We start from the raw sequence: 55,343 nt of genomic DNA on the forward strand, positions 1-55,343 counted from the left end.
CGACAGAACGAAAGGGAAGGCGGAACCCGACCGACCGCCCGAAACGGTCAGACGACCGCGCCGGAGTCCTCGGGCGTCCGCTCGACCTTCTCCTTCTTCACCCGGCTCATCGGCCACTTCTCGTGGAAGTAGGTGAGGAGCGGGGTGGCGACCACGACCGAGGAGAAGGTGCCCACCACGAGGCCGACGAGCAGCGCGATCGCGAAGTCCTGCAGCGAGTCGCCGCCGAGGAAGACGAGCGCGGCCAGGATGAACATCGAGCCGAGGCCGGTGTTGACCGTGCGGGGGATGGTCTCGACGGCCGCGCGGTTGGAGACGTCGGTGAAGTCCTCCTCGGGCTTGGAGCCCCACCAGCGTTCGCGGATGCGGTCGAAGACGACGACGGTGTCGTTGACCGACAGACCCACGATCGTCATCGCCGCCGCCAGGAAGATGCCGTCGATCGGCTTCTGCAGCCACGCGAACAGGCCCACCACGAGGATCACGTCGTGCAGCATCGCCAGCACCGCGGCGACACCGAAGGTCCACTTGAACCGGATGGCGAGGTAGAGCAGCTGGGCCAGGAAGGCGACACCGAAGGCGATGAGCGCGTTGTTGCGCAGCTGGTCACCGAGCGAGGCACCGATGGTCTGGTCGTCGATCTTCTCGACGGTGCCACCGACCGCGGACAGCTCGTCCTCGATCCGCTGCTCCTCGGTGTTGGAGATCTCGCCTGTGCGGACGGTGAAGTCGGCAGTGTCGGCGGTCTGCACGACGGCCTCCGGGAAGCCGGCGTCGGCGACGGCCTGGCGCGCCTGGTCGACCGAGATCTCGTCGCTGACCGAGTAGTCGAGCTGGCGACCGCCGGTGAACTCGACGCCGAGCTGGAGGCCCTGGGTGACGATGCCCGCGATGGCGACCACGAGCGCTGCGGCGGAGATGCCGAGCCACGTCCTCCGGCGCTTCATCAGCTGCGGGTCCTTGCGGTCCAGCCAGAGGCGCACCTGGCCGTGGTGGCTGAGGCCGCTGATCGCGGGACGGTGCTCGACCGGCTTGCTCGACACGGCGAGGTCGCACAGGACGCGGGCGACGATCAGCGCCGAGATCATCGAGGCGATGACACCGATGGACAGCGTGACACCGAAGCCCTTGATCGGGCCGGACCCGAGGAAGAACAGCAGGCCGGCGGCAAGCAGGGTGGTGACGTTGGAGTCGATGATCGCGCTCCACGCCTTGTTGAAGCCGACGGCCAGGGCGCGCCTCAGCCCCGCCGAGGGGTAGGCGACGTACTCCTCCCTGGCTCTCTCGAAGACGAGGACGTTTGCGTCGATCGCCATGCCGATCGCGAGCACGAACCCCGCGAGTCCGGGCAGGGTCAGCGTCGAGCCGAGCCCGACGAGCATGGCGTAGGCGAGCAGGGCGTACGACGCCAGCGCGAGCGTCGCGGCGAAGCCGACGAGGCGGTAGACGAAGATGATGAACAGGCCGGTGAGGGCGATGCCGATGATGCCGGCCTCGATGGACGCGTCGATGGCCGCGGCACCGAGCGAGGGGCCGACGAGGCGGTCGGAGATCGCCGTCAGCTCGAGCGGCAGCGCGCCGCCCTCGATGAGCGCGGCGAGGTCCTTGGCCTCGGTCGAGGTGAAGTTGCCGGTGATGTCGGTGGAGCCGCCGCGGATGCCGACGTCGCAGCCGACGTCGGTGTTGACCTCGGGCGAGGAGATGACCTCGCCGTCGAGGACGATCGCGATGCGGCGCTTGGGGTCGCCCGACGGGTTGCAGGCTGCCTTGCCGGTGATGTCGGCCCAGGTGCTGCCGCCCTTGCCGTTGAAGTCGATCGCCACGACCCACTCGACGCTCTGGTCGCGCTGCACGGCGCTCGCGCCGCTGATCTCCTCGCCCTGGATGACAGTGGGCCCCACCTCGATGGTGTCGCCCTGGTCGGACGGCAGGACCTGGTTGTCCTTCTTGGCGGGCTTGGCGTCCGGCTCGGCGGTGCCGATCACCTCGTGGATGGTCAGCTTGGCGGTGCTGCCGATGCGCTCCTCGGCCTCCTGGGCCTCGTCGTCGTTGGTGACGCCGGGCAGCTCGACGAGGATGCGGTTCTCACCCTGCCGGGCCAGCGTCGACTCGGCGACACCGAGGGCGTCGACGCGACCGCGGAGCACCTCGAGGGTCTTGTCGACGTTCTCCGCGTTGGCGGGGACCTGCTCGGTGCCCTCGGCCTCGAAGATGAACTGCGCGCCGCCGCGGAGGTCGAGGCCCAGGTTGGGCTTGACGTTGACGGCGAGCGCCACGCATCCGACCAGGAGGCCGACGACGAGGATGAAGCGGACCCAGACACCACGTGACATGCGCGACATCCTCCCTGACAAGACTTCGAACGCCCGAATCCGGGCCCGGACGGGTCAACGGGCGGACCCGGAGGAAGGTTCCGGGTCGTCCCGTGACACAAAACGCGGGCGACTGTACGCCGTCGTGGGTATCGACAGGGCGGCAGCCCGCGGTGTTGTGTGGATCACACTCGCGATCCCCCCTCGCGGGACAACACTCCGGGAGCACACATGTCACCACGCATTCCACTTCCACGCGCCGGCGCCACCAGGCTGGCCACTGTCACCGCCCTCGTCGCCGCAGGACTCGCCGCCACCGCGGCGGGCGCCACGGGCAGCGCCGGGCGCGACGACGCACCACGCGAGCTGGCGCGCACCGCTGCCAGCGACGCGACCCAGATCGTCATGGTCAAGGCACCGACGGTCGACGACCGCAACGAGGTCATCGCCCTCGGCCTCGACGTCACCGAGCACGCCGACCAGCGCGGCATCGAGGTGGTCCTGCACGACGCCCAGGACGCCCAGACCCTGCGCGACGCGGGCTTCACCTGGCGAGTCACCGTCAAGGACCTCGAGGCGCTCACCAAGAAGAACCGCAAGGCCGACAAGGTGTACGCCGCCTCGGTGGCCGCGTCGGGGCTGCCCAGCGGCCGCACGTCCTACCGCACCTATGCCGACTACCTCAGCGACATGGACACGCTGGCGCAGGACTACCCGTCCCTCACCCGCCCGCTGACGTTGCCCAACAAGACCGTCCTCGGTGAGGACATCCGCGGCATCGAGGTCAGCGTCGACGCCGACAACGTCAAGGACGGCAAGCCGACCTTCCTGCTCATGGGTGCTCACCACGCCCGCGAGTGGCCCAGCGCCGAGCACACCATGGAGTTCGCCTTCGACCTGCTCCAGTCCTACCGGGACGGCGACGCGCGGGCGCGTGACCTCCTGTCGCGCTCCCGGGTCATCCTGGTGCCGGTCGTCAACGTCGACGGCTTCAAGGTCTCCCGGACCGCCGCACCCATTGGTGACTTCTCGCTCTTCGACTACGAGATGAAGCGCAAGAACTGCCGGATCTCGGCCTCCACCCCGGCCCAGTACACGACCGGGTCGTGCGACAACAACCCCGCCGGACGCCTCCGCGGCACCGACCTCAACCGCAACTACCCCGGCTTCTGGGGCGGCGGCGGCGCCAGCCCCGTCTGGTCCAACGACACCTTCCGCGGCGACGGCCCGGGCAGCGAGCCCGAGAGCGACGCGGTCCGCAAGCTCATCTCCGAGCGCGCGGTCACGATGATGATCTCCAACCACACCTACAGCAACCTCGTCCTGCGTCCCCCGGCCATCGCGTCCACGGGACTGGCGATCGACGAGCCGGAGCTGAAGGCCCTCGGCGACGCGATGGCGTCGAAGAACGACTACGTCAGCCAGGCGTCCTACCAGCTCTACGACACGTCTGGCTCGACCGAGGACTGGAGCTACTGGATCACCGGCGGCTTCGGCTACACCTTCGAGATCGGTGACGAGGGCTTCCACCCGGCCTACGAGGAGGCGGTGGTCGGTGAGTACCTCGGCCTGGCACCCGCCGACGGCGCCGGGCTCGGCGGCAACCGGGAGGCGTACTGGCTCGCGACCCAGGCGGCCGCCGACCGGGACCTGCACTCAGTCATCAGCGGCACGGCACCGGCCAAGCACACGATCAGCGTCTCGAAGACCGTGACCTCGGAGACCTCGCCGGTCATCCAGCTTGACGGCACGACGGGTGACCCGCTCCTCTACACCGACAACCTGCGCACCGACTACATGTCGGAGGGAGGCCGGTTCGACTTCGACGTCAACCCCTCGACCCGTCCGCTCGTGATGGGACGATCCGGTCGTGAGGCCCTGGCGCCGCCGCAGGGACCGATCACCCTGACGAACCCCGCCGGCGTGCCGCCGGTCGGGGGCACCGAGTCCACCACCTTCACGGTGCAGGGTCTGCCGACCGTCGACAACGGTTGGATGGAGGTGTCCCTCGGCTGGCCGGCCACCGCCGACCCGGAGGCGGAGGACTGGGACTTCACGCTGTACGGGCCCGACGGTGCGGCCGTCGGGTCGGGCGCCACGCTCGCCAACCCGGAGCTGATCACGATCCCCGACCCGCAGCCGGGGACGTACACCCTCGTGGCCGACAACTACGCCGGCGGCTCGGCGACGTACGACTGGTCCGGCACGGTGACCTTCAGGAACCCGAACCCGCCCAGCCCGACCGGCACCAAGGAGGCCTGGCTGCTGAGCTGCACAGACAAGCGCGGCAACGTGCTGGCCACCCGCCAGGTGGTCGTCGACCGCGGCGAGACGATCGACGTCGGCAACGCCTGCAAGAGGGTCAAGGACTGAGCATCGACCCGTCTCAGGGATCCCCGGTCAGCCGGGGATCCCTGAGCTTGTCGGCCCGTGCACGGCCTGACAACGTCAGCGATCCCCGGTCAGCCGGGGATCGCTGACGCGCAGTGTCAGCGGGCGTACGCCTCGAGCTCGCCGGCCAGGTCGGCGTTGGCGCGACCGACCACGAGGGTGCCGTCGCCGGTGTGCTCCATGGAGCCGATCTCGGCCTCCTGGTGGATCCGGTTGACCAGGTCGCCGCGCTCGTAGGGCAGCAGCACGTCGAACTCCACCTGCGGGCGGGGCAGCTCGGACTCGATGGTCCGCAGCGCGTCCTCGATCCCGTCGCCGGTCCTGGCGCTCACCACCACGCTGTGCGGCTCGCGCGACCTGAGCCGGCCGATCACCAGCGGGTCGGCGGCGTCGGCCTTGTTGATCACGATGATCTCGGGGACCTTGGTCGCGCCGATCTCGGCGAGCACCTCGCGCACTGCTGCGATCTGGCCCTCCGGGTCGGGGTGCGACCCGTCGACGACGTGGAGCAGCAGGTCGGCGTCGGCGACCTCCTCCAGCGTCGAGCGGAACGCCTCGACCAGGTCGTGCGGCAGGTGGCGGACGAAGCCGACGGTGTCGGACATCGTGTAGACGCGGCCGTCACTGGTCGTCGTACGACGCGTGGTGGGGTCGAGGGTCGCGAAGAGCGCGTCCTCCACCAGGACTCCCGCGTCGGTGAGCCGGTTGAGCAGCGAGGACTTGCCGGCGTTGGTGTAGCCGGCGATCGCGACGCTGGGGATGTGGTTGCGGCGGCGCGACTGGCGCTTGACCTCGCGGGTGCCGCGCATCTCCTTGAGCTCGCGGCGGAGCTTGGCGATCTTGGTGTTGATGCGCCGGCGGTCGGTCTCGATCTTGGTCTCACCTGGACCGCGGCCACCGATGCCCTCACCGCCGGCGGCGCGGCCACCAGCCTGGCGGGAGAGGTTCCCACCCCAACCGCGCAGGCGCTGCTTCATGTACTGCAGCTGGGCCAGCTCGACCTGCGCCTGGCCCTCCTTGGACTTCGCGTGCTGGGCGAAGATGTCGAGGATCAGGGCCGTGCGGTCGACGACCTTGACCTTGATCTTGTCCTCGAGGTTGCGCAGCTGGCTCGGCGCCAGCTCGCCGTCGCAGATCACCGTGTCGGCGCCGGTCGCCTGGACGATCTCGCGGATCGCCTCGACCTTGCCGCGACCGATGAAGGTCGCCGGGTCGGGCGACTGGCGCCGCTGGAAGACGGCCTCCAGCACCTCGGAGCCGGCGGTCTCGGCGAGGAGCGCGAGCTCGGCCATCGAGTTCTCGGCGTCGGTCACGGTGCCACCGGTCCACACGCCGACGAGGACGACCTTCTCCAGGCGGAGCTGGCGGTACTCGACCTCGGTGATGTCCTCGAGCTCGGTGCGCAGGCTCGCGACGCGTCGCAGGGCGTGCCGCTCGGCCAGCTCCTGGGCGCCGACCGTGAGCTCCTCGGGGTCGGCGTCGTCGTAGTCGCCGTCGGCGTAGCCGGACTCGCCGAGCTCGTCGAAGGGGGCGTCCATGAGCAGCTCGTCGTCGAGCTCGATCGTGTCGTCGTCCCAGGCACGGGTGGCGTCGAGGGCGTCGCGGAGGTTGAAGTCAGGTGCGTTCGTCATATGCCGTCAAGGGTAGGTCGCCCGGGCTCACCTGCGCGAACGGTTTCGCGCAGGGCTGACAGACACGGGCCCGGCTCAGGCGCGGTGCCGCCCGGCCGTGACCGCGGTCTCTCCGACGAGCGAGCCCTCGTCCACGAACTCGTCGCACGCCGCCCGTACGTCGTGCGGCGTGTGGCCGGGACCGACCACCACGACGCGTACGCCGGCTGCGTGCAGGCGGTGCAGCAGCGGGAGCATCGAGGTCATGTCGCCGGCCAGGACCACCTCGTCGACGGCGGCCTCCCGGGCGATGTCGACGGCGTCGATGGCCAGCGCCACGCGCGCCTGCTCGTCGTCCTCGGCGAGCTGGTGGAAGGAGTGCAGCCCCTGCCGGCGCAGGTGCTCGACCCACGACCCGAGGTCGGAGGACGTCCAGTCGGCGTAGGCGCGGCACACCGTGACCGAGCCGCGTGCGGGCAGGTGCTCGAGCAGCCCGGCGGCCGCATCCGCGGAGATGCGTCGGGCGTCGATCAGCACGGCGAGGCGCCGCGCGTGGTCCGGCTCGGCTCCTGCGGGTCGGCGCGGAAGGGCGCGAACGGCGGCGGGGCCGCTCGGTGCGGCGGGGACGACAACGACCGGCGGCTCGGCGTGGGTGGTCGTGCCGCTGGCCTCGGTCGCGACAGGCGGCACCGGCTCGGCGCGCTGTGCGCCGCCGCGGCGTACGCCCATCCACCGTCGTACGAGCGACGCCAGCTCGTTGTCGTCGCTGTCAGCCGCCGTGCGCGGCTCCACCACGTTGGTCATCTTCGCCCCCCACAGGCTGTGACGCATGCTTCCCTGCAGCACCCTCCACCCTTTCGGGCGGTCCGTGGCCGGTTCGCCCGAATCGCGGACGTCGGTCTGGACCAGTGGCTGGTCGGGGTTGCGGCCCGGGCTCGCTACTTGGGTGGCATCCGGATGCCGCCGTCGACGCGGATCGTCTCGCCGTTCATGTAGGAGTTGGTCAGGCACTCGACCACCATGCTGGCGAGCTCCTCGGCGTGACCGAGGCGCTTGGGGAAGAGGACGTTCTGGCCGAGGTTGGCCTTGAACTCGTCGGGGTTGGGGAACGCGTCGTAGATCGGGGTGTCGATCAGGCCGGGCGCCACGGTGTTGAGCCGGATGCCGGCCGCGGACAGGTCACGCGCCACGGGCAGGGTCATGCCGACGACGCCGCCCTTGGAGGCGGAGTAGGACGCCTGGCCGATCTGGCCGTCGAAGGCGGCGACTGAGGCGAGGTTGACGATCGCCCCACGCTGGCCGTCGGCGTCGGGCTCGTTGCGGCTCATCACGGTCGCGGCTTGGCGCGTCATGTCGAAGGTGCCGATGAGGTTGATCTCGACGACCTTGCGGAAGGCGTCGAGGTCGTGGGCCTGCTCCAGCAGCCCGTCGCGGCCGATGGTGCGCTGCGCCCAGCCGATGCCGGCCGAGTTCACGCACGCACGCAGCGGGGCGATCTCGGCGGCTGCCTCGACGGCGGCGGCGACCTGGTCGGTCCTCGTCACGTCGACGGAGGCGAAGACCCCGCCGATCTCGGCGGCCAGCGCCTCGCCCTTCTCGGCGTTGAGGTCGGCGACGATGACCACCGCACCCTTCGCAGCGAGGGCGCGGGCGACGGCGGCACCGATGCCGCTCGCGCCGCCGGTGACGATGGCGGTGGATCCGGTGATGTCCATGGAGCGGATCTTAAAACCCGGTCTCGATACAGTCGGTCGCGGCCTCGTGCCTCAGCCGCGCGGCCACTCGACCTGGTCGAGCCCACCCGTCGCCCTCGTCCCTCGGGCGACGCTGCTCGCCTTACAGGTCGGTGACGCCCTCGGCGACGAGCACGGCGGGGCCGGTCATTAGCACCCGGTCGTCCTCTGTCCACACCACGTGCAGCGTCCCGCCAGGGACGTCCACGCGGTACGTCGTGCCGCGGGGCGCGTCGTCGGCCAGCGCCGTGGCGACCGCCACCGCGCACGCGCCGGTGCCGCACGAGCGGGTCTCCCCCGACCCGCGCTCGTGGACGCGCATCGCGACGTGGCGATCCCCGCGGCGCACCACGAACTCGACGTTGACGCCCTCGGGGTAGATCGCGTCGTCGTGCTCCGGCGGTTCGAGCAGCGGGCCCGGCTCGGCCAGGTTGTCGACGTACGCCACGGCGTGCGGGTTGCCCATCGAGACGTGGAGCGCGGGCCACGACCGTCCCATCACCGACACCTCCGTCTCGCCGAGCACCTCGGGGCGACCCATGTCGGCGGTGTACTCGTCGCCGGCCCGGTCGAGGACCTTCACGCCGGCGCGCGTGAGGATGCGCATCGGGAAGTCCTCGCCCTCGCGCTCGTGGAGGTAGCGCGCGAAGACGCGGATGCCGTTGCCGCACATCTCGCTCACCGACCCGTCGGCGTTGCGGTAGTCCATGAACCACCCGTCGGCTTCACGGACCGCCCGCAGCACTCCGTCCCCGCCGATGCCGGAGCGCCGGTCGCACAGCGCCCGCACCCGCTCCGCGGACAGGTCGCCGTGGACGGTGCCGTCGGCGTCAGGCAGCACGACGAAGTCGTTCTCCGTGCCGTGGCCCTTGAGGAAGGGGTAGCTCACGCGGAGAGTGTCGCACCCCGACGAGCCGCTACCGGGCGTCGACCACCTTCGCCGAGCCCTTGCCGCGACGGCTGGGCTCGGCCACCGCGGTCATCCGCTTGCGCGGACCGAGCTCGATCGCCGTCGCCGCACCGATCTCGGCGGCGCTGGTGAACGCGTCGCCCGCCGGGACCAGGGTGTGGCCGAGGGCGGTCAGCGCCGGTCCGTAGGTGGCGATGAACTCGGGCTCGGCGGTCACGTTGGCGCTGTTGCGCTGGGTGGCGCGCGGCGCCGCGATGGCCTCCTCGATCGTCATGCCGAGGTCGATGCGGTTGACCAGCATCTGCAGCACGGTGGTGATGATCGTCGAGCCGCCGGGCGAGCCGAGCGCCAGGAACGGCTTGCCGTCCTTGAGCACGATCGTCGGCGACATCGAGCTGCGCGGCCGCTTGCCCGGCTGGATGCGGTTGGGGTCGGTGGCGGCGTACACCGTCGAGAAGTCGGTGAGCTCGTTGTTGAGCAGGAACCCGTGACCCGGGACGACCATGCCCGAGCCGCCGGTCTGCTCGATGGTGAGGGTGTACTCGACGACGTTGCCCCACTGGTCGGCGACGGTGAGGTTGGTGGTCGAGATGTTCTCGGTGTCGGCGTCGGTCGTGCCCTTCGCCGACGGCGCGGCGGCGCACACGCCGTCGTACGACGACACGTCCCCGGCCGGGACCGGCTTGGTCGCCGCCTTCGCCGGGTTGAGCAAGCAGGCCCGCTCGGCGGCGAACCGGTCGTCGAGGAGCCGCTTGGTCGGGACGTCGACGAAGGCCGGGTCGCCGAGGTACTTGCCGCGGTCGGCGTAGGCCAGGGCGCTGGCCTCGAGGTAGTGGTGGAGCGCCTGCTCGGGCGTCATCGCCGAGAGGTCGTAGCGCTCGAGGATGTTGAGCGCCTCCCCGACGGTCGTGCCGCCCGACGACGACGGCGCCATGCCGTAGACGTCGTGACCGCGGTACGTCGTCCTTGCGGCGCGCTGCGAGCGGACCTTGTAGTCGCGCAGGTCGCGGGCGGTGAGCCAGCCGGCCGGCACGGGGAGGTCGGAGTTCTTGGTCGTGCGCGGCTTGCGCACCACCTCCGACATCAGCCGCGCGAGCTTGCCGCGGTAGAACGCCTTCGTGCCGCGCTGGGCGATCATGTCGTAGGTGTCGGCGAGGGCGGGGTTGCGGAAGATCGAGCCGACCTTCGGTGCGTCGCCCTTGGGCAGGAAGAGCTTCTTGGAGTCCTTGAACGCCGCGAAGCGGACCTCGTTGTCGAGGGTCTGCTGGCGGAACGTCTCGTCGACCTTGAACCCGCGACGCGCGACCTTGGTGGCCGGCGCAAGGGCGTCTGCGAGCGAGAGCGTGCCCCAGTTGCCGAGCGCCTTGTCCCAGGTGGCGAGGGTGCCGGGCGTGCCCACGCTCGCACCGCTCGTGACCAGGTCGGGCGTGAAGGTGTAGGGCTTGCCCGTCGCGGGGTCGATGAAGGCGTCCTGCGGCATCTTCATCGGCGCGGTCTCGCGGCCGTCGAGGGTGCGTACCTTGCCGGACTTGGCGTTGTAGAAGACGAAGTAGCCGCCACCGCCGATGCCCGCGCTGTAGGGCTCGGTGACGCCGAGCGTCGCCGCTGCCGCCACCGCGGCGTCGACGGCGTTGCCGCCTGCCTTCAGCACCTTGAGCCCGGCCGCGCTCGCCTCGGGGTCGACCGTGCTGATCGCGCCGCCCTTGCCGACCGCGGTCGGGTCCTTGACGGTCGGGCGGTCAGAGGTGGTCGACGGCGCGGCTGGCACAGCCTGCGCTGCCGGCTGGGCGGGCACGGGGGTGGCGACGAGGGCTGCGGCGACGGCCAGTCCGCTGGCGGCCGAGACGCCGGCGGTGACGCGGCGGGCGAGGTGGGGCATGGGGGTCCTCCCGAGAGTCGGTGGTCCCACCCTGCCCCCGGCCCTGCGGGTTGTCCAACACCCCCGGGGGTGCGTCGGTCAGCGGACGACCGAGTAGCGCCCGCACATGAAGTCACGGTTGCGGGCGACCTCCTCGAGGCGCAGCTCGACGTGGCGCGGCAGCACGGGAGCGCCGCTGCCGACGGTCACCGGGGCGTACTGGATCCACACCTCGTCGAGCAGGCCCGCGTCGTGGAACTGTCCGACCAGCTCGCCGCCGCCGATCACCCACAGGTCCTTGCCGTCGGCGGCGTCGGTCATCTCGGCGTGGATGCGTTGGACGTCGTCGCGGTCGAACCGCACGCTCGGCGGCGCCTCCGGGAAGCTGCGGTGGGTCAGCACCCACGTCGGCAGCGGGCCCCACGGGTCGTCGTCGTGGTCGAGGATCCACTGCCACGTGCTGGCGCCCATCACGCAGGCACCGAGCCGCTCGCGGAACGCGGGGTAGCCCATCGGGCCCTGCTGGTCGATGTCGCGCGAGGTGAGCCAGTCGAGCGAGTGGTCGTCGGTCGCGATGAAGCCGTCGAGCGTGCAGCCGGTGTAGTAGATCGTCGCCATCGGACCACCATGGCACCACCCACCGACACCGCGCTCGACACGCCGCGCTCGCCCGGACGCCCCTACCGGACGAGCGCGTCGAGCGCGGGCTGCGCCGCCTCGACCGGGAGGTGGCCGAGGGTGATCAGCTGGGCCATCCCGTGCACCGTCGACCACAGCGCGGCCGAGAGGGCCATCGGGTCGCGGCCCTCGTAGCCGGGCTCCTGCACCAGCTCGCCGACCAGGGACCCGAGCAGCTCTTCGTTGCGGGTGATCAACGGAGCCATCTCTGCGCTGGGCGCGCCGGCGGCGCAGTAGTCGGGGTCGAAGACGAGGGCGAAGGCCTGGGGGTGGGCGGCGGCGTAGCTGACGTAGGCCAGCCCGAGCGCGCGCACCTTCTCGACCGTTCCCTCGGCCGCGGCGACCGCCTCCTCCTGCGCGGCCAGCAGCGCCGCCATGCCGCGTACGCCGAGCGCGCTGAGCAGCGCGGCCCGGTCGCCGAAGTGGTGGTAGGGCGCGTTGTGGCTGACGCCGGCCCGGCGCGCGACCTCGCGCAGGCTGATCTTCGCCGCGGACGTGGTCTCGAGCAGGTCGAGCGCGGCGTCCTCGAGCGCGGCCTGGAGATTGCCGTGGTGATAGCCGCTCGCAGATCTTGACATGAGCAACATCCTACCCCAATGTGGACGTTGTCCAGATTCTTGTCACTGTCCAGATTGGAGCCCGCCATGGGCAACATCCTCGTCATCGACGGCCACCCCGACCCCACCTCGCTCACCGCGCACCTCGCCACGTCGTACGCCGCCGGGGCCGGCGCGTCCGCCACGTCGCTCGTGCTGCGCGACCTCGACTTCGACCTGAGCCTCCGCACCGGCTACCGCACCCCGCAGGTGCTCGAGCCCGACCTCGCCCGGGCCCAGGCCCTGCTCGAGTGGGCCGACCACGTCGCCGTCTTCACCCCGCTCTGGTGGGGCTCGGTGCCCGCCCTCCTCAAGGGCTTCTTCGACCGCACGCTCGAGCGCGGCTGGGCCTTCCGCTACCAGGACAACGGCATGCCCGAGGGTCTCCTCGCCGGACGCACCGGGCGGCTCGCGGTCACCTCCGACTCGCCGCGGTGGTACCTCCCGCTCGTCGGCGACAGCACCGTCAAGCAGGTCCGCGGCCGCACGATGGAGTTCTGCGGCATCAAGCCCACCAGGGTGACGCGGTACGCCGACGTCCGCGGCCGTACGGAGGAGCAGCTCGCCACCTGGGTCCGGGAGGCGGCCGACCTCGGGGCCGGCGACGCTGCCCGCCCGGGCATCCCCGGCCGACCGGGCCACCCCGACGTCGTACGACCGGAGCCGGCAGCGGCCTGAGTCAGCCGCCGAGCCGCTCGACCGCCCCGACCGCCTTCTCCACGCGGTCGGGGTCGTCGTGCGCGACCCACACGATGCGCGGGTCCTTGCGGAACCACGAGTCCTGGCGGCGCGCGAAGCGGCGCGTGGCCACGGTCGTCTGCTCGATCGCCTCGGCGAGGGTGCGGTCGCCGGCGAGGTAGCCCATCACCTCCCGGTAGCCGATGGCACGCGAAGCGGTGCGCGCGTCGGCGAGGCCGCGGGCGAGCAGCGCCTCGACCTCCTCGACGAACCCGCCCGCGAACATCTCCTCGACCCGGCGGGCGATCCGCGCGTCGAGCGTCGGCCGGTCGATGTCGACACCGACCTGCACGGTCAGCGGGTCGACGTACTCGAGCCGCGGGAGGCTCGCGCTGTACGGCCTCCCGGTGAGCGCGACGACCTCCAGCGCGCGGACGACGCGGCGCCCGTTGTCGGGCAGGATCTGCGCGGCCGCCTCGGGGTCGACCCCCGCCAGCCGCTGGTGCAGCGCGTGGCTGCCGAGCCGCTCGAGCTCGACCTCGAGCTCGCGGCGCAGCGAGTCGTCGGTGCCCGGGAACTCGAAGCGGTCGACGATCGCGCGGGTGTAGAGCGCCGAGCCGCCGACCAGCACGGGCGTGGCGTCGCGATCGCGGATGTCGGCAATCGCGGCGCGCGCCCAGCCCTGGAAGAGCGCGACGGTCGCCGGGGCGGTGACCTCGTGGAGGTCGAGCAGGTGGTGGGGGATCCCGCGGCGCTCGGACTCCGGCAGCTTGGCCGTGCCGACGTCCATCCCGCGGTAGACCTGCATCGCGTCGGTGTTGACGACCTCTCCCCCGAGCCGCTCGGCGAGGTCGAGGCTCAGGCCCGTCTTGCCCGACGCCGTGGCACCGACGAGGGCGACGACCGGACGAGGCATGCCCCGATTGTCGCAGCGTGGCTAGTCTCGGCAGCGCCGGTGTCCTCATCCGCCAGGGTGGGCCGGAGATGTCCCGAGGAGGACCCATGAGTTTCCTGGACAAGGCGAAGGCCGCCGTCACCGACGCCGTCGACCAGCACGGCGACAAGATCGCGCAGGGCATCGACAAGGCCGGCAGCGTCGTCAACGAGAAGACCGGCGGCAAGCACGCCGACAAGATCGACCAGGCCACCGGCAAGGCGCGCGACGCCCTCGACTCCCTCGACGGCAGGAACGACGACATCCCGCCCGGCACCGCCCGCTGACCGACCCCTACGGTGGCCGCGTGACCGACCGCTTCGCCCTCGTCCCGGCGTCCTACGTCTACCTGCTGCGCGACGGGTCCGGCGGCACGGAGGTGCTCCTCCAGCAACGGGGGCCGGTCCCCTACATGGCCGGCCACTGGGCGGCCGCAGCCGCCGGGCACGTCGAGCCCGGCGAGACGGCGTACGACGCCGCGCGTCGTGAGGCCCTCGAGGAGCTCGGCATCACCGACCTCGACCTCGACTTCGTGCTCACGATGCAGCGCAGCCAGTTCGGTCCGGCCGTCGAGGAGCGGGTCGACTGGTTCTTCACCTCGCGCTCGTGGACCGGCGAGCCACGGATCGTCGAGCCCGAGAAGGCGGCGTCGCTGGGGTGGTTCGCGCTGGACGCCCTCCCCGAACCGATGGTGCCGCACGAGGCGCACGCCCTCGCGCACCTCTTCTCCGGGGTCGGCTACCTCACCTTCGGGTGGGACGCTCCCCCGAGCGGGGGTGGCCCGAGCGCGACGGCCGCGACAGGATCGACCGAGACCAAGGGAGGGAATCGATGACGAACGAAGAGCTGAGCCCGATGCCCGAGCCGTACACCGAGGAGCCGCAACTGGTGCCCGGCGGTGTCGACGCGCTGGAGGAGGACCCCGCCGACAACGGCCTCGCGCGCGACCTGAACCCCAACGACAACCCCGCCGTCGACGACGTCCTGCCCGACGAGATCGCCGAGCCGGACGAGAAGTCCCAGGCGCCCGACGGCGAGGCGGAGGACAAGGAGTCCGACACCCAGCGCGCCTCCGACTACAGCCAGACCGCCGGCCAGGAGGCCGAGGACGGCTCGCCCGAGCCTCCCGCCTGACCAGGTCGTCGCGACGTCCTCCGGTCGCCGCAGTTTGTCGGTTTCCCCGCTCGTGCGGGGACTTCGACACCAGTGCGGCGATGGCGGTGCGGCACGTGCATCACGATCACCGCACTCTCGCTGTCCACAGGGTGGCGCTCGGCGGTGGCGGTGGCCGCCCGGGCCGGCGGACCATGACGCATGGACACTTCCGGGTACGTCGACCTGCTGGCGTTGCAGTCCGGTGTGGTTTCCCGGCGCCAGCTCGGCGAGGTCGGCGTCGCGCCGCACGACCTGCAGCGCATGCTTCGACGACGGGACCTCACCCGCGTCCACGACGGGGTCTTCGTCGACCACACCGGGCGACTGACCTGGCTGCAACGGGCCTGGGTCGGCGTCCAGGTCGCGTGGCCGGCGGCCCTGTCGCACGACAGCGCCCTCCGGGCGGCCGACGGACCCGGCCGACAGGGGCGGGACGAGACGGTCATCCACGTCGCGGTGGACAGGGATCGAGCCGTGCGCATGCCATCGGGGTACGTCCTGCACCGGGTCGCCGGCTTCGAGGCGAAGGTCCAGTGGAACTCGACCCCGCCCCGGATCCGTGTCGAGGAGGCACTGCTCGATGTCGCGGCCCACGCCCGTGACGACCTCGCGGCTGTCGCCGTGCTGGCCGACGCCGTGCAAGCCCGGCGCACCGTCCCCGCCCGGGTCCGGAAGGCGCTCGATCGGCGCGCGAGGATCCCGCGGCGCGACTTCCTCCACGGCGTCCTCACGGACGTACAGAACGGGACATGCTCGGTCCTCGAGCACGGATACCTGACCCGGGTCGAGGAGCCGCACGGGCTACCGACCGGGCGCCGACAGCTGCGTGACTCCACGCACGGCCCGGTCCTGCGCGACGTCGTCTACGTGCCGTACGACCAGGTCGTCGAGCTGGACGGACGGCAGTACCACGACAGCGCTGCACAACGGGATGCCGACCTCGACCGCGACCTCGACGCGGCTACCTCGGGCCTGTCCACCGTCCGGCTCGGCTGGGGGCAGGTCTACGGCCGACCGTGCGACACCGCCGTACGCGTCGGACGACTGCTCAACCTGCGGGGGTGGGCCGGCGAGGTCACCGCCTGTCCGAGGTGCCCCGACCGCTGGCGCCTGACGGGCTAACCGGTCAGTGCGGTGATCATGGTGCGTCTGGCGCACCACCGTCACCGCGTTGTCGGGGCGATCCCCGGATATCCGGGGATCGCGTCGACCGGAGGCCGCACCCAGCGCCGAGACCGCAGACGTCAGCCGCAGGCGTTGGCCACGGGCGGAAGGGGTGCGGGCACGCCGACCGAGGGCATGCCGAGGCCAACGGAGGACGCGGCCGGCGGGGCGGACGTACGCCGCTCCCAGGCGTCGCCGGCGCGCGTGCGGCGGAGCGACCGGATGGCACCGTCGGCGACGAGGTGGTGCGGGGCGGCGTACGTGATGTCCACGGTCACCATGTCCCCCGGGCGCACGGAGTCGGCGTCGACGCGGGAGAAGTCGGTGGCGAAGTGCACCAGCCGGTTGTCGCGGGCGCGACCGGAGAGGCGGTGCGTGGCCGCGTCCTTGCGGCCCTCGCCCTCGGCGACCATCAGCTCGACGGTGCGGCCGACGAGCGCCTTGTTCTCTGCCCACGAGATCTCGTCGAGGACCTCGACGAGGCGCAGGTAGCGGTCCTTGACGACCTCAGGCGGGACCTGGTCCTCGAGGACGGCCGCCGGGGTGCCGGGACGCTTGGAGTACTGGAAGGTGAAGGCGCTGGAGAAGCGGGCTGCCCGCGCGACGTCGAGGGTGTCCTGGAAGTCGTCCTCGGTCTCGCCGGGGAAGCCCACGATGATGTCGGTGGTGATCGCGGCGTCAGGAATCGCGGCCCGCACCCGCTCGATGATCCCGAGGTACTTCGACTGGCGGTACGAGCGGCGCATCGCCCGCAGGACCGCGTCCGACCCCGACTGCAGCGGCATGTGGAGCGACGGCATCACGTTGGGCGTCTCGGCCATCGCCTCGATGACGTCGTCGGTGAACTCGGCCGGGTGCGGGGAGGTGAACCGCACCCGCTCCAGCCCCTCGATCGAACCGCACGCGCGCAACAGCTTGGAGAAGGCCTGGCGGTCGCCGAACTCGACGCCGTAGGCGTTGACGTTCTGCCCCAGCAGGGTGATCTCGGTGACGCCCTCGGCGACGAGCGCCTCGACCTCGGCGAGGATCTCGCCGGGCCTGCGGTCCTTCTCCTTGCCGCGCAGCGACGGCACGATGCAGAACGTGCAGGTGTTGTTGCACCCGACCGAGATGGACACCCAGGCGGCGTACGCCGACTCGCGCTTGGTGGGCAGCGTCGAGGGAAAGACCGACAGCGACTCGAGGATCTCGACCTGCGCCTCCTCGGCGACCCGGGCCCGCTCGAGCAGCACCGGCAGCGAGCCGATGTTGTGGGTGCCGAAGACGACGTCGACGTAGGGGGCCCTGGTGGTGATCGTCGAGCGGTCCTTCTGCGCGAGGCAGCCACCGACGGCGATCTGCATCCCCGGGTTGGCGGCCTTGATCGGGGCCAGGTGCGACAGGTTCCCGTAGAGCTTGTTGTCGGCGTTCTCCCGCACTGCGCAGGTGTTGAAGACGACGACGTCGGCCTGCTCGTCCGACCCGGCACGGACGTAGCCCGCGTCCTCCAGCAGGCCGCTGAGCCGCTCGGAGTCGTGGACGTTCATCTGGCACCCGTGGGTCTTGACCTCGTAGGTGCGTGCGGGGGTCTCTGCGACGGTGCTCATCTCGAGGTCAAGGGTACGGCGGGCGGCGGAGGCCCGGGAATCGCGAGGCCGCGCTAGTCCACTCCGCGTCCGGCCGGGGTGATACCGGCCGGTGACTGGCGGGCCACCGCGGGCAGGGCCACACTGGTGGATCATCCACAACTGGGTAACAACGAGACCACGCTCGCCCTCTGCCGCCACCGTCTCGGGAGGTCCCATGCAGTCGTCGTCCGTTTCCACATCGCTGCCCACGCGGCGCAATCGTCACTGGGCCGGGTCCGCCTGCGGCGTTGTTACCGTGCTGTTGATCGCAGGGTCCCTCCAGCTGCTCGTGACCAGCCCACCCGCCTCGGCCGACCAGCGCCGGCGCCACGACGTACGCGTCACCGTCGACGTGCTGCCGCCCATCGCGCAGCCCGGCACGGAGCCCGCGGACCCGGTCCGCGGCTCGGCCCTGGTCGCGCAGTTCGCTCCTACGTCGCCGGGCAGCGACGTCGTGTTCGAGCGGTCGGTGCGCGGAGGCGGCTGGCGCGTGGTCGGCCGCGCGGTCCAGGACAGCGCCGGCACCGCGACGCTCGCCGTCCGCCGGGGCATCTACCGCGTACGCACCGTGGCCGGCGGGCTCACCTGGTCGTCGCGGCCCGTGCGGGCGCGCCGATGGGCACCGGACTTCGAGGACACCTTCTCCGGCAGCCGGCTCGACACGTCGGTGTGGAACGACCAGGAGCGCGAGCCCGAGGCGGTCCTCGCGCCGCGCACGTGCGCTCTCGTCGACCCGGGTGCGCGATCGGTCGGCGGCGGGGTCCTCCACCTGGGCGTGGCACCAGACCCCGCGCGTGCGGGCCAGCCCTGCGACTACGACTGGAGGGGGAGCGCCGGCCGCAGCCAGTACCTGCTCACGACCCAGGTCGCCACCGAGCACACGTACCTCACCCAGTACGGCATCGTCGCCGCCCGGATCAAGCCGCAGCGCGCGGACGGCATGCACTCGGCGTTCTGGATGCTCCCCCAGGACAGCCGGTTCTACGACGACGACCCCGCCAGGGGGGCCGAGATCGACGTGATGGAGTTCTGGGGCGACACGGGCCGCGGCGCGGAGACCATCGGCTCGTTCGTCACCTGGCACGGACCGGGCTGGTCGTCCCTGAGCCTCGGCGGGAAGTTCCCCGACGCCCGGCGCGCCCTGGGCGACGACCGGGAGTGGTGGCAGGAGTTCCACGTGTTCTCGGTCGAGTGGACCCCGGAGGAGTACGTCTTCCGCGTCGACGGTCGCGAGTACTACCGCGAGAGCCAGGCGGTGTCCCACGTGCCGGGGTACCTCGTGCTGTCGATGCTGGCCGCGGACTACGAGCTCGGCGACCTCGGTGCGGGCGACCTCGACGACACCGCCGAGGTGGACTGGGTCCAGGTCTATGACGGGGCCTCGCGCTAGGTCGGACGCGGCGCCGGCAGCCACCTAGGCTCGCGACATGCCCCGCATGCACGCGCTCGAGCTGCTGCCCGACGACGCCGGCTGCGATGTCGTACGCCGTGACTGGCAGGCGCTGCGCGATGCCGGCCTGCCCTCGCAGCTCGACCACCGCGGGACCACCAACAGCCCGCACGTCACCGTGCTGGCCGCACCGGCGCTCGGCGCGGACGACGAGCAGCGGGCGGCCGAGCTCGCGACGAAGCTGCTGCCGGTGCAGGTGCGGGCGTCGGGGATCGCGCTCCTCGGCGGTCGTCGCGTCTCCGTGGTGCGCGTGCTCGACGTGCCGGACGAGCTGGTGTGCGCGGTGCTGGAGCTGCGCTCGCAGGTGCTCGACGTGCAGCACCTGGGCTGGCTGCCGCACGTCACGCTGGCCCGGCGGATGGATCGAGCCGACGTGGGCCGCGCGGTGGCGGCGTTGGGGCACGAGGACGCGGTGCTGACGCTCACGTCGCTGCGACGCTGGGATCCCGGCGCGGGAATCGTCACCACTCTGTGATGGACCGAACGGGCCATGTGTGATGGCCCTTCCGGTCCACCTGCCGATAGGTTGCGCCTATGACCGCGCAGGGAACGGGCACCGTCAGCGCCGGCCGGGGCGAGCCCCTCGTCGTGCTGGGCGGCGTCCAGAAGCACTTCGGACAGCTCCACGCACTCAAGGACATCGAGCTCACCGTCAAGCGCGGCGAGGTCGTGGTCGTGATCGGGCCGTCCGGCTCGGGCAAGTCCACGCTGTGCCGCACCATCAACCGGCTCGAGACGATCGACGAGGGCACGATCACCCTCGACGGCAAGGACCTCCCGCAGGAGGGCAAGGCGCTCGCTGCGCTGCGCGCCGAGGTCGGCATGGTCTTCCAGAGCTTCAACCTGTTCGCCCACAAGACGATCCTCGAGAACGTCACCCTCGGCCCGATCAAGGTCCGCGGCATGGGCAAGGCCGAGGCCGAGAAGAAGGCGCGCGAGCTCCTCGACCGCGTGGGCGTCGGCCACCAGGCCGAGAAGTACCCCGCCCAGCTCTCCGGCGGCCAGCAGCAGCGCGTGGCCATCGCCCGTGCGCTGGCCATGGAGCCCAAGGTCATGCTCTTCGACGAGCCGACCTCCGCGCTCGACCCGGAGATGATCAAGGAGGTCCTCGACGTGATGGTCGACCTCGCCCAGCAGGGCATGACGATGGTCGTCGTCACCCACGAGATGGGCTTCGCCCGGACGGCCGCCGACCGCGTCGTGTTCATGGCCGACGGCGCGATCATCGAGGAGAACACCCCGGAGGAGTTCTTCACCCACCCCCGCTCGGACCGCGCCAAGGACTTCCTCGGCAAGATCCTCAAGCACTGAGGCATCGAGTCCGACCACGAGTTCCCGCACCACAGACATAGGGAGAAGCAGATGCGATTCATCCGTACCAAGGCCGTCATCGCGACGGTCGGGCTTGCCCTCTCGCTCGCTGCCTGCGGCGACGCAGGCGACGACGGCGGAGAGACCACCGACGTCGAGGTCCAGGAGAACGCCGGCGACGAGTTCGACGACGGGACGGCGATGAAGGAGTTCGCCGACTCGGGCGAGATCACCATCGGCGTGAAGTACGACCAGCCCGGTATCGGCTTCAAGGGCGCCACCGACGACATGCCCGTCGGGTTCGACCCCGAGATCGGCAAGATCCTCGCCGGTTCCCTCGGCATCGCCCCGGAGGACATCACCTGGAAGGAGACCATCTCCGACAACCGCGAGCCCTTCCTCCAGGAGGGCGAGGTCGACCTCGTCATCGCCTCGTACTCCATCACCGACGAGCGACGTCAGATCGTCGGCCAGGCCGGCCCGTACTACGTCACCGGCCAGCAGCTGCTGGTGAAGTCCGACAGCGACATCGAGTCCCTCGACGACGTCAAGGGCACCGAGGTCTGCTCCGTGACCGGCTCCACGTCGCTGGAGAACATCAAGGCCGAGGGCGCCAAGCCGCGCGGCTTCGACACGTACTCCGAGTGCGTCGACCAGGTCCTCAGCGGCACCGTGGACGCGATGACCACCGACGGCGCGATCCTCCTCGGCTACGCCGCGGAGAACCCCGACGAGCTCAAGGTCGTCGTGGAGCCCTTCTCCGAGGAGCGCTACGGCGTGGGCTACAGCCTGGACAAGCCCGAGATGTGCCAGTGGATCGTCGACACGCTCACCGACGCCCAGGAGGACGGCACGTGGGGCGAGGCCTTCGAGGCCACCCTGGGCCAGTCGGGCGTCGAGACGCCCGAGCCGCCGGCCATGGACGAGTGCCCGGCCGCCTGACGCCGCACCACCTCACCACCTGAATCACCACCTGAACCACCACTGATCGGACGCCGGCGGGCCGCGAGGCCCGCCGGCGTCCCGCAGAGAGGAGCCCGCCGACGATGGAAGCGGTGATCTCGAACTTCGACGAGTACCTCAAGGCGTTCGGCCTGACGATCGGGCTGTTCGTCGTCTCCGGCATCGGCGCGCTGGTGTTCGGCACGATCCTGGCCGTCCTCCGGGTGGGCCCGGTGAGCATCCTCAACAAGGCGGCGGCGCTCTACGTCACGCTGTTCCGCAACACGCCGCTGCTGATGATCTTCGTCTTCATGGCGATCGCGATGCCGGTGCTCGGCTACAACTTCAAGTTCGTCGAGGACGTCGAGATCGCGGGCTACAACGTCTCCGCCTTCTTCTTCCGCTCCTGCGTTGCGCTCACCCTCTACACCTCGGCCTTCGTGTGCGAGGCCCTGCGGTCCGGCGTCAACGCCGTACCCCTCGGGCAGGCCGAGGCCGGCCGCGCCATTGGGCTGACCTTCGGTCAGTCGATGCGCGAGATCGTCCTCCCCCAGGCCACGCGCGCCGTCATCCCCCCGATGACCAGCGTCCTGATCGCGCTCCTCAAGAACACCTCCGTCGCTGCCGCCTTCGGCATGGCCGAGGCCACTGCGACGATGCGGGCGCTGACCAACAACAACGCCGACCAGCGCATCGGGATCTTCCTCGCGTTCGCGGTCGGCTACATCATCCTGGTCGAGCTGGTCTCGCTGTCGTCCTACCTCGTCGAGCGAAAGGTCAAGGTGGCCCGATGAGCGCATCCGTCCTCTTCGACGCGCCCGGTCCCCGGACGATCGCCCGGCACCGGATCTACACGGTCGCGAGCCTCGTCGCGCTCGCGGGGCTGGTCGGCTTCGCCGTCTGGACGATGTACGACGCCGGGCAGCTCGAGTACGCGCTCTGGGAGCCGTTCCTCACCCCCGAGTACATCGAGTACATCCTGGTCGACGGTCTCCTCAAGACCCTCCAGATGGCCTTCTTCTCCATCGTCTTCGCCGTCGTCTTCGGCCTGGCCTTCGGCGTTGCCAAGCTCTCGGACCACGAGTGGGTACGCCGCCCGGCGTGGCTCGTCGTGGAGTTCTTCCGCGCGGTGCCGGTGCTGCTGCTGATGGTCTTCGCCTTCTACATGCTGGCCATCGGCGACGGGCCGCTGAGCTCGTTCTGGTGCGTGGTCATCGCGCTGACGCTCTACAACGGCGCGGTCCTGGCTGAGGTCTTCCGCGCCGGCATCAACGCCGTGCCGCGCGGCCAGGCAGAGGCGGCGTACGCCATCGGCATGCGCAAGGCGCAGGTGATGACCACGGTGCTGCTGCCGCAGGCGGTCAAGATCATGCTGCCGGCCATCATCAGCCAGATGGTCGTCGCCCTGAAGGACACCAGCCTCGGCTACTACATCCTCGCCCCCGGCCTGACGGCGGTGGGCAAGCCCATCTACCTCGAGTTCTCCAACCAGGTGCCGACGGCCATCGTCATCACCGGCATCTACGTGGCGGTCAACCTGGTCCTGACCTGGGTCGCGACGCTCGTGCAGAAGCGCCTGGTCGGGGAGAAGAAGGTGCTCGACGTTCCGATGGTCGGCGAGGCGCACGCGAGCGGCAACACCCCCGTCCTCTAGCGCCTCGCGAACGGATGCGCCCTCGCAGGCTCGGGCCCACTCAAGACGTCGAAGTCCGTCGCTACGCTCCGGTCTTCTCGGTCAACCAGAGCCGGATCTCGCCCTCGACGACCACGGTGCCGTCGGTGCGTACGCCCCGCACGCGCACCGGCAGGTCGTAGCCCTCCCCCACCTCCGCGGTCCACTGGCCGGGGTCGGTCTCGGCGATGCACGTGATGTCGGTCGTGGCCTTCGCGGTGTAGGCCACCTCCATGCCCTTCGGGATCCAGCGCCGGTCGCGCGGGATCGTGGACTCGGCCAGCGCTCCCATGGCGGCCTCGAGGCCGTTGCACAGGGCGATGGCGTGCACCGTCCCGATGTGGTTGTGCACCCCGCGGCGCTTGGGGATCACCAGCTCGACGTGGTCCGGCTCGATCACGGTGAACCTCGGCCGGATGGAGGCGAAGTAGGGCGCCTTCTGGCTGAAGGCGATCGAGAAGATCCGGTTGCCCAGCGGGAGCGCGGAGGTCTTCTTCCAGAGATCCAGGACGGTAGCCATGCCGCGATGCTACCAGCGGGTAACTTCGCGGTTGCCCATTGCGGACCGTCAGGCCGGCTGCAGCACCTCGACCCGGTTGCCGTGGCCGTCGAAGGCGTGGAGGCGGACGTGGCCGGGGAACGAGTCCCGCTGGCTCTCGTCGACCTCGAAGCCGAGGGAGCGCAGCCGACCGGCCACCGCGCCCAGGTCGTCGACGACGAAGGCCGGGTGCGCCTTGCGCGCCGGCGCGAACGGGTCCTCGACGCCGACGTGCAGCTCGGCCGCCACGGCGCCCGCGTCGTCGTAGGCCCGAAACCAGCACCCGCCGCGGGCCACCAGGTCGGCGGGCTTGTCGACCTCGGTCATGCCGAGCGCCTCGCCGTAGAAGCGACGGGCCTCGTCCTCGCCTCCGCGCGGGCAGGCGACCTGCACGTGGTGGAGCCTCACGGGACCGGCACGCCCTGCGGCTTTCGCGCCACCACGAAGATGCGTCGGAACGGCAGGACCACTCGGCCGGCGGCGTCGGGCGGGTAGGCCTCGCGCAGCAGCGACTTGAACTCGTCCTCGAACAGCGGGCGCAGGTCGTCGGGCAGCGCCTGCAGCGTCGGGCGGGCCCCGGTCCCCGAGACCCAGTCGAAGACGGGGTCCTCACCGGTGAGGACGTGGAGGTACGTCGTCTCCCACGCGTCCACCTCGCAGCCGAGGTCGAGCAGGACCCGGGCGTAGTCCACCGGGTCGTGGCTCGTCGGGACCCGGGCGCCGCGCACGTGCTCGGCGTACGGCTCACGCGCGGCGAGGTCGGTGCGGGTGGTGTGGCTTGGCTCGTCGAAGTTGCCGGGCACCTGGAAGGCGAGCCAGCCACCGGGCTGCAGCCGGTCGACGAGGCCCGGCAGGAGCTCGAGGTGCTCCGGGACCCACTGGAGGGTGGCGTTCGAGACGAGCACGTCGATCGGCTCCCGCAGGGCCAGCGGGTCGGGACGCGCCCACTCGCGCAGGTCGCCGACCTCCCAGCGGACGCCGTCGAGGGCGCGGGCGGCCTCGATCATCTCGGGGCTGCTGTCGACCCCCGTCACCTCGGCGCCGCGCCAGCGGTCGGCCAGCAGGGCGGTGAGGTTGCCGGGGCCGCAGCCGAGGTCGACGACGACGCGCGGGTTCTCGGCGGGCACCCGCGCGAGCAGGTCGACGAACGGCCTGCCGCGCTCGTCGGCGTACGCGAGGTAGCGGTCGGGGTCCCAGGTGTGGCTCATGGTGTCCTCCACAGGTGTTCGGTCGCGGCCCTCACGTCTCCCCACCAGATATCTGAGGACGTCCTGGTAGGTCAATCGGTCCATCCACCTACCAGAACGTCCCCAGATATCGAGATGGCGGGCGCAGATGTCTTGACGTCGAGATACTTCCACCTTTGTCCGAAACAGTCTCGATGTCAAGATTCTCGACCGATCTGGCACGATGTCGTCATGCGTGACGAGGTGGACGACCTGGTCGAGGCGTGGGGCCGCGAGCGCGGTGACCTGGACCTCGCGCCCGTCGCCGTGTTCTCCCGCATCAGCCGCCTGGCCCGTCACCTCGACCTCGCCCGGCGCGTCGCCTTCACCGCGCACGGCATCGAGTCGTGGGAGTTCGACGTCCTTGCCGCGCTGCGCCGAGCCGGACAGCCGTACGAGCTCTCCCCCGGCCGGCTGCTCCGCGAGACGCTCGTGACCAGCGGCACGATGACCAACCGGGTCGACCGGCTGACCGCGCGCGGCCTCGTCGAGCGGCTCCCCGACCCGCGCGACCGCCGCGGCGTGCTGGTGCGGCTGACCGCCGACGGCAAGGCCACCGTCGACGGCGCTTTCGAGGCGCTCCTGGCGGCGGAGGCCGACCTGCTCGCCGACCTCTCCGACCGCGACCGCACCCAGCTCGCCGGCCTGCTGCGCTCGCTGCTCGCGCCCTTCAGCTGAACCTGTAGGGGGATTCTGGCACTCGGAGGGGGTTGCAACGGCCTCCGAGTGACGGAATCCCCGCTCGAGCGGGGACTCCGACAGGGCACATCCCACCTACTCGACGACCTCGGACGCCTCGAGCCACTCCATCTCCAGCTCCTCCTTCTCCGCCGCGAGCTCGCCGAGCTGCCCGCCGACCCGCGCGAGCAGGTCGTAGTCGGTGAGGTTGGCCTCCATCTCGGCGTGCAGCTCCGCCTCGCGTACGGCGATGCGCTCGAGCTGCTTCTCGACCCGGGCGAGCACCTTGCGGGCGGCGCGGTCCTCCGCGCTGCCGGCGCGCGCCTTCGGCGATGGTGTCGGGGTGTGCGGGCCTGCGTCATGCGAAGGCGCACTCATCGGTGCCGGTTCGTATGACGCAGCGGCGGCGGACTCGGCAGCGGCGGCGACCTGCAGGGCGGAACGTCGTTCCAGGTACTCGTCGACCCCGCGCGGCAGCATCGAGACCTGCCCGTCGCCGAGGAGCGCCCAGACGGAGTCGGTGACCCGCTCGAGGAAGTAGCGGTCGTGCGAGACCACGATGAGGGTGCCGGGCCAGGAGTCGAGGAAGTCCTCGAGGACGTTGAGGGTGTCGATGTCGAGGTCGTTGGTCGGCTCGTCGAGGAGCAGCACGTTGGGCTCGATCAGCAGCAGCTTGAGCAGCTGGAACCGCCGCCGCTCGCCGCCGGACAGGTCCCCGAGCCGCGCGGTGAGCCGGTCGCCGGTGAAGCCGAAGCGCTCCAGCAGCGCGGTCGCGGTGATCTCCTGGCCGTCGAGAGTCTTGCTGACCCGCCGGATCGACTCGACCGTCGGCAGCACCCGCGCCTCGGGGTCGATCTCGTCGAGCGCCTGCGTGAGGTGCTGCAGCTCGACCGTCCGGCCCTGCTTCACCCGACCTACGTCGGGCGCGAGCGTCCCCGCGATCAGCGACAGGAGCGACGTCTTGCCGGCGCCGTTGACGCCGACGATCCCTATCCGGTCGCCCGGACCGATGCGCCAGGTCGCGTGGTCGAGCAGCACGCGCTCGCCGCGCTTGAGGTCGACGTCCTCGATGTCGATGACGTCCTTGCCGAGCCGCTGGCTGGCGAACTTTTGGAGCTCCAGCCGGTCACGCGGGTCGGGCACGTCGTCGATCAGGGCGTTGGCCGCGTCGATGCGGAACTTCGGCTTCGACGTACGCGCGGGGGCGCCGCGCCGCAGCCAGGCGAGCTCCTTACGGGCGAGGTTCTGCCGCCGCGTCTCGGTGGCGGCCGCCTGCCGCTGGCGCTCGGCCTTGGCGAGGACGTACGCCGCGTAGCCGCCCTCGTAGGAGTCGACCGCGCCGTCGTGCACCTCCCACGTCGTCTGGCAGACGGCGTCGAGGAACCACCGGTCGTGGGTCACCACGATGAGAGCGCTCGGCAGGCCGACGAGGTGTCCGGCCAGCCAGGCCACGGCCTCGACGTCGAGGTGGTTGGTCGGCTCGTCGAGCACGATCAGGTCGTGGCGCGAGAGCAGCAGGGCGGCGAGCGCGCAGCGGCGCCGCTCGCCACCGGACAGGCCGACGACCGCACGGTCGAGGGTCACGCCGGCGAGCAGCTCCTCGACGACCTGCCGCGTGGTGGGGTCGGCGGCCCACTCGTGGTCCTGCCGCCCACCGAGCACCGCCTCGCGGACGGTGTGGCTGTCGACGAGCTCGTCACCCTGGTGGAGGTAGCCGATCTCGACGCCGCGGGTGCGGGAGACGCGGCCCGTGTCGGGCTGCTCGAGGCCCGTCATCACCTCGAGCAGGGTCGTCTTGCCGTCGCCGTTGCGGCCCACGACGCCGACGCGCTCGCCCAGCGAGATGCCGAGCGAGACGTTGTCGAGCAGGGGCCGTACGCCGTAGGACTTCGAGACGCGTTCGAGGTTGATCAGGTTCGCCATGTCCGGGCGATCCTCTCAGGTGCGCCCCAGCGGCGACGGATCGGCGTACGACCCCTCGTGGGCGGAAGAGGAGGTCAGCTGGAGGGCGAGCCGCCCTCGGCCGACGCGGACGCGAGGCCGGGCGTGGACCCGTTGGTGGAGGAGTACTTCTGGATCAGCGACTCGACGTCCAGGCCGGTGGTGGCCCTGAGCATCTCCATCGTCTGCACGAGGTTGTTGGTCACCTGCTTGGGCAGCTCGCCGGCGCCGTCGGCCGAGATGACCGTCAGCTTGTCGATGTTGCCCATCGGGCGGGCCAGCTCGGCGGCCACCTTGGGCATCACCTCGATGAGCATCTGGAGCACCGCCGCCTCGTTGTAGCCGGCGAACGCGGCGGCCTTCTTGTCCATGGCCTCGGCCTCGGCCTGGCCCGCGGCGAGCGTCGCGGCGGCCTGCGCCTCACCCTCGGCGCGTACGGCGTCGGCCTCGGCGACACGGCGGGCCTTCTCGGCCTCACCGCGCTTGGCGCCCTCGATGGCCTCGGCCTCGGCGAGCGCGGAGCGGCGGGACTTCTCGCCCTCACCGGTCAGGCGGGCCTTCTCGGCCTCCGCCTCGGCGTTGGCGATCGAGGCAGCCTTGCGCGCCTCGGCCTCGAGGATCGCGGAGCTGCGGCGGCCCTGGGCCTCGGTCTCGACGCGGTAGCGCTCGGCGTCGGCGGGCTTGCGCACCTCGGTGTCGAGCTGGCGCTCCTTGAGGGCCGCCTGCCGGACGGCCACCTTCTCCTGCTCCAGCAGGATGGCCTGGTCACGGTCGGCCTGCGCGAGCGGGCCGGCGGCAGCGGCCTGCGCGTTGGCGGCGTCGGTCTCGGCCTTGATCTCGGCGTTCTTGAGGGCGAGGGCGCGCTGGGTGACCGCGATCTCCTGCTCGGCGGCGATGCGGGCCTGCTCGGCCGCCTGCCGGGCGTTGGCCTCGGCGATGGAGGCCAGCTGGTTGAGCTTGGCGGCCTCGGGACGACCGAGGTCGGCGAGGTAGGAGCCGTCGTCGGTGATGTCCTGGATCTGGAAGGTGTCGAGGACCAGGCCCTGGCCGGTGAGCGAGGACTCGGACTCCTCGGCGACGCGCTGGGCGAAGGCGGCGCGGTCGCGGATGATCTGCTCGACCGACATCGAGCCGACGATCGAGCGCAGTGCGCCGGCGAGGACCTCCTGGGTGAAGGTCTCGATCTCGGCCTGCTGGCTGAGGAAGCGCTGGCCGGCCGCGCGGATGGAGTCCTCGTTGCCACCGACCTTGACCAACGCCACGCCGTCGAGGTTGAGCTTGATGCCCTGCCCCGAGACGGCCCCGCGGATCTGCACCGAGATGCGGCGCGAGGACAGGTCGAGGGTGGCGAGGCGCTGCACGAACGGGATCACGAACACGCCGCCGCCCATGACGACCTTCTGGCCCGACAGGTCGGTGGAGATCTCGCCGGTCTCCGGGTTGCGCACCTCGCCCTTGCCCTTGCGGCCGGTGATGATGAACGACTCGTTGGGCCCGGCCACCTTGTAGCGCGTGGTCACCAGCAGCGCGATCAGCACCAGCAGGAGGACGAAGCCGGCCACAGCAGTGACGACCGGGGACAGACTGAACATGGGCAGTGCTCCTTGAGGTGGTGCGGCGAGGTGCGCGTGGTGTGCGGTGGGTGTGCGGTGGGTGGTGCGAAGACGTCAGGAGAGGAAGAGGGGCTCGACCTGGACGGCCGTCGGCGAGATGACCTGCGTGACGCTGACCTGCGTGCCGGCTGGCACGGCGACGCTCGAGCGGGCGTTGAGGCGCGTGAGGTGGCCGCCCACGCTGAGCGAGACCACGCCGAAGCCGCCGCCCTCGGGGATCGCGCTGACCACCGAGCCGATCTTCTCGAGCATGTCGGAGGTGCGCACCGTGTCGCCCGTGCCGTCGCCGTGCAGGTACGTCGAGGCCCGGGCCGCGAGCCAGCCGAGCAGGACTCCGAGCACCAGGCCGACGACGACCGCCAGCGAGGTCGAGCCGGTCACCTCCAGGGCGATCGCGCCGCCGAAGCCGAGGGCGCCGAGGAAGCCGGCGAGCGCCTCGGTCGAGAACAACCCGGCACTGAGGCCCTCGAGGGCACCGTCGAGGACGTCACCGACGACCAGCGCCACGAGCAGCAGCACGACGCCGACGGCGCCCACCACCAAGAACACGGTCACGATGCCTCCCCCAGGCGATCAGCGCGGGCGTCGTCGACGCCGCGCCACAACATAACGGGATGCTTCCCCGTTCGCAGCGGTTCACACCACCCGGTCCGGACCCCTTCCGGGACCTATCGCAGGTCCCACTCCGCTTCCCGGGTGCTGACGACGTGGGCGCCGGCCACGGGACCGATGGCGGACAGCACGACGTCGTACGATGCCGACAGGGCGGTGACCACCTCGATGGAGCCGGGCTGCGAGTCGCAGAGGAAGACGCAGGTCGGGCCCGAGCCGCTCACCATGCCGCGGAGGGCACCCTCGGCCTCCCCGAGGGCGATCAGGTCGCCGAGCTCGGGTCGCAGGTCGATGGCGGGCTCCTGCAGGTCGTTGTGCAGCGCGCGCGCCAGCCGCACGGGCTCGCCGCTCGCCAGCGCGGCCAGCAGCTCAGTCGGCTCGGCCGGCTGCGCCGGAGCGTCGGGGTGCAGCCGGTCGAAGTGGCGGTAGACCTCCGGCGTCGAGAGGCCGACGGCGGCCGGCACGACGACCCACCACCACGTGCCGTGGTCGACGATCGGCTCGACGACCTCGCCGCGGCCCCGACCCCGCGCCGTACCTCCCACGAGGGAGAACGGCACGTCGCTGCCGAGCCGGGCGGCCTGCGCGAGGAGCACGTCGTCGGGCTGGCCGAGGTCGTGCAGCCGGTCGTGCGCGAGCAGGGCGGCCGCCCCGTCGGCGGAGCCGCCCGCCATCCCTCCTGCGACCGGGATCTGCTTGGTGATCTGGACGTGGTGCGGACCCCCGCACGGCGCCTCGGCGAGGGCGCGCACCGCGATGTTGCTGGCGTCGGTCGGCACGCCGGTCACGTCGATCTGGGGCGTGCCGGCGACGGACAGCGACTCCGCGCCGGCGTCTGAGACGGTGACGTCGTCGTAGAGCGAGATGGCCTGGTAGACGGTGTCGAGCGGGTGGAAGCCGTCCTCGCGGGGCGCGCCGACCCCGAGGTGGAGGTTGATCTTGGCGGCGGCTCGGACCGTGGTGCTCACGGGAAGAGCCCCTCGGCGATGCGCGCGAAGTCGTGGACGTCGAGCACCTCGCCGCGGGCCGTCGGGTCGACGCCCGCGGCCTCGAGCGCGGCGGTCGCCGTCTCGGCCGATCCGGCGAGCCCGCGCAGGGCAGCGCGCACCTGCTTGCGGCGCTGCGCGAAGGCGGCGTCGACGACGGCGAAGACCTGCGCGCGGGTCGCGGTGGTGTCCGGGGGCTCGCGCCGGGTCCAGGCGACGAGGCCGGAGTCGACGTTGGGGGCCGGCCAGAAGACGTTGCGCCCGATCGCACCGGCACGGCGTACGTCGGCGAACCACGCGGCCTTCACGCTCGGGACCCCGTAGGTCTTCGACCCAGGCGGCGCGGCGAGGCGGTCGGCGACCTCCGCCTGCACCATCACCAGCCCACGCTCCAGGGACGGCAGCAGGGTGAGGAGGTGGATGAGCACCGGCACCGAGACGTTGTAGGGCAGGTTGGCGACCAGCGCGGTGGGCGGCGGACCGGGCACGGCGTCCACGCGCATCGCGTCGGCCAGCACCACCTCGAAGCGGTCGGCCTGCTCCGGGGCGTACGCCGCGATCGTGGCAGGCAGGCGCTCGGCCAGGAGCGGGTCGACCTCGATCGCGATGACCCGGCGGGCGACCTCGAGCAGCGCGAGCGTGAGCGACCCGAGCCCGGGCCCGACCTCGACGACCACGTCGTCACCGGTGATGCCGGACTCGCGGACGATCCGGCGCACGGTGTTGGCGTCGATGACGAAGTTCTGGCCGCGCTGCTTGGTGGGCCGCAGGTCGAGCTCGGCCGCGAGCTGACGCACCTCGGCCGGCCCGAGGAGCCTCGGGCCGGCCGGGTTCGTGGTCATGGGGGTGAAGCCTAGGTGGTCAGCCGATGGTCAGCCGGGCAGGCCGAGCTTGGCCGAGCAGCTCGGCCAGGAGCCGTAGCCACCGGTGGCGTCGCGCAGGCGGGTCGCCACGGCGATCTGGGTCTCGCGGGAGGCCTGGTGCGGGTAGCCGGTGCCGCCGTAGGCCTGCCACGTGCCGAGGTTGAACTGGAGGCCGCCGTAGTAGCCGTTGCCGGTGTTGATGGCCCAGTTGCCGCCGGACTCGCACTGCGCGAGGGAGTCCCACACGGTGCTGCCGCCGGCGAAGTTGGCGGCCGACGCCTCGGGCTCGGGCTTCTCCTTCGTTCCGATGGCGACGACGCGGGGCACGGCCTTCTGGCGCACGTCGGCCTTGACGACCTTGCGCGCGGCGAGGTCGCCGTTGACGAAGCGGAGCCGGTAGGTGACGGCGCGGACGCCGTCGCGACCGGCGCGCACGACCTCCTGCTTGCCCTCCAGCAGGGTGGCGTCCTCGCGCTGGACGACGGGCGCGTCGATCACCTCGCGCTGCACCTTCTTGGTGGCCACGCGGATGTCGGTGACGACGACCTTGTCGCCGTCCGCGATCTCGGTCGTCAGCGAGGGACGCACCTTGTCGTGCTCGTCGACGTCGAAGCCGGCCGACTCGAGCACGTCGGCGACCGTCATCGCGGTCATCTTCCGCTTCTTCAGCTGCTTGGCGCCGAGCTTGAGGTGGACGACCTTCGGCGTGACGACGTCGAGGGTCAGGCCGCTGCGCCCGATCGAGGATCCGCGGCTGGCCGAGAGGTCGGCGCCCTCGAAGCGGCGACCGATCTCGCCGAGCGCGCTCGCGACGTTGGTCGAGTTCACCCAGTAGGTGTGCGACTCGCCGTCGACGGCGAGCTCGAGCGGTCGCCCGAACTGCACGGCGATGGCCGAGCCGTCGCTGATCGCCTCGTCGACCGCCGGGGCGACCAGGTCCTTGTCGGTCACCTCGATGCCCTCGGCCGCGAGCACGTCGGCGACGGTGCCACCGATGGCGCTGACCTGACGGGTCTCCCCGTCGAGGGTGAGGGTCACGTCCTTGGTGAGGGCGGCGTAGCCGACCGTCGTACCGCCGACGGCTGCCACGACCAGCGCCACGAGGGTCGCCAGGACGGTCTTGGACCTGCTGAGCTGCGCAAGACGAGAGCGCACGATTCTCCGAACGTCGTACCTTCCGGGCCTCGGGCGGCAGCACCCCCCGGCCGAGCGTTGCGCGGCATCCACGACCAGGTCGCGGGAGCCGTACGACGTGCGAGCGGGGGTCTCGCAGGACCGGCCCGATCCGGTCCTCGTGCTGCCGGTGATCGCTCCCGATCCCGGCCAACAATCACAAGACGATAACGATGACCGGCGATGACGCAAACTCCTGACGGCAAAATCCGACGTGTCACCGCTCACGGTCGCGCCGGTCGGCCGGTCTACCAGGAGCCTCCGAAGGCGCGTTCGGTGTTGGCGTCGATCGAGCGGCACAGCCCCTCGAGGTCCGCCTGCAGCACCTCGGCCATCGCCCGCACGGTGTGCGGGACGAGGTAGGAGGCGTTGGGCCGGCCGCGCCACGGCGTGGGCGTCAGGTAGGGCGCGTCGGTCTCGACCAGCACCCGGTCCTGGGGCGTGACGGCGAGCGCGTCGCGCAGCGACTGCGCGTTCTTGAAGGTCACCGTCCCGGCGAAGCTGAGGAAGGCCCCGCGGTCGAGGCAGCGGCGGGCGAAGGCCTCGTCGCCGGAGAAGCAGTGCATCACCCAGCGCTCGGGCGCGCCTTCGGAGTCGACGATGCGGAGCACGTCGTCGTGGGCGTCGCGGTCGTGGATGACCAGCGTCTTGTCGAGGCGCTTGGCGACGTCGATGTGACGCCGGAAGCTCTCCTCCTGCGCGGCCCGGCCCTCCTCGCCGGTGCGGAAGGTGTCGAGGCCGGTCTCGCCGACGGCCCGCACCTTGTCGTGCGCCTGCGCGAGGTGCTCGATCTCGGCGAACGCCTCCTCGAGGCGCCCGGCCTCGGCGAGTCGCGGCGCCTCGTTCGGGTGCAGCGCGACGCCGGCGACGAGGGCGTCGTGCTCGGCAGCCGCGGCCACCGCCCAGCGGGCGCCGGGGAGGTCGCAGCCGATCTGCACGATCCGCGGCACACCGACCGCCGTCGCGGCCGCGATGGCGTCCGCCGTGTCGAGCCAGTCGCCGTCGGCGATGTCGAGGTGGCAGTGGTTGTCGACGACGGGGTGCGGCAGCGGCTCGGGAGCAGGCGGGCGCTCGCGGTCACGCCGGGCGCCCGACATCTCCTCGGTGGCCGCACGGCTGCGGGTCGGCCCGGCCCCGCCCTCAGCGGTGGACAACGTCGTACACCTCCCGCTTGGGCAGGCCGGCTCTCTTGGCGACCTCCGCGATCGCCTCCTTGCGGGTGGACCCGGAGGCCTCGAGGTCGGCGACGGCCGCGCGCAGCGTGCCCGGGTCGGTGTCGAGGGCCGGGGCTCCGGTCGATCCCTGGACGACGATGGTGACCTCGCCGCGCACGCCGTCGCCCGCCCACGCGACCAGGTCGCCCAGCGGTCCGCGGCGCACCTCCTCGTGGGTCTTCGTCAGCTCCCGGCAGACCGCGGCCGGGCGGTCCTCCCCCAGCGCCTCGGCCATCGCCGCCAGCGCCGCCTCGGTGCGGTGGGGTGCCTCGAAGAAGACCATCGTGCGCTCCTCCGCGGCGAGGGCGGCGAGCCGCCGCCCGCGCTCGCCCGCCTTGCGCGGCAGGAACCCCTCGAAGCAGAACCGGTCGACCGGCAGGCCGCTGACGGCCAGCGCGGTGAGCACGGCGCTGGGTCCCGGGACAGCCGTGACGCGCACGTCGTGCTCGACCGCGGCCGCGACGAGCCGGTAGCCCGGGTCGGACACGCTCGGCATCCCCGCGTCGGTCACCAGCACGACCCGCTCGCCGGCCAGCAGCGCCTCGAGCAGAGCCGGCGTGCGAGCCTGCTCGTTGCCCTCGAAGTAGGACACGACGCGACCGGCCAGCGTGATCCCGAGGTCGGCGCACAGCCGCTTGAGCCGCCGGGTGTCCTCGGCGGCGACGACGTCCGCCCCCGACAGCTCGGCGGCCAGCCGCGGTGGCGCGTCGCCGGCCTGCCCGATCGGGGTGCCCGCGAGGACGAGGACGCCAGTCATGGCTTCACCGTAGAGGCTCGCGACAGGGGTTCCCCTCCCGGCCTCGCGGCCCTAGCGTGACGAGATCCCCCCACCCTGTCGCGCCCTCGGAGGTCACCACATGGAGCTCAACCGCCGCACCGCCATCAAGGGAGCCCTCGGTGGCGCCCTCGCCGCCGGTCCGTTCGCCGGGTTCACCAACGCCGCCGCGCTGTCCCGGACGGGTGCCCTCGCCGGCGCTGCCGTCGGCGCGCTGGTCCCGGTCGCCGACGCGCGCGACGGCGCCGTACGGCTCCACCTGCCGGCCGGTTTCTCGTACCGCTCGTTCCACGACACGAGCACGCCGGTGACGCTGCACGACGGCACCCGGCTGCCCGGCCGGCACGACGGGATGGGCGCCTTCGCCGGACCCGGCGGGTCCGTGCTGCTGGTTCGCAACCACGAGGTCAACAACCCGCAGCCGGCGTTCGGCCCGACCAAGCCGTACGACAAGCGCGGCGGCGCGGGCACGACGACGATCCAGGTGACGAACTTCGGGGAGGTGCAGGACGCCTACACCAGCCTGAGCGGGACGATGATGAACTGCAGCGGCGGCCAGATGCCGTGGGGCGCCTGGGTGACCTGCGAGGAGACCGTCAACGGTCCCGACGTCGGCCCCGACTTCACGGGCGCGTCCAACGTGCCCCTGCAGAAGCGGCACGGCTACGTCTTCGAGGTCCCCGCGGGCGGCCTCGCCGACGCCCGACCGCTGCGCAAGGCCGGACGGTTCGCGCACGAGGCGGTCTCGTACGACCCGGCCGAGGGTGTGCTCTACCTGACCGAGGACAACTTCGCCTTCCCGTCGGGCTTCTACCGCTACGTGCCCCGCGAACGGCGCGACGGCCACCGCAACCTCGACCACAACGGCCAGCTGCAGATGCTCGCCGTCGCGGGCCGGCCCAACCTGCACCTCGAGGCGCACCAGGACACCACCACCGTCCACCCCGTCGAGTGGGTCGACATCGACGAGCCGGACGTCGAGTTCCCCTACACGCCGGGCGAGCCGGCGCCGACCAGCAACGACACGGCCATCAACTTCGTGGGCGACCAGGGGCGGGCCAAGGGCGCCGCGCACTTCTCGCGCTGCGAGGGGCAGATCTTCCACGACGGCGTCGTCTACTTCACCGCCACCCAGGGCGGCGGTCCGGCGATGACAGGGCCGGACAACATCGACGGCTACGGCAGAGGGTTCGGCCAGGTGTGGGGCTACGACACCCGCGCCCAGACGCTGCGGTGCGTCTACCAGTCGGAGAGCCGCGAGGTCCTCGACTTCCCTGACAACGTCACCACCAGCCCGCGCGGCACCCTCGTGCTGTGCGAGGACCACGACCAGGGCAACTACCTGCGCGGCCTGACCACCGAGGGTGACCTGTTCTCCATCGCGCGCAACGCGATGCCGGGACGCGAGGGCGACGAGTTCGCCGGGTCGACGTTCAGTCCCGACGGGCACACCCTGTTCGTGAACATCCAGGCCAGCCGCGGCCTGAGCTTCGCGATCTGGGGTGACTGGGCCTCCATCGGCGTCTGAACGGGCCGCGTCGCGACCCGGGAAAGCAGGAGGAGGGCGCGGCAACGACGACGAACGAGCGGGCTCGGGCGACGCGGACACAGCGAGCGGAGCGAGCAATGGGTTCTGGCTAGAGTGCCCGCGTGAACCCGACTGCCGCCGAGCGGAATCGTCCGCGTTGGCGGTCGGAGGACCCGATGTTCGGGTGGGCCGGCGCCCTCTGCCTGGCCAGCCTGGCGTTCTTCCTGCGCCGCTGGCACCTCGGCACGCCGCACGCGTTCTCGTTCGACGAGACCTACTACGCCAAGGACGCGTGGTCGCTGCTCAACCACGGCTACGTGCGCGGCTACGTCGAGGACGCCGACAAGACGATCCTCAACGGCAACCTGACCGGGCTGTTCCAGGACGGTCCCTCGATGATCGTCCACCCCGAGGTCGGCAAGTGGGTGATCGCCGCCGGGATCAAGGTCTTCGGGATGGATCCCACCGGCTGGCGCACGGCATCGGCGGTGGTGGGTGCGCTGATGGTGCTGCTGATGTGCCGCTTCGCCCGGCGGGTCACCGGCTCGACGGTCCTCGGTCTCGTCGCGGGCCTGCTGCTGTCCGTCGACGGTCTCCAGCTCGTGCTGTCGCGGCTCGCGCTGCTCGACATCTTCCTGGCGTTCTTCACCCTCTGCGGGGTGCACTGCGTGGTGGCCGACCGCCAGTGGCTGCGCGACCGGCTGGCCGCGGGCGCGACACGTACGTGGTGGCGCCCCTGGCTCGTCCTCGGCGGGGTGGGCTTCGGGCTGGCGTGCGGCACGAAGTGGTCCGCTGTGTACGCGCTGGCCGTCTTCGGCCTGCTCGCCTGGTTGTGGAGCGCCGGCGCGCGGCGGGCGTTCGGCCAGCGCCGGCCCCTGCTCCGGTCGATCGTCCTCGACGGGGCGCCGGCGTTCGTCGCGCTGGTGGGGGTCGCCCTGGCGACCTACGTCGCGTCGTGGACGGGCTGGCTGGTGCACGCCGACGCCTACGAGGAGGCGTTCAACAACACGCAGTACACGTCGTACGGCGACGGGTTGCCGTGGTCGACCGCGAGCGAGCCGGACGCCGACGGCCTCGGGGAGGTCACGCAGTCCCTGCGGTCGCTGTGGTCGTACCACCAGGACGTCTACACCTTCCACAGCCACTTCCTCAACGACTCGACCCACGTCTACGCCTCCAAGCCGTCGACGTGGCTGGTGATGGGTCGTCCGGTCGGCGTCGACGCCCAGACCGACATCCAGCCCGGCTCGCAGGGGTGCGAGGCGCCCTCGGGCTCGAGCTGCATCCGGCAGGTCCTGCTCCTCGGCAACCCGGTGATCTGGTGGGGCGGCAGCCTGGCGGCGGTGGCCTCGCTCCTGCTGTGGGTCGGCGCCCGCGACTGGCGCCACGGCGTCGTGATCGCCGGCCTCGCCAGCACGTGGCTCCCCTGGTTCGCCTACGACGACCGGCCGATCTTCTTCTTCTACGCCATCACCGCCCTGCCGTTCCTCGTGCTGTCGATCGCGCTGGTCATGGGGCACCTGATCGGGACGTCCGACGTGCCGACCCCGCGGCGCACCTTCGGCGTGGTCGTCGCGGGGAGCTACACCGTGCTCGCCCTCATCGCCTTCGCGTGGTTCTGGCCGATCTGGACCGACGTCCTGCTGACGAAGTCGGAGTGGGACGCCCGCATCTGGTTCCGGCGCTGGATCTGACGCCTCCAGGTCTCGCCGCCACTCGATCCGGTGAACCCGGCATGAACGACCGAGGTTTTCTCAAGATGGGTCGCAGGTCGGCGTGCGCCCATTCTCTTTCCGCCGAGTCCCCACGACGATGGTCGGACCCGGCACACACGGGGGTTTGTGCCTGGGCTCGACGCGAGGGAGGGAGCGTTGATGGACTCGACGATGATCCACGTCTGCCTGCAGACGGAGGGAGCACCGACCGGCGAGCGCCACGAGGTGGGTGAGCGCTGGGTCTGCTCGTGCGGGGACAACTTCGTCTACCGCGAGGGCTTCAACCGCGCCGGCCACCCGAGCCTCGAGTGGTGGCCCGCCCCGGCGATCCCGCAGCCGCGCAAGGCCGGGCGCCGCGGGTTGCTCTTCGGCCCGCGCAAGGGCTGATCAACCGGTTCGGCGTCAGGCGGCCCACGTGCGGCCACGCACGAACGCCAGGAACCGCGCTGCCGGCGGCGCGAGCGGCCTGTCGGTGCGCCAGGTGAGACCGATCGTGCGCGTCGCCGACGGCGACGACAGCGCGAGCCCCACCGACCCCGACTGACCGGCGAACGCCTCCGGCACGATCGCGACCCCGAGCCCGGCGGCCACCAGGCCCTCGATCGTGGCCAGGTCGGCGCTCTCGAAGGAGACCCGGGGGCTCACGCCGGCCTCGGCGAGCAACGCCTGCACGAGCGCGCTGTGGCCGAAGCCCGGCGGTGTCGTGACCAGCTCGTCGTCGGCCAGTGCGGCGAGGTCGATGCGCGTGCGGTCGCGGAACCGGTGCGTGGGCGGCACCACCACCACGAGCCGCTCACGCTGCACCGCCAGCCAGCCGAGGCCCTCGGCCCGGTCCATGGTGAGCCCGAGCTCGACGGCCCCGCGGTCGAGGTCGCTGCGGATGTCGTGCGCCGGCTCCTGGCTCAGCACGACCTTCACGGCCGGTGCCTCGGCGTGGAAGGCGCGCAGCAGCTTGGGGACCAGCGTGGTGGCCATCGAGTCCAGGAACGCGAGCCGGACGATCCCGGTGTCGGGGTCGAGCCGGTTGGCGAGGTCGGCGAGCAGCTGCTCGTGGCGTACGACGAGGTCGCGGGCGGCGTCGAGGACCACCCGGCCGTCGGGCGTGACGTCGAGCCCGGCCGGCGTGCGCTCGAAGACGCGCACCCCGAGCTCCGCCTCGACCCGGGCGAGCGAGCGCGACAGCGTGGGCTGGCTGGTGCCGAGTGCCGCGGCCGTCTCGGTGACGTGGCAGAGCTCACCGAGCGCCACCAGCCAGCCGAGGTCGCGGAGCATCATGCGCCGATCGTATCGCGTCGGCCACGTCTCGACATTGGACGCATGGCTCCTGAAGGCGCACCATCGACGGATGCCTGCCGCCCAGCTCTCGCCCGTGGACGCCGGCCCGACGCCGTACCGTCCGGGCACCGCCGGCTACCGGCGCGTGATGGTGGCGGTGTTCGTTGCCGGGATGGCGACCTTCGTGCTGCTGTACGACGTCCAGGCGCTGCTTCCCGAGCTCGTCGAGGCGTACGACGTCTCGCCCACGCGCGCGACGCTGGCGATGTCGCTGACCACCGCGGCGCTCGCCGTGGCACTGCTGGTCGCCGGACCGCTCTCGGAGGCGGTCGGCCGCACGCCCCTGATCCACCTCGCCCTCTGGTCCGCCGCGGTCGTGGGCGTCCTGTGCGCCATGGCGCCGTCGTGGGAGGCGCTCCTCGGCCTCCGGGTGCTGCAGGGGGTGACCCTCGCCGGGCTGCCTGCCGTGGCGACGGCGTACCTCCGCGAGGAGCTGCACCCCTCCGCGCACGGTCGGGCGTTCGGTCTCTACATCGCCGGCACCGCCCTGGGCGGCATGGCCGGCCGGGTGGTCACCGCGCCGGTGGCCGACGCCGCGGGGTGGCGCTGGGGTTTGGCGGCCGCCGCGGTCGCCGCGCTGGCGTGCGCGGCCCTCGTGGCGTGGCTGCTGCCGGCGTCGCGGCACTTCGTGCGCCGACCGGCCGACCTGCGGTCGGTGCTCCACGGCGCCCGTGCGGCGGTGCGCGACCGCGCCCTGGTGGCGCTCTACGTCCTGGGCGCCTGCGGGATCGGCACGATGGTGGCGGTCTTCAACGCGCTGGGCTTCCGACTCAGCTCGGCGCCCTACGGGCTCTCGGTCGGCACCATCAGCCTGGTCTACCTCGTCTACGCCCTCGGCTCGGTCAGCTCGGCGGCCTCGGGCCGGATCGCCGACCGCATCGGCCGTCGCGCCACCATCCCGGTCGGCTGCGCGTTCGCGCTGGCGGGGGTCTGGCTGACGCTGGCCGACGCCCTGCCGGTCGTCGTTCTGGGGATGGCGGCCCTCACCGTCGGCTTCTTCTGCATCCACGGCCTGGCGAGCGGCTGGGTCACCGCGCGCGCCCACCTCGCTGGCGTACGCACCGGGCAGGCCGCGGCCTTCTACCTCTTCGCCTACTACGTGGGCGCGTCGGTCTTCGGCAACCTCGGCAGCGCCGCCTGGAGCCACGCCGGCTGGCCGGGCGTGGTCGCCCTCGCCTCGGCGCTCCTGCTCACCGTCTGCGCCCTGGTCGTCGTGCTGCGGCGCACGCCCGCTCTCGCCGCGCCGGGCGCCCCCGCCTGACCGGGCCCGGTCGACGGCCCGAGGTCTCACCAGGCGCCGGGGAACCTCGCCGAGCCGGCGATCGCGAGCAGCGAGACGCCGAGCGCCACCGCGACCGCGATGAGCACCGACTGGCCGAGCCAGCGCCGCCCGGGCAGCGCGAGCAGCACGAGCCCAGCCATGGCCGCGAGCGCGGGCAGCACCCAGACCGGCATCGCCGCGGACAGCAGGCCCACCAGCAGGGCGAGCCCCACCCCCGCAGCGGCCCCACGACCGAGCGGCACCGGCCGCGGCCCCCGCGGGAGCCCGACCTCGGTGACGGACCCGGACGCGGGTAGCTGGTCGGGCGCCAGCACCCGCAGCAGCAGGGTGATCGTGGCGGGATCCGCCACCACGACGACGTCGCGGAACCGGTCGGCGACCGCATGGCGGCGCACGACCTCGTCGAGCCGGTGCCCACGGTCCACGCCGGGGAAGCGCACCGGTGCCAGCACGACCTCGGGGTGGGCGGTGTGCCCGAGCCCCTGCACGATGCGCTTGCCGTCGGCGGTGGGTGCGGTGATGACGACCGCGGACGACCCGATGTCGGCCCGCACGTGCGCGACCTCCGCCGCGTCAGCCTGCGTGCTGACCACGAGGATCCGCTGGTAGTCGCTCACGGGACGACCGTAACGCCGGGCCGACCCTGCGACGATGCAGGGATGAAGCTCCTGCTCACCTCCGGCGGCGTGACCAATGACAGCATCCGGGCGGCGCTCGTCGACCTGCTCGGCAAGCCGGTCGAGGAGTCGACGGCGCTGTGCGTCCCCACGGCCCAGTGGGGGCATCCGATGTGCGGTCCCGAGTCGCTGCGACGCTTCGTCACCGACGGCTCGCCGCCGACGATGACCGGGCTCGGCTGGCGTTCCGTCGGTTTCCTCGAGCTGACCGCGCTACCGACGATCAGCACCGACCGCTGGGTGCCGTGGGTGCGCGAGGCCGACGTGCTGCTCGTCGACGGCGGCGAGGCGACGTACCTCGCCCACTGGCTGCGGGAGTCCGGGGTCGCGGACCTGCTCCCCGAGCTGGCCGACACCGTCTGGGTCGGCGTCAGCGCCGGCAGCATGGCGCTCACCCCGCGCATCGGCGACCTGTTCGTCGAGTGGCGGCCCGAGGAGGGCGACCGGACGCTCGGCCTCGTCGACTTCTCGCTGTTCCCGCACGTCGGCCTGTTCCCGGGCAACACGCTGGAGGTGGCCGAGCAGTGGGCCGCCGAGCTCGGCAACCCGGCGTACGCCCTCGACGAGCAGTCAGCGGTCCTCGTCGACGGCGACCGGGTCGAGGTCGTCTCGGAAGGCGAGTGGCGACACTTCGCGTAGGGCTCCCGCCACGGCAGACTGGCCCTCGCCCGACTCGAGCACGAGCCGACTCCCAGGAGCATCGATGCCTGTCACCCGAGGATTCCACCGCCGCCGCCCCGAGCCGGAGCGCGGTCGCCTCCCACCCGGGCAGTACGACACCGGGTCGTCGTGGCCGGTGCTGAGCGCCGAGGCCACGCCGCAGAAGCCCGAGGAGTCGTGGACGTTCAGCATCGACGGCCTCGTCGAGTCGCCGCACACGTGGAGCTGGCAGGAGCTGAACGCACTGCCGGGCTCGACCTACTTCGGTGACATCCACTGCGTGACCACGTGGTCCAAGCTCGACACCACCTTCAGCGGTGTCAGCGTCGACGACCTGCTCGCGGTCGCCAAGCCGGACACCTCGGCGGCGTACGTGATGGCGCACTCGGTGACGGGCTACACCACCAACCTGCCGCTGGCCGACGTCACCGGTGGTCGCGCCTGGGTGGTGTGGAGCTTCGACGGCAAGCCGCTCCCCCGCCAGCACGGCGGTCCGCTCCGGCTGCTGGTGCCGCACCTCTACTTCTGGAAGTCGGCCAAGTGGCTCTCGCGTCTCGAGCTGATGACCGAGGACCGGCCGGGCTTCTGGGAGCAGAACGGCTACCACGACCGCGGCGACCCGTGGCGCGAGCAGCGCTACCAGGGTGACGACTGAGGTGGCCCCGGCCCCCATGGCCGCCTGGAGCGACGGCCGCATCATCGAGAAGGACCAGCCGACCGCGAGCACGGTGCGGCTGCGGCTGCACGTGGACGACCGCCCGCACCACCTGCCCGGGCAGCACTACATCCTCAGGCTGCGCGCGCCCGACGGCTACACGGCCCAGCGCTCGTACTCCTTGGCCTCCGACAGCGACGACCCGCTGCTCGAGCTGCTCGTCGAGCGGCAGCCGGACGGGGAGGTGTCGGAGTTCCTCGCCGACGTCGCCGAGGTGGGCGACGTGCTCGAGCTGCGTGGACCGATCGGTCGCTGGTTCGTCTGGGACACGAAGTCCCGCGTCCTGTGCCTCGTCGGCGGCACCGGGGTCGTGCCTGCCGTCGCCATGGCCCGGACGGCACGCCGACTCGGGCGCACCGACCTGCTGCGCATCGCCGCGATGGGCCGCACCCGGCAGGAACTGGCCTACGCCACCGAGCTCGAGCGCTACGGAGCGACCCTCGCCTTCACGCGTGCCGACGTCGGCGACCGGCCGGCCGGACCCTTCGGCACCGAGGAGCTGGCGCCGCTGCTCGAGGGCGTCGACCTCGGCTACGTCTGCGGCTCGGCCCGCTTCGCGTCGTACGCCGAGGACCTGCTCGTGGCATGCGGCCTCGACCCGGCGGCCATCCGCGTCGAGCGCTTCGGACCGACGGGCGACTGAGGCGGTCCGGGTCGGATTCAGCAGCAGGCCCGGGTGCTCACGATGTGAGCACCCGGGCCGCCACCAGGCAGTCCATCCCCCCGGATCGAACGCCTCGGGTCCACGGTACAGCCAGAGGGGCCGCGGGAGACAGCGAACAGCGGCGCGACCTCGATCCGGGGGGAAAACGATCGCGCCGCTGCCCTCTTCCCTTCAGCGCCACGGGGGGCGAGCGTGTTACGGCTCCCGACGACGCAAAACCGTCGACGTCGCACTACGTGGCATCAGCTGGGACCGACCCTGCCCCTTGCGGCGCAACCACACCGGTGTCCTTGCCGGCGCCGACGAGCACCTGGACGACCGCCAGGCCCAGGACCACCGCCGCGAGGGACCACCAGAACCGCTCCATGGTGATCTCGTTGCCCCAGACCAGGATCAGCACGCCGGCGAGGACCACGAGGACGCGCAGCCAACCCTGGTTGCCCACCACCCAGCGCCCCGCTGTTCCCACCTGGCCGCCGCCCGTCCGGGCCCCGACGCTCTCGAGTCCCGAGCCCAGGCTCGTGCGGACCGCTGTGCCGTACCTGTTGGCTCCGGCGAAGGCCCCTGCGACGACGAGCAGCAGTCCGAGCGCGAGCAGGACGCCCTGCCCGCGCTCGAGGTAGGAGAGCAGGGTGTCGTAGAAGACCTTGCTCGCGGGGCCGAAGACCGTGCCCGAGAGCTGGTTGACGAACAGCTGGCGCCCGATCGTGAGGCACAGGGCCAGCAGGACAGCATTGGCGGCGAGCACCGCCCCGATGAGCACGCTCATCCGTGGCCGACGTCGGGCCAGCACGAAGGCGAGGAGGTAGAGCACGGCGACGACGGGGAGCATCCAGATGGCCACCGGGTTGCCGAAGGCATAGATGGTGCGGAGCTGCTGGAGCTGGTCGGACTGCACCAGCACGATCTGCCGGTCCGTCTCCGGGATCGGGACGTTCTCCACCAAGGTCAGTCCGCGAGCGACGAGCCGCTCCTTCACCTTCGTGATGACCTCGTCGACATCGAGCACGAGCTGGTCACCCTGGACCGTGACGGCCCCCGTCCCCTCACCCGTCAGCACGCGCTGCAGCGCCTGCTGCGCCCTGATGTTGACCTGGAGCCACAGCTCGGCGAACTCGTCCGAGGCGATGAAGGCGCGGACCTCCCGCTCCACGAGACTGTTGATGGCTGCCGCCAGGGGCCCGACCAGCTGCTCCAGTCGCGGCCTCTCGGTGATCACGCCCTCGAAGACGTTGTTGAGGACGGCCTCGATGTCGACCTGCTTCTCGATGGCGGCGGTCACCTTGGTGGCGATGGCGTCCTGCACCTCGGGCGAGTCGATCAACGGATCCACGGTCGCGACGTAGCGCTCGGTGTCGTTCAGGGTGCGTTGGCCCCAGTACGCGACCGCCGCGGGCGTGGTCAGGAGCCCGGCCAGCACCAGGCAGACGACCGCCGCGATCGAGCGCCCTCGAGACGGTCTCTCGGGTGCTGGCGCGGTCTCCATCGGAGCGGTGGGAGTGTTCGCTGGCGAGAGTTGCGACATGGCTTCTCCGTCGAGATGGAGGGAGGACTCGACCCGGGGTCGAGCCGCCTCGGACCTGAACGTAGGTCGACGGCCGAGGCGATCGCCTCCCCCGGGTCGGGTGAGAGGGCCGTCGCCACAAACGTGGGCGGCTGCCGCGGACGGGTGTCCGACGTCTGTCTCACCCCCGGCGGAGGATGCCGGCGCCCCGCGAGGTCAGCCACGATCGGCCACCTCGGCGTCTCCGCGGCGTGTCCTTGGCGCGAGGGGCGTCCTGACCTCTGCGGGACGCCGCCATGCGGTCTGAGTGTCGAGAGGTGGGCGGATGGACGTCGAGACGCAGCTGCAGGCGCTGTTGGTCGTCTCCGTCGTCTCCGTCGCCGCACCCTTCGTCAGCGCGTTGCTGGCGCGGTTGCTGGTGCCGCAGGTGGTGGTGCTGATCGCGGGTGGCGTGCTGATCGGACCGCAGGTCGGCGGGCTGGCGGAGCCGGAGTCCGTGGAGCTGGTCGCCAACGTCGGGCTGGGCTTCCTGTTCCTGCTCGCCGGCTACGAGCTGGAGCTCGACCACTTCCGCGAGCGGTCAGGACGACTCGCCATCGCCGGTTGGACGGTCAGTGCGGTGCTCTCGATCGGCGTGACCGGGGCGTTGGCTGCCGCCGGCCTGGTGAACGCCTTCGTGCCCGTCGCACTCGCGCTCACGACCACGGCACTGGGGACCCTCCTGCCGATCCTGCGCGACAACGACATGCTGGACGGCCCCCTGGGACGCTTCATCATGCCTGCCGGGGCGGTGGGCGAGTTCCTGCCCATTGCCGGCATCGCGATCTTCCTCGGCTCGGAGGGTCGCCTGGTCGGGCTGATCTCCCTCGTGGCGATGTGCGCGGTCGCGCTGGTTCTCGCGTGGCTGCCACGACTGGGCCGGCTGCCGCGGATCGAGGCGATCTCCCGCAAGGGCGAGCACGCGACGTCGCAGATCACCCTCCGGCTCACCCTGATGCTCCTCTTCGGCCTGCTCGTGCTCGCCAGCGACGTCGGGCTCGACGTGGTGCTCGGCGCCTTCCTGGCCGGCGTGATCCTGCGCCATTGGGCTCCGGGCGACGTGGCGGCCCTTGAGGAGAAGCTGGATGCCGTCGGGTACGGCTTCTTCATCCCGGTCTTCTTCGTCTCCTCCGGCATGAGCCTGGACCTGGCCTCGATCCGGGAGGCACCGCTGCGGCTGGTCGCCTTCTTCGTGCTGCTGCTGGCGGTGCGTGGACTGCCCTCGTTCGTCCTCTACCGCCGCGACCTGGCGGTGCGACAACGCGTCCAGATGATGCTGCTCACGGCGACCTCGCTCCCGCTGCTGGTGGCGCTCGCCACCGTGGGCCTCGACACCGGCCACATGCTCCCGGAGAACGCCGCGGCGCTCATCGGCGCCGGCGTGCTGTCGGTGATGTTCTTCCCAGGGCTGGCCGTCGCCCTCGACCGCAGCACGCCGCAGCGCCATCGCGGTGACGAGGAACCGCCGGACCGGCGCTGAAGCACGGGTTCACGCCCGCGCCCGGCTGGCGTACTCGGACTCCCTGATGTCGGTCACGCGTGCCGGGGCGACCGTTCCTGCGGGTCCGGGCTCGGCAGGGCGTGGGTGAGGACGAAGGCCACGACCACTGCGACGATGACCTGCGGGGTGACCGACACGCCGTCGGTGCCGAGCAGGAGCGTGGCGAGCAGCGTCGACGTCATGGGTAGTCGCAGCATCGCCGCGCACATGGCACCGATGCCCATGGCGATCCCCGGGGCGAGCGCCATCCCGGGCAGGCCGCTGGCCGCGATGCCGAGCACGGCCCCGATGAACATCGCGGGGAAGACCGGTCCGCCGCGGAACGCGCCGAGGGACATCCCGTAGGCGAGTGTCTTGCACACCGCGAGGAGGACCAGCACGCCGAGCGAGTAGTCGGCGGCGTTGTCGACCAGCGTCGGCAGCGCGTCCTGTCCCGAGAACAGCACCTCGGTGGAGCTGTTGCCCGAGATGAGCTGGTAGGCCATCGCGGTCAGCCCGATGAGGAACCCGAGCCCGGCGGTGACCAGCACCCGGTTCACGTGCACGAGCGGGCGCAACGAGAGGCCGATCCAGCGGATCACCCAGCCCAGCAGCGCGCCGACGCCCCCCATGGCCACGGCCCAGGCCATGGTCGCCACCGTCGGGGTCACGCCCGCGGGGACCGAGGTCAGGGCCAACGAGAAGCTGCCCAGCCCGGTCCACGCGTCCAGCCCCACGAACACCAGGGCACCGACGCCCGATGCCAGCAGCCCCGGCAGCGCCATCAGGCTGAGCGTCAGCCCGCCGATGCCGGCGGCCTCCATGATCAGGAACGCACCCAGGATGGGCGACCCGAGCAGGGTGCTGATGGCTGCGAAGCTGCCGGCTGACGCCATGACCGTCAGCGCCATGGGCGGCGCGTCCCGCTTCAGCAGGTGGACCGTGAGCGCGCCGAGCCCGCCGCCGATGGCGATGAGGGGCGCTTCCGGACCGAGGACGGCGCCCAGGCTCAGCGTTGCGAACGCGGCGAGGAAGACGGCGGGCAGCTCGCGGTCGACGGGCGGGCCTCCCCCAGTGGTGAAGCCGAACGCCGGTGAGTGGCCGCCGTTGCCGGGCAGGTAGCGGATCGTCGCGCCGGTCAGGAGCCCGCACAGGACCAACCAGGGCACCGGCCACCACGCCGGGGTGCTCCCTGTGAAGACGTCGGCCGGCAGGTCGACGAACAAGAACTCCTGGATCGCGTCGACCAGTGCCAGGAAGCCGTAGGCCACGGCCGAGATAGGAACACCGAGGACCGCAGCGAGGGCGAGCGCCACCAGGTACGGCCGCGACCTGATGATGGCGACCGGATCGGGTGCCTGTTGCCCTGCCGGTGTGGCAGCCGCGCCTGCACCCGCAGGTCCGGCGCCCGCGGCGGCAGGCCGGTCCGTCACCTCACCCACCTCCGCTCATCCGGTCGTCCGTCCGGGTACGGGCTCGGGCATGCCTTCTTCGGGCAGCAGTGACTTCGCAAGAAGAGCACTGACGGCTGGCACGTCAGCAGGTGCTGTCGACAGCGTCGCCCAGCGCCTTGAGCGACGTGCTCAGGGCCTTGGACGCCGCGCCTACCGCGGCGACGTTCGGAGCAGTCGGTGCCCCGACGGCCGCGTCCAGGCTCGAGCCCAGCTTGGACGTGGCCTTCTCGACGGTGTCCACCTCGTCCGCGTACTCCTTCGTGGCGTCCTTCACCACTGTGCTGAGGTCCGATCTCACCTTCGCGAGATCCGTTTGCAGCGTCTCCAGCGCACCTCGCTGCACCTGCACATCGGTCAGAGCCTTGGCGGATGACCGCAGGGCGTCGACGCTGGAGCAGACGGCTGGGGTGTCGTCAGCAGATGGCTGGGTGTCGTCCTCACCCGTTCCACAGGCGGCGAGCGCTGCGACCAGCACGAGGATCGCGCCCGCCCACCGCAGACGGAGGCAAGTGGCAATGGAGTCCATGGTCGGAACCCTGCTCTGCGCGGCGGCGGCCAGCCTCCTCCGAGGCGGGTGAACCGGTGCTACTCGTCCCCGTCAGCGACACGGGCCTCGGGCGGTGCCTCGGAGGCCCCGCCGATTCCCTGCCGGTCCCGTCCGAGCGCGAACGCCTGCTCGGCTCCCTCGGGGAAGGAGAGCCGTACGGCCTGGTCCAGCACCTCGAGCTCGCGTCGGACCGCGGGGCGATGGGCGGGCAGGACGGTCTCTTCGAGGTCGGCGAGCATCGCCCTGAGGCGTCGGCACACCTGAGGGGAGTCTCGTCCGTACTGACGGATCTCCGAGACACCGAGGTGCAGGTAGTCGTCCCAGGTCCGCGTTCGGAAGGCAAGCCTCAGCCGTCCCTCCACGTCGCGCAGGGTCCCGTGCCTGCCGAGCTCCCGCGCCCCGACGTCCGTGAGCACCGCGCCCAGGTGGTTGATCATCTGCGTTGCTGTGGTGGGGTCGTTCACAGCCGGTGAGAGTGCCCGGATGGCGATGTCGACGATGATCCGCACGGCGTACGCGGGGTCCTGGTCGATCGTCCGCTCGTGCCCCAGGGCGATCTTCCCGCGGAGTTGTCGCAGCACACGCTGGTCCGGTGAGCCGTACACGTCCATGATGACCGAGCCGGCGTTCACGAAGTCGCCGACGGAGCGCGTGAGCACGCACGTGAGGTCGTGCCGGGTGGCGAGGTCGACCATCCCGCGCGTGTCCATCGCCTGGATCGCGCCCGACCTCCTCGACCGGACCTGGACCTTGCTGCCCCGCGCCTCCCGAGGGCTGCGGTCCCCCGCCTGCGGGTCGATCCCGGCGTGGTCGAGCTCGGCGACGACATCACGACCCGACCGCGCCACTGCGGCGGCGACGGCGACCGGACGCAGCGCGTGCACGAAACGGTCCAGGTACAGCAAGAGCAGCACCAGGTCGACGGAGACGGCGAAGCCGGCCAAGGTCACCCCGAGATGCGGCACGGATCCCGCCTCGATCGTGCCGAGCAGCGCGAACGAGAAGGCGAAGGTCGCTGTGAACGAGGCGAGCACGAGCTTCTGCAGGCGGTCGCGGTACCAGAGTCGCATGAAGCGCGGGGAGAGGGTGCCGGTGGCCATCTGCACGACGAGGACGCCGACCGTGACGACGAGGCCCAGGAGCCCGATCATCGCCCCGGACACCGTCGTCAGCACGGTGCTGGCTGTCGACGGCGAGTAGGACCACGACGCAGGCATCGTGACCCGATCCTCGACACGCAGGTCGACGACCGCGAGCGCTGCCCCGGCGACCGCACCCAGCAGGGGCACTGCCCACAGGCTCTGTCGGAAGTGCTGCCGCAGCTGGAAGCGGGCGGCCCAGGTCATCTCTCTCGTCTCCCCCGAGCAGGCTGGGACATCGCCGCTCCTCCCTGTCGATGGCGCGCCGTGCTCTCAGGCTGGGGCGAGTAGACGAGTTCCACCTCACGCAGGGTGGGTGAGACATGCGGGGGGCCGCGGCGGACCTTCCTGGCTGTCGCGGATTCCTGACCGGATCGTGACAGCCCATGGGTTGCCCGTCGCACCGCCGATGAGCCGGTAGACCAGGAAGGGTGTGTACGGATCGCGAGGAAGGCAAGACACTGGTCAGGTGGCTGAACCAGCAATCGAGTGTGGCGAACCTCAGGTGGCCGGCCTCCTTGCCTTCGTCGCCGCCCGCGTCGAGGAGGACCGACTCGGTGCCCAGCTGACGACTCCCGTCGACGAGTCCCTCGTCGGCAGGTGCGACGTCGTCGAGCGGGTCCTCCTCGACATGGCGCGCGACGCCTGTCGCCCAGGCGAGCCCTGCCCACTGCCTGAACGCTGCCTTCGCGCGCTGGGCGAGTACGCCTTCGCGCACAGCACGCATCCCGACTTCCACCCGGCGTGGCTGGCGTGGCGCATCTTGCGATGACTGGCCTGGTCAGCGCGAGGGTCGACGTGCTCCGGCTCGCATGACGGCGTAGCCCAGGAGCACCGCCGTCAGCGGATGGGCTCGGGACACCAGGGCGATCAGACCTGCGGCACGTAGACCCGCAGCTGGATGCCCGCATGCTCCTCGAGCTCGTCGCTGTCGACATAGGTGATCGAGCCACCGCCGACGTCCTCGAAGGGCATCGGGTCCCCGAGCGCGGAGACGTACGAGATCTGGCCGTCCCCCGGGCCCCCGCGCAGGACCACGTTCGGATTGTTGGGCATGCAGAGACTCTAGGACTCACGCTGCCGACCCTGTGCAGGGCCGGCGGCGGGGTCGCGATGCATCAGTGGGAAACGGTCTCCGCCGCGATTGACCGCAACCAGTCGGCCTTGACCGCTCGCCACTGCTCGTCGTCGAGGCCCCGTCGCCAGTAGGGCGAGCAGGAGAGGTTCTCCTCGGTCACGATGCGGGCACTCAGCAGCGCTCGCCGCACGGCACGCGTTGCGCCGGCCTCGCCGTGCACGAACGCACTCACCGTGCCGACGGGCCGCGGCAGGGCTCGTACAGCATCGGCGAGCAGCTCGTCCGGATCTGTGTCGTGGGCCGCGCGATGCACCCATCGCACCTGCAGGGCGCCCGGGGATGTGAGAGGCACCTCGCCGGCGGCGTCCTCGACCTCGACCACCGCCACGACGTGCCGTCCAACCGGGACGGCTTCTGCACATGCGGCGATGGCTGGCAGCGCACTCTCGTCGCCGACCAGGAGGTAGCTGTCGGCCTCCGGGTGGGGGCGGTACCCGCCGGCCGGACCGCGCAGCTGCAGGCGGTCACCGGGCCTGGCCTGCGTCGCCCACCGTCCGGCGTGTCCGACATCGCCGTGCGCTGCGATGTCGAGCGCCAGCTCGCCCCGCGCGCTGTCCCACGATCGCACCGTGATGCGCCGCGGGAAGGGTCGCTGCTCACGCGGGAGCCCGCGAATGTCCTCCTCCTGGAAGGGTGCCGAGTACGGCGCGGTCGCCGGGAGGAAGAAGCAGTTCACGTACTCGTCCGCGAAGCCGCTCGAGACGAACCCCTCGAGACCGGGCCCGCCGAGCACCACCCGGACCAGGTGCGAGCTGAGGTGGGTCGTGGAGATGACCTCGCCGTACATGTCAGACCTCCAGGTCGCGCTGAACGTCGGAGGACGTCGAGGGGGACGAGTCGTACATGCGTTGTCCTTGCGGGTGGGCGCCGCGGCGATGTGGACCGAAGGGAGGTGGGCCACCCCTACCCCCTCGAGGGACCGCCAACGTAGCGGACCAGGCAAGTCGACGGGCGTGCTCGCCGCGCTCGCACCCTGGGGCGTGAGCGTGTCTCGCCCGGAGGAAAGACGCCGACGAGCACGCAGTCAGGCAGTACCCCATCGGAGACCGTTGCACTCATCGCGGCAGACATCCCAGGTTCTGCGGGTGTCAAGCGGCATTGCTGAGGTGGTGGTTCCAGGCAGTGTGTTCGTCGTAGGGGGTGTGGGTCTTGAGGCAGCCGTGGAGGATCCCGACGAGTCGGTTGGCGAGCTGGCGTAGTGCGGCTTGGTGGCCGACGTTCTTAGCGCGGAGCTGCTTGTAGTACGCCCTGGCGCCGGGTGATCCGCGCAGCGAACAGAACGCCCATTGCTGCACGGCGTCGCCGAGCCGGCGGTTTCGGGCGTAGCGCGCTAGGACGATCTTCTTCTTGCCCGACGCTCTGGTGATCGGTGAGGTGCCGGCGTAGTTCTTGCGGGCCTTGGCGTCGGTGTAGCGGTGCGGGTCGTCGCCGAACTCGCCGAGGACCCGGGCGGCGAGGACCACACCGAGGCCGGGCTGGCTGGTGTAGATCTCAGCGTCCGGGTGCTGGCCAAAATGCGCGTCCACCACCGCCGCCATCTGCTCGACCTGGGTGTTCAGCGTCGCGATGATGGTGGCTTGGCTGGCCACGATCGCGGCGTAGGCCGCCTCGACCGGATCTGAGCGGCGCAGCTGCCCAGCACCGAAGATCCGGAGGATCTCGGTGGCCCTGGCTTCGACGTCGCGCCGATGAGCTCTCTTGAGCGCGGCGGTGATCCGGCGGCGGTTCAACCGACCCGCCCGACCGGGATCAGGCGCAGCAGCCAGCAGCTCGAGCGCCTCGGGAGCATCCAGATCAGGGAATGCCTCCAACGCGGCGGGGAAGAAGTCCCGCAGCGCCGCCCGCAGCCGCAGGACATGGCGGCTGCGCTCCCAGATCAGGCTCTGGTGGGTGCGCGCGACGAGCTTGATCGCCTCGGCTTCCTGGGAATCGCCGGCCAGCGGCCGGTGATGGGCCCGATCGACGCGGACGATCTCGGCCAGCACGTGCGCATCACCGGCATCGGACTTCGCACCCGAGGTGGAGTGGCGCTCGCGGTACCGGGCCACCGACAGCGGGTTGATCGCGAACACCTCGTACCCCGCCGCGACCAAGGCCGCCACCCAGGGCCCTCGGTCGGTCTCGATGCCGACCTTGACCAGCGACTGCACCTGTTCGGGTTCCAGATCGACCCAGTCTTCGGGCAGATGATCGGCGATCAGCGCATGCAGCCCGGCGATGCCCCCGATCCCCTCGGGCAACCGTCTACGGGCCAGCACACGGCCCTCGTCGTCGACCAGCTCGACGTCGTGGTGATCCTCGGCCCAGTCATCTCCGATGAAAAGCATCGCCTCGCCTTCCTACTCGCCTCACCAATGGTCAGCAGCGCGGAGGAGGACAGCCAGCGATCCAATGGTCCAAGTGCTCACCATCGGCGACGGGGCACGACATCCCAGCAGCGGTTTCGCCTCCTCACGACCAACGGGCGCACGGTGCCGCGAGACCTGCAAAGCGATCAGATTCGGAGAGTGCTGACCCGCCGGCCGCTACCGGAACCAGCCTGCCGAAACAGACCGGCAGAAGCCATTAGATCCGGACGTTCGACACGGCCGGGGAATAGGACGGGCGCGGGCGCGAAGTGGCCTGCAAGAGGGGTCGTCAGTGGGCGAGCTTGAGCCCGATGATGCACCCGATCAGCCCGAGCAGGAGCAGCACCTTGACGACGCTCGCGGGCTCGTCTCCGGTGGCCATGCTGAACGCGACGGTCAGGGAGGCGCCGATGCCGACCCAGACCGCGTAGGCGGTGCCGATGGGCAGGGTCCGCATGGCGTAGCCGAGCCCGGCCATGCTGCCGGCGATGGCGATGAGGAAGACGATGCTCGGAGTCAGTCGGGTGAACCCGTCGCTCTTGCCGAGGGCAACCGCCCACACCGCTTCGAGGCCTCCTGCAACGACAAGCACTAGCCACGCCATGACTGCTCCTCATGGCCGTCTTGTCGCTGTCCGGGTACGGCTCCCTCGTCCGGTCGTCGTGGTTCGACTTCGAGCATCAGCGTAGTCATCGCAGGGTGGTCACCGGCCGGTGAGGGTCAGGGCGGCGTCGAGGATGGAGGGAACGTCGATGCCGTGGAGGGCGTAGGCGTCAGCGAGGTCGCTGGACTGGCCGAACTCGGTGACGCCCAGGCAGCGGATGCGGTCACCGCGGACACCAGCAAGGAACGACAGCGTGTGCGGGTGCCCGTCCTGCACGGTCAGCAGCGGCGCTGGCGCGTGCGCGGGGAACAGCTCATCCACGATGTTCCCGACGCCTGCCCCTGCATCGCGGCTGCCGCGCTGCTGGAATGAACGGAACACCAGGTCGGGGCTGGTCAGGCACACGACACCCGCGGTCACGCCCTGGTCGCCCAGCACGCGGGCAGCTTCGATGACCTCGGGCATGAGCGCGCCGACTCCCACGAGCATCACCTCGTCCTCAATCGCGGGGTGGCTGGAGAGGCGGTAGCCGCCCGCGACGGCTTGGCAACGCCTCCGCTCGAGCAGGGCCGGGTCCTCCGGCAGGGCGGCGAGCTCGGGGTCGAGAGGGCGGGTGGAGAGCCGGAAGTACGCCGACGTGCCGCCTTCGACGCCGACCTGGGCGGCGGCGTGGAGGAACGTCCACTCGAGGTCCTGGGCGAACGCCGGCTCCCAGGCGACGCAGCCGGGCTGCTCGAGGCCGATGGATGGCGTGGTGATGGACTGGTGCGCCCCGCCCTCGGGCGCGAGGGTCACGCCCGACGGGGTGCCGACCAGGATGGACTGCCCGCCGGCGTAGATGCCGTACGACCACGGCTCCAGGGCACGGCTGACGAACGGGTCGTAGATCGTGGCGACCGGCACCAGCCGCTGCCCCCAGCGGGACCAGGTGGTGCCGAGCTCGCCGAGCAGCCCGACGAGGTTGACCTCCGCGATGCCGAGCTCGATGTGCTGCCCCGACTCGCTCTCGGACCACCGCAGCACGCGCTCGCGGTCGTCGGCGAACCAGTCGCGACGCTCCTTGACCGACCAGACGCCGGTCTTGTTGATCCACCCACCGAGGTTGGTCGAGGACGCGACGTCGGGGCTGCAGGTCACGAGCCGGGCGGCCAGCTCGGGAGCGTCACGGGGAAGGTCGGCCAGGACCCGGCCCAGCGCAGCCTGCGTGGAGACGGCCTTGCGGTGCGGGTGACCCAGCGACGTCGGCACGTCCACCGGGCCCGTGGTCGTGATGGCCGGCCGGGAAAGCGCGGAAGCGCGCTCAGCGCACAGGCGGCCGGCCGCGGAGTCAGGGGCGAAGGTCGCCCAGGGTTGCTCGGTGTCGATGCCGCATGCGTCGGCCAGCTGCTGCATCTGCGGGCCGGTCAGCAGGGCGGAGTGGTTGTTCGGGTGGCCTTCGGTGGCCAGGCCGCGGCCCTTGATGGTGTACGCGAACACGACGGTTGGGCGGTGCTCGTCAGCGCCGTCGAAGGTGTCGACGAGCAGGGGCAGGTCGTGCCCACCGAGGTCACGCACCGCGTGCGCCAGGTCTTCGGTGCTGAGCGAGCCGACGAGGTCGCGCAGCACCGTGGAGTCCTGCCCGGCGAGGATGCGTTCGGCCACCTCGTCGGCGGGGACGCGCAGCATCCGCTGGTACTCCTCGTTCGGCATCTCCTCGAGCCGGCGCCGTAGCTCGGCACCGCCCGGGCGCTCGAACAGCCCGGAGACGAACCGGCCCCACTTCAAGGTGACGACCTGCCAGCCCGCGGCGGTGAACATGCCGCGGAGCCGGTCGATCTGGATGTCGGGGACGACCCGGTCCAGGGACTGCCGGTTCAGGTCGACGACCCACAGCAGCTCGCCGAGCGAGGCGACC

54 protein-coding genes and 1 riboswitch (1 of these 55 cut by a window edge) are annotated in these 55,343 nt (G+C 71.4%); of the genes, 22 read left to right on the forward strand and 32 right to left on the reverse strand.

Going from position 1 to position 55,343, the window contains the following annotated elements; translation table 11 throughout:
- Positions 1–47 precede the first annotated feature (47 nt).
- Entirely contained in the window at positions 48–2,333 is a 2,286-nt protein-coding gene (gene secD / locus ACFQW6_RS09570) for a protein translocase subunit SecD (RefSeq protein ID WP_378543767.1), read from the reverse strand.
- Between the two features lie 210 nt (positions 2,334–2,543).
- On the opposite strand from secD, the gene ACFQW6_RS09575 reads away from it, so the two are divergent.
- Positions 2,544–4,685, forward strand: a complete 2,142-nt coding sequence (locus tag ACFQW6_RS09575; RefSeq protein ID WP_378543770.1) for a M14 family zinc carboxypeptidase — start codon at positions 2,544–2,546, stop codon at positions 4,683–4,685.
- A gap of 116 nt (positions 4,686–4,801) precedes the next feature.
- Here ACFQW6_RS09575 and hflX read toward each other — a convergent pair whose 3' ends face one another.
- From hflX to ACFQW6_RS09610, 7 genes are all read right to left on the reverse strand, one after another.
- Entirely contained in the window at positions 4,802–6,334 is a 1,533-nt protein-coding gene (gene hflX, locus ACFQW6_RS09580; RefSeq protein WP_378543773.1) for a GTPase HflX, read from the reverse strand.
- A 75-nt stretch (positions 6,335–6,409) separates the two neighbouring features.
- Positions 6,410–7,117 carry an NYN domain-containing protein gene (locus tag ACFQW6_RS09585; protein WP_378543776.1) on the reverse strand — a complete coding sequence of 236 codons (708 nt, stop codon included), beginning with the start codon at positions 7,115–7,117 and terminating at the stop codon, positions 6,410–6,412.
- Between the two features lie 134 nt (positions 7,118–7,251).
- Complete coding sequence (locus ACFQW6_RS09590; RefSeq protein ID WP_378543779.1) at positions 7,252–8,028, reverse strand: SDR family oxidoreductase; 777 nt, start codon at positions 8,026–8,028, stop codon at positions 7,252–7,254.
- Between the two features lie 121 nt (positions 8,029–8,149).
- Complete coding sequence (dapF, locus tag ACFQW6_RS09595) at positions 8,150–8,935, reverse strand: diaminopimelate epimerase (RefSeq protein ID WP_378543782.1); 786 nt, start codon at positions 8,933–8,935, stop codon at positions 8,150–8,152.
- A gap of 28 nt (positions 8,936–8,963) precedes the next feature.
- On the reverse strand, positions 8,964–10,835 hold the full coding sequence (gene ggt, locus ACFQW6_RS09600; RefSeq protein ID WP_378543785.1) for a gamma-glutamyltransferase: 1,872 nt from the start codon (positions 10,833–10,835) through the stop codon (positions 8,964–8,966).
- A 78-nt stretch (positions 10,836–10,913) separates the two neighbouring features.
- On the reverse strand, positions 10,914–11,432 hold the full coding sequence (locus ACFQW6_RS09605; RefSeq protein WP_378543788.1) for a dihydrofolate reductase family protein: 519 nt from the start codon (positions 11,430–11,432) through the stop codon (positions 10,914–10,916).
- A 62-nt stretch (positions 11,433–11,494) separates the two neighbouring features.
- Complete coding sequence (locus ACFQW6_RS09610; RefSeq protein ID WP_378543792.1) at positions 11,495–12,070, reverse strand: TetR/AcrR family transcriptional regulator; 576 nt, start codon at positions 12,068–12,070, stop codon at positions 11,495–11,497.
- Positions 12,071–12,136: 66 nt separating this feature from the next.
- Here ACFQW6_RS09610 and ACFQW6_RS09615 point away from each other — a divergent pair, with 66 nt between their 5' ends.
- Positions 12,137–12,766: an NAD(P)H-dependent oxidoreductase gene (locus ACFQW6_RS09615; protein WP_378543795.1), complete on the forward strand. Its 630-nt coding sequence runs from the start codon at positions 12,137–12,139 to the stop codon at positions 12,764–12,766.
- Position 12,767: 1 nt separating this feature from the next.
- Here the strand turns inward: ACFQW6_RS09615 and miaA are convergent, their stop codons facing one another.
- Positions 12,768–13,682 carry a tRNA (adenosine(37)-N6)-dimethylallyltransferase MiaA gene (miaA, locus tag ACFQW6_RS09620; protein ID WP_378543798.1) on the reverse strand — a complete coding sequence of 305 codons (915 nt, stop codon included), beginning with the start codon at positions 13,680–13,682 and terminating at the stop codon, positions 12,768–12,770.
- Between the two features lie 86 nt (positions 13,683–13,768).
- Here miaA and ACFQW6_RS09625 point away from each other — a divergent pair, with 86 nt between their 5' ends.
- From ACFQW6_RS09625 to ACFQW6_RS09640, 4 genes are all read left to right on the forward strand, one after another.
- Positions 13,769–13,987 carry an antitoxin gene (locus ACFQW6_RS09625; RefSeq protein ID WP_378543801.1) on the forward strand — a complete coding sequence of 73 codons (219 nt, stop codon included), beginning with the start codon at positions 13,769–13,771 and terminating at the stop codon, positions 13,985–13,987.
- Positions 13,988–14,007: 20 nt separating this feature from the next.
- Positions 14,008–14,535: an NUDIX domain-containing protein gene (locus tag ACFQW6_RS09630; RefSeq protein ID WP_378543804.1), complete on the forward strand. Its 528-nt coding sequence runs from the start codon at positions 14,008–14,010 to the stop codon at positions 14,533–14,535.
- A complete protein-coding gene (locus ACFQW6_RS09635) occupies positions 14,532–14,834 on the forward strand; it encodes a hypothetical protein (RefSeq protein ID WP_378543807.1) in 303 nt (100 codons plus the stop codon). The genes ACFQW6_RS09630 and ACFQW6_RS09635 overlap by 4 nt, the downstream gene beginning before the upstream one ends.
- A gap of 180 nt (positions 14,835–15,014) precedes the next feature.
- Positions 15,015–15,977 carry a type IV toxin-antitoxin system AbiEi family antitoxin domain-containing protein gene (locus tag ACFQW6_RS09640; protein ID WP_378543810.1) on the forward strand — a complete coding sequence of 321 codons (963 nt, stop codon included), beginning with the start codon at positions 15,015–15,017 and terminating at the stop codon, positions 15,975–15,977.
- A 122-nt stretch (positions 15,978–16,099) separates the two neighbouring features.
- Here the strand turns inward: ACFQW6_RS09640 and miaB are convergent, their stop codons facing one another.
- On the reverse strand, positions 16,100–17,605 hold the full coding sequence (miaB, locus tag ACFQW6_RS09645) for a tRNA (N6-isopentenyl adenosine(37)-C2)-methylthiotransferase MiaB (RefSeq protein WP_378543813.1): 1,506 nt from the start codon (positions 17,603–17,605) through the stop codon (positions 16,100–16,102).
- A 283-nt stretch (positions 17,606–17,888) separates the two neighbouring features.
- On the opposite strand from miaB, the gene ACFQW6_RS09650 reads away from it, so the two are divergent.
- The 6 genes from ACFQW6_RS09650 to ACFQW6_RS09675 all read left to right on the forward strand — a co-directional run bounded on the left by ACFQW6_RS09650 (position 17,889) and on the right by ACFQW6_RS09675 (position 22,983).
- Complete coding sequence (locus ACFQW6_RS09650; RefSeq protein ID WP_378543816.1) at positions 17,889–19,016, forward strand: family 16 glycosylhydrolase; 1,128 nt, start codon at positions 17,889–17,891, stop codon at positions 19,014–19,016.
- A 37-nt stretch (positions 19,017–19,053) separates the two neighbouring features.
- Complete coding sequence (locus ACFQW6_RS09655) at positions 19,054–19,551, forward strand: 2'-5' RNA ligase family protein (protein WP_378543819.1); 498 nt, start codon at positions 19,054–19,056, stop codon at positions 19,549–19,551.
- A gap of 59 nt (positions 19,552–19,610) precedes the next feature.
- On the forward strand, positions 19,611–20,387 hold the full coding sequence (locus ACFQW6_RS09660) for an amino acid ABC transporter ATP-binding protein (RefSeq protein WP_378543822.1): 777 nt from the start codon (positions 19,611–19,613) through the stop codon (positions 20,385–20,387).
- Positions 20,388–20,438: 51 nt separating this feature from the next.
- Positions 20,439–21,329 carry a glutamate ABC transporter substrate-binding protein gene (locus ACFQW6_RS09665; RefSeq protein ID WP_378543825.1) on the forward strand — a complete coding sequence of 297 codons (891 nt, stop codon included), beginning with the start codon at positions 20,439–20,441 and terminating at the stop codon, positions 21,327–21,329.
- A 104-nt stretch (positions 21,330–21,433) separates the two neighbouring features.
- Positions 21,434–22,123 (forward strand): amino acid ABC transporter permease, encoded by a 690-nt coding sequence (locus tag ACFQW6_RS09670; protein WP_378543828.1) that lies wholly within the window; start codon positions 21,434–21,436, stop codon positions 22,121–22,123.
- Positions 22,120–22,983 carry an amino acid ABC transporter permease gene (locus ACFQW6_RS09675; protein WP_378543831.1) on the forward strand — a complete coding sequence of 288 codons (864 nt, stop codon included), beginning with the start codon at positions 22,120–22,122 and terminating at the stop codon, positions 22,981–22,983. Before ACFQW6_RS09670 ends, ACFQW6_RS09675 begins: the two co-directional genes overlap by 4 nt.
- 61 nt (positions 22,984–23,044) lie before the next feature.
- Here the strand turns inward: ACFQW6_RS09675 and ACFQW6_RS09680 are convergent, their stop codons facing one another.
- The 3 genes from ACFQW6_RS09680 to ACFQW6_RS09690 are packed head-to-tail and all read right to left on the reverse strand — an operon-like array spanning position 23,045 to position 24,747.
- A complete protein-coding gene (locus tag ACFQW6_RS09680) occupies positions 23,045–23,521 on the reverse strand; it encodes a hotdog fold domain-containing protein (RefSeq protein WP_378543834.1) in 477 nt (158 codons plus the stop codon).
- Positions 23,522–23,569: 48 nt separating this feature from the next.
- Complete coding sequence (locus tag ACFQW6_RS09685) at positions 23,570–23,947, reverse strand: VOC family protein (protein WP_378543837.1); 378 nt, start codon at positions 23,945–23,947, stop codon at positions 23,570–23,572.
- On the reverse strand, positions 23,944–24,747 hold the full coding sequence (locus ACFQW6_RS09690) for a trans-aconitate 2-methyltransferase (protein ID WP_378543839.1): 804 nt from the start codon (positions 24,745–24,747) through the stop codon (positions 23,944–23,946). Before ACFQW6_RS09690 ends, ACFQW6_RS09685 begins: the two co-directional genes overlap by 4 nt.
- 210 nt (positions 24,748–24,957) lie before the next feature.
- Between ACFQW6_RS09690 and ACFQW6_RS09695 the strand changes: the two genes are divergently transcribed.
- Positions 24,958–25,443 carry a MarR family winged helix-turn-helix transcriptional regulator gene (locus ACFQW6_RS09695; protein WP_378543842.1) on the forward strand — a complete coding sequence of 162 codons (486 nt, stop codon included), beginning with the start codon at positions 24,958–24,960 and terminating at the stop codon, positions 25,441–25,443.
- A 96-nt stretch (positions 25,444–25,539) separates the two neighbouring features.
- Here the strand turns inward: ACFQW6_RS09695 and ACFQW6_RS09700 are convergent, their stop codons facing one another.
- The 8 genes from ACFQW6_RS09700 to rsmI form a co-directional block, all read right to left on the reverse strand.
- Positions 25,540–27,366, reverse strand: coding sequence for an ABC-F family ATP-binding cassette domain-containing protein (locus tag ACFQW6_RS09700; RefSeq protein WP_378543845.1), 1,827 nt, complete (start codon positions 27,364–27,366; stop codon positions 25,540–25,542).
- Between the two features lie 74 nt (positions 27,367–27,440).
- A complete protein-coding gene (locus ACFQW6_RS09705; protein WP_378543848.1) occupies positions 27,441–28,976 on the reverse strand; it encodes a flotillin family protein in 1,536 nt (511 codons plus the stop codon).
- A 75-nt stretch (positions 28,977–29,051) separates the two neighbouring features.
- Positions 29,052–29,552, reverse strand: a complete 501-nt coding sequence (locus ACFQW6_RS09710) for a hypothetical protein (protein ID WP_378543851.1) — start codon at positions 29,550–29,552, stop codon at positions 29,052–29,054.
- A gap of 113 nt (positions 29,553–29,665) precedes the next feature.
- Positions 29,666–30,577: a 4-(cytidine 5'-diphospho)-2-C-methyl-D-erythritol kinase gene (locus tag ACFQW6_RS09715; protein ID WP_378543854.1), complete on the reverse strand. Its 912-nt coding sequence runs from the start codon at positions 30,575–30,577 to the stop codon at positions 29,666–29,668.
- On the reverse strand, positions 30,574–31,437 hold the full coding sequence (gene rsmA / locus ACFQW6_RS09720) for a 16S rRNA (adenine(1518)-N(6)/adenine(1519)-N(6))-dimethyltransferase RsmA (RefSeq protein ID WP_378543857.1): 864 nt from the start codon (positions 31,435–31,437) through the stop codon (positions 30,574–30,576). The genes ACFQW6_RS09715 and rsmA overlap by 4 nt, the downstream gene beginning before the upstream one ends.
- A gap of 30 nt (positions 31,438–31,467) precedes the next feature.
- Entirely contained in the window at positions 31,468–32,613 is a 1,146-nt protein-coding gene (locus ACFQW6_RS09725) for a transglycosylase family protein (protein ID WP_378543860.1), read from the reverse strand.
- Positions 32,614–32,879: 266 nt separating this feature from the next.
- Complete coding sequence (locus ACFQW6_RS09730) at positions 32,880–33,728, reverse strand: TatD family hydrolase (protein ID WP_378547509.1); 849 nt, start codon at positions 33,726–33,728, stop codon at positions 32,880–32,882.
- 43 nt (positions 33,729–33,771) lie between these two features.
- Entirely contained in the window at positions 33,772–34,602 is an 831-nt protein-coding gene (gene rsmI / locus ACFQW6_RS09735; RefSeq protein ID WP_378543863.1) for a 16S rRNA (cytidine(1402)-2'-O)-methyltransferase, read from the reverse strand.
- Positions 34,603–34,702: 100 nt separating this feature from the next.
- Here rsmI and ACFQW6_RS09740 point away from each other — a divergent pair, with 100 nt between their 5' ends.
- The 3 genes from ACFQW6_RS09740 to ACFQW6_RS09750 all read left to right on the forward strand — a co-directional run bounded on the left by ACFQW6_RS09740 (position 34,703) and on the right by ACFQW6_RS09750 (position 38,250).
- On the forward strand, positions 34,703–36,148 hold the full coding sequence (locus ACFQW6_RS09740; RefSeq protein ID WP_378543865.1) for an alkaline phosphatase PhoX: 1,446 nt from the start codon (positions 34,703–34,705) through the stop codon (positions 36,146–36,148).
- Positions 36,149–36,270: 122 nt separating this feature from the next.
- Positions 36,271–37,842, forward strand: a complete 1,572-nt coding sequence (locus ACFQW6_RS09745; protein ID WP_378543867.1) for a dolichyl-phosphate-mannose--protein mannosyltransferase — start codon at positions 36,271–36,273, stop codon at positions 37,840–37,842.
- Positions 37,843–38,022: 180 nt separating this feature from the next.
- Positions 38,023–38,250, forward strand: a complete 228-nt coding sequence (locus ACFQW6_RS09750; protein WP_378543869.1) for a hypothetical protein — start codon at positions 38,023–38,025, stop codon at positions 38,248–38,250.
- Positions 38,251–38,265: 15 nt separating this feature from the next.
- On the opposite strand, the gene ACFQW6_RS09755 is transcribed toward ACFQW6_RS09750, so the two are convergent.
- Entirely contained in the window at positions 38,266–39,138 is an 873-nt protein-coding gene (locus ACFQW6_RS09755; protein ID WP_378543871.1) for a LysR family transcriptional regulator, read from the reverse strand.
- A 70-nt stretch (positions 39,139–39,208) separates the two neighbouring features.
- On the opposite strand from ACFQW6_RS09755, the gene ACFQW6_RS09760 reads away from it, so the two are divergent.
- Complete coding sequence (locus tag ACFQW6_RS09760) at positions 39,209–40,459, forward strand: MFS transporter (RefSeq protein ID WP_378543873.1); 1,251 nt, start codon at positions 39,209–39,211, stop codon at positions 40,457–40,459.
- Positions 40,460–40,485: 26 nt separating this feature from the next.
- On the opposite strand, the gene ACFQW6_RS09765 is transcribed toward ACFQW6_RS09760, so the two are convergent.
- Complete coding sequence (locus tag ACFQW6_RS09765) at positions 40,486–41,097, reverse strand: hypothetical protein (RefSeq protein ID WP_378543875.1); 612 nt, start codon at positions 41,095–41,097, stop codon at positions 40,486–40,488.
- A 42-nt stretch (positions 41,098–41,139) separates the two neighbouring features.
- On the opposite strand from ACFQW6_RS09765, the gene ACFQW6_RS09770 reads away from it, so the two are divergent.
- The 3 genes from ACFQW6_RS09770 (at position 41,140) to ACFQW6_RS09780 (ending at position 43,175) form a co-directional block, all read left to right on the forward strand.
- Positions 41,140–41,796: a Type 1 glutamine amidotransferase-like domain-containing protein gene (locus tag ACFQW6_RS09770; RefSeq protein ID WP_378543877.1), complete on the forward strand. Its 657-nt coding sequence runs from the start codon at positions 41,140–41,142 to the stop codon at positions 41,794–41,796.
- A 64-nt stretch (positions 41,797–41,860) separates the two neighbouring features.
- Entirely contained in the window at positions 41,861–42,472 is a 612-nt protein-coding gene (locus ACFQW6_RS09775) for a sulfite oxidase-like oxidoreductase (RefSeq protein ID WP_378543879.1), read from the forward strand.
- Positions 42,473–42,488: 16 nt separating this feature from the next.
- Positions 42,489–43,175, forward strand: coding sequence for an FAD-binding oxidoreductase (locus ACFQW6_RS09780; RefSeq protein ID WP_378543881.1), 687 nt, complete (start codon positions 42,489–42,491; stop codon positions 43,173–43,175).
- 253 nt (positions 43,176–43,428) lie between these two features.
- On the opposite strand, the gene ACFQW6_RS09785 is transcribed toward ACFQW6_RS09780, so the two are convergent.
- Positions 43,429–44,682: a hypothetical protein gene (locus ACFQW6_RS09785; RefSeq protein WP_378543884.1), complete on the reverse strand. Its 1,254-nt coding sequence runs from the start codon at positions 44,680–44,682 to the stop codon at positions 43,429–43,431.
- 343 nt (positions 44,683–45,025) lie between these two features.
- Between ACFQW6_RS09785 and ACFQW6_RS09790 the strand changes: the two genes are divergently transcribed.
- Positions 45,026–46,219 (forward strand): cation:proton antiporter, encoded by a 1,194-nt coding sequence (locus tag ACFQW6_RS09790; protein WP_378543887.1) that lies wholly within the window; start codon positions 45,026–45,028, stop codon positions 46,217–46,219.
- A 53-nt stretch (positions 46,220–46,272) separates the two neighbouring features.
- Here ACFQW6_RS09790 and ACFQW6_RS09795 read toward each other — a convergent pair whose 3' ends face one another.
- From ACFQW6_RS09795 to ACFQW6_RS09805, 3 genes are all read right to left on the reverse strand, one after another.
- The gene (locus ACFQW6_RS09795; RefSeq protein WP_378543889.1) at positions 46,273–47,652 is read right to left on the reverse strand and encodes a chloride channel protein; all 1,380 of its coding nucleotides are present in this window, start codon (positions 47,650–47,652) and stop codon (positions 46,273–46,275) included.
- 103 nt (positions 47,653–47,755) lie between these two features.
- Positions 47,756–48,148: a hypothetical protein gene (locus ACFQW6_RS09800; RefSeq protein ID WP_378543892.1), complete on the reverse strand. Its 393-nt coding sequence runs from the start codon at positions 48,146–48,148 to the stop codon at positions 47,756–47,758.
- 110 nt (positions 48,149–48,258) lie between these two features.
- Entirely contained in the window at positions 48,259–49,566 is a 1,308-nt protein-coding gene (locus tag ACFQW6_RS09805; protein ID WP_378543895.1) for a DUF2254 domain-containing protein, read from the reverse strand.
- Positions 49,567–49,828: 262 nt separating this feature from the next.
- Between ACFQW6_RS09805 and ACFQW6_RS09810 the strand changes: the two genes are divergently transcribed.
- On the forward strand, positions 49,829–50,131 hold the full coding sequence (locus tag ACFQW6_RS09810) for a hypothetical protein (protein ID WP_378543898.1): 303 nt from the start codon (positions 49,829–49,831) through the stop codon (positions 50,129–50,131).
- A gap of 98 nt (positions 50,132–50,229) precedes the next feature.
- Here the strand turns inward: ACFQW6_RS09810 and ACFQW6_RS09815 are convergent, their stop codons facing one another.
- The 5 genes from ACFQW6_RS09815 to ACFQW6_RS09835 all read right to left on the reverse strand — a co-directional run.
- Entirely contained in the window at positions 50,230–50,415 is a 186-nt protein-coding gene (locus tag ACFQW6_RS09815) for a hypothetical protein (RefSeq protein ID WP_378543901.1), read from the reverse strand.
- A gap of 62 nt (positions 50,416–50,477) precedes the next feature.
- On the reverse strand, positions 50,478–51,284 hold the full coding sequence (locus ACFQW6_RS09820) for a siderophore-interacting protein (RefSeq protein ID WP_378543903.1): 807 nt from the start codon (positions 51,282–51,284) through the stop codon (positions 50,478–50,480).
- Positions 51,285–51,585: 301 nt separating this feature from the next.
- Positions 51,586–52,824 carry an IS110 family transposase gene (locus tag ACFQW6_RS09825; protein WP_378543905.1) on the reverse strand — a complete coding sequence of 413 codons (1,239 nt, stop codon included), beginning with the start codon at positions 52,822–52,824 and terminating at the stop codon, positions 51,586–51,588.
- A 310-nt stretch (positions 52,825–53,134) separates the two neighbouring features.
- Positions 53,135–53,449, reverse strand: a complete 315-nt coding sequence (locus ACFQW6_RS09830; RefSeq protein ID WP_378543907.1) for a DMT family transporter — start codon at positions 53,447–53,449, stop codon at positions 53,135–53,137.
- Positions 53,450–53,459: 10 nt separating this feature from the next.
- Positions 53,460–53,522: riboswitch (guanidine-III (ykkC-III) riboswitch) on the reverse strand.
- A gap of 26 nt (positions 53,523–53,548) precedes the next feature.
- Positions 53,549–55,343, reverse strand: partial view of a pyruvate dehydrogenase gene (locus ACFQW6_RS09835; protein WP_378543910.1) — the 3' portion only. It continues 611 nt past the right edge of the window; only the last 1,795 of its 2,406 coding nucleotides appear in the window; its start codon lies beyond the right edge, outside the window; it ends in the stop codon at positions 53,549–53,551.

The organism is Nocardioides sp. GCM10028917, assembly GCF_042666175.1.
Classification (GTDB): Bacteria; Actinomycetota; Actinomycetes; order Propionibacteriales; family Nocardioidaceae; genus Nocardioides.

Bases quoted from the DNA above. Each gene is read 5' to 3' on its own strand.
- ACFQW6_RS09825 (WP_378543905.1), bottom strand. From the start codon at position 52,824: ATGCTTTTCATCGGAGATGACTGGGCCGAGGATCACCACGACGTCGAG.
- ACFQW6_RS09635 (WP_378543807.1), top strand. From the start codon at position 14,532: ATGACGAACGAAGAGCTGAGCCCGATGCCCGAGCCGTACACCGAGGAG.
- secD (WP_378543767.1), bottom strand. From the start codon at position 2,333: ATGTCACGTGGTGTCTGGGTCCGCTTCATCCTCGTCGTCGGCCTCCTG.
- ACFQW6_RS09740 (WP_378543865.1), top strand. From the start codon at position 34,703: ATGGAGCTCAACCGCCGCACCGCCATCAAGGGAGCCCTCGGTGGCGCC.
- ACFQW6_RS09815 (WP_378543901.1), bottom strand. From the start codon at position 50,415: ATGCCCAACAATCCGAACGTGGTCCTGCGCGGGGGCCCGGGGGACGGC.
- ACFQW6_RS09830 (WP_378543907.1), bottom strand. From the start codon at position 53,449: ATGGCGTGGCTAGTGCTTGTCGTTGCAGGAGGCCTCGAAGCGGTGTGG.
- ACFQW6_RS09700 (WP_378543845.1), bottom strand. From the start codon at position 27,366: ATGGCGAACCTGATCAACCTCGAACGCGTCTCGAAGTCCTACGGCGTA.
- ACFQW6_RS09790 (WP_378543887.1), top strand. From the start codon at position 45,026: ATGGACGTCGAGACGCAGCTGCAGGCGCTGTTGGTCGTCTCCGTCGTC.
- miaB (WP_378543813.1), bottom strand. From the start codon at position 17,605: ATGAGCACCGTCGCAGAGACCCCCGCACGCACCTACGAGGTCAAGACC.
- ACFQW6_RS09775 (WP_378543879.1), top strand. From the start codon at position 41,861: ATGCCTGTCACCCGAGGATTCCACCGCCGCCGCCCCGAGCCGGAGCGC.
- ACFQW6_RS09760 (WP_378543873.1), top strand. From the start codon at position 39,209: ATGCCTGCCGCCCAGCTCTCGCCCGTGGACGCCGGCCCGACGCCGTAC.
- ACFQW6_RS09730 (WP_378547509.1), bottom strand. From the start codon at position 33,728: ATGTCGGGCGCCCGGCGTGACCGCGAGCGCCCGCCTGCTCCCGAGCCG.
- ACFQW6_RS09705 (WP_378543848.1), bottom strand. From the start codon at position 28,976: ATGTTCAGTCTGTCCCCGGTCGTCACTGCTGTGGCCGGCTTCGTCCTC.
- ACFQW6_RS09820 (WP_378543903.1), bottom strand. From the start codon at position 51,284: ATGTACGGCGAGGTCATCTCCACGACCCACCTCAGCTCGCACCTGGTC.
- ACFQW6_RS09680 (WP_378543834.1), bottom strand. From the start codon at position 23,521: ATGGCTACCGTCCTGGATCTCTGGAAGAAGACCTCCGCGCTCCCGCTG.
- ACFQW6_RS09575 (WP_378543770.1), top strand. From the start codon at position 2,544: ATGTCACCACGCATTCCACTTCCACGCGCCGGCGCCACCAGGCTGGCC.
- ACFQW6_RS09625 (WP_378543801.1), top strand. From the start codon at position 13,769: ATGAGTTTCCTGGACAAGGCGAAGGCCGCCGTCACCGACGCCGTCGAC.
- ggt (WP_378543785.1), bottom strand. From the start codon at position 10,835: ATGCCCCACCTCGCCCGCCGCGTCACCGCCGGCGTCTCGGCCGCCAGC.
- ACFQW6_RS09605 (WP_378543788.1), bottom strand. From the start codon at position 11,432: ATGGCGACGATCTACTACACCGGCTGCACGCTCGACGGCTTCATCGCG.
- ACFQW6_RS09655 (WP_378543819.1), top strand. From the start codon at position 19,054: ATGCCCCGCATGCACGCGCTCGAGCTGCTGCCCGACGACGCCGGCTGC.
- hflX (WP_378543773.1), bottom strand. From the start codon at position 6,334: ATGACGAACGCACCTGACTTCAACCTCCGCGACGCCCTCGACGCCACC.
- miaA (WP_378543798.1), bottom strand. From the start codon at position 13,682: ATGCCTCGTCCGGTCGTCGCCCTCGTCGGTGCCACGGCGTCGGGCAAG.
- ACFQW6_RS09770 (WP_378543877.1), top strand. From the start codon at position 41,140: ATGAAGCTCCTGCTCACCTCCGGCGGCGTGACCAATGACAGCATCCGG.
- ACFQW6_RS09675 (WP_378543831.1), top strand. From the start codon at position 22,120: ATGAGCGCATCCGTCCTCTTCGACGCGCCCGGTCCCCGGACGATCGCC.
- ACFQW6_RS09615 (WP_378543795.1), top strand. From the start codon at position 12,137: ATGGGCAACATCCTCGTCATCGACGGCCACCCCGACCCCACCTCGCTC.
- ACFQW6_RS09805 (WP_378543895.1), bottom strand. From the start codon at position 49,566: ATGACCTGGGCCGCCCGCTTCCAGCTGCGGCAGCACTTCCGACAGAGC.
- ACFQW6_RS09785 (WP_378543884.1), bottom strand. From the start codon at position 44,682: ATGGAGACCGCGCCAGCACCCGAGAGACCGTCTCGAGGGCGCTCGATC.
- rsmA (WP_378543857.1), bottom strand. From the start codon at position 31,437: ATGACCACGAACCCGGCCGGCCCGAGGCTCCTCGGGCCGGCCGAGGTG.
- ACFQW6_RS09750 (WP_378543869.1), top strand. From the start codon at position 38,023: ATGGACTCGACGATGATCCACGTCTGCCTGCAGACGGAGGGAGCACCG.
- ACFQW6_RS09690 (WP_378543839.1), bottom strand. From the start codon at position 24,747: ATGAGCCACACCTGGGACCCCGACCGCTACCTCGCGTACGCCGACGAG.
- ACFQW6_RS09755 (WP_378543871.1), bottom strand. From the start codon at position 39,138: ATGATGCTCCGCGACCTCGGCTGGCTGGTGGCGCTCGGTGAGCTCTGC.
- ACFQW6_RS09660 (WP_378543822.1), top strand. From the start codon at position 19,611: ATGACCGCGCAGGGAACGGGCACCGTCAGCGCCGGCCGGGGCGAGCCC.
- ACFQW6_RS09585 (WP_378543776.1), bottom strand. From the start codon at position 7,117: ATGACCAACGTGGTGGAGCCGCGCACGGCGGCTGACAGCGACGACAAC.
- ACFQW6_RS09695 (WP_378543842.1), top strand. From the start codon at position 24,958: ATGCGTGACGAGGTGGACGACCTGGTCGAGGCGTGGGGCCGCGAGCGC.
- ACFQW6_RS09610 (WP_378543792.1), bottom strand. From the start codon at position 12,070: ATGTCAAGATCTGCGAGCGGCTATCACCACGGCAATCTCCAGGCCGCG.
- ACFQW6_RS09670 (WP_378543828.1), top strand. From the start codon at position 21,434: ATGGAAGCGGTGATCTCGAACTTCGACGAGTACCTCAAGGCGTTCGGC.
- ACFQW6_RS09780 (WP_378543881.1), top strand. From the start codon at position 42,489: ATGGCCGCCTGGAGCGACGGCCGCATCATCGAGAAGGACCAGCCGACC.
- ACFQW6_RS09665 (WP_378543825.1), top strand. From the start codon at position 20,439: ATGCGATTCATCCGTACCAAGGCCGTCATCGCGACGGTCGGGCTTGCC.
- ACFQW6_RS09640 (WP_378543810.1), top strand. From the start codon at position 15,015: ATGGACACTTCCGGGTACGTCGACCTGCTGGCGTTGCAGTCCGGTGTG.
- ACFQW6_RS09590 (WP_378543779.1), bottom strand. From the start codon at position 8,028: ATGGACATCACCGGATCCACCGCCATCGTCACCGGCGGCGCGAGCGGC.
- rsmI (WP_378543863.1), bottom strand. From the start codon at position 34,602: ATGACTGGCGTCCTCGTCCTCGCGGGCACCCCGATCGGGCAGGCCGGC.